The organism is Campylobacter gracilis, from assembly GCF_018374135.1.
Classification (GTDB): domain Bacteria; phylum Campylobacterota; class Campylobacteria; order Campylobacterales; family Campylobacteraceae; genus Campylobacter_B; species Campylobacter_B gracilis_A.
The window spans coordinates 1-57,671 of sequence record NZ_JAHAFS010000008.1; the positions used below are offsets into that span (position 1 = coordinate 1).

Annotated in this window: 52 protein-coding genes, 1 other RNA gene and 4 pseudogenes (1 of these 57 running past the window's edge); 9 read left to right on the forward strand and 48 right to left on the reverse strand. The window is 46.2% G+C overall.

The genetic code is table 11. From position 1 onward, the window contains the following. The 6 genes and pseudogenes from KH703_RS04815 to KH703_RS04840 all read right to left on the reverse strand — a co-directional run. Positions 1–100, reverse strand: a pseudogene (locus KH703_RS04815) (methionine ABC transporter permease); the annotation flags it as partial. A gap of 97 nt (positions 101–197) precedes the next feature. Further along, complete coding sequence (locus KH703_RS04820) at positions 198–710, reverse strand: pyridoxamine 5'-phosphate oxidase family protein (RefSeq protein WP_304294615.1); 513 nt, start codon at positions 708–710, stop codon at positions 198–200. After that, positions 711–1,871: a cell division protein FtsZ gene (gene ftsZ / locus KH703_RS04825; RefSeq protein WP_040303139.1), complete on the reverse strand. Its 1,161-nt coding sequence runs from the start codon at positions 1,869–1,871 to the stop codon at positions 711–713. It lies immediately after the preceding gene. Positions 1,872–1,893: 22 nt separating this feature from the next. Beyond that, a complete protein-coding gene (gene ftsA / locus KH703_RS04830) occupies positions 1,894–3,261 on the reverse strand; it encodes a cell division protein FtsA (protein WP_304294618.1) in 1,368 nt (455 codons plus the stop codon). Continuing rightward, complete coding sequence (locus KH703_RS04835) at positions 3,254–4,711, reverse strand: peptidylprolyl isomerase (protein WP_304294620.1); 1,458 nt, start codon at positions 4,709–4,711, stop codon at positions 3,254–3,256. Before KH703_RS04835 ends, ftsA begins: the two co-directional genes overlap by 8 nt. A gap of 132 nt (positions 4,712–4,843) precedes the next feature. Next, positions 4,844–5,404 carry a class II aldolase and adducin N-terminal domain-containing protein gene (locus tag KH703_RS04840; protein ID WP_297949025.1) on the reverse strand — a complete coding sequence of 187 codons (561 nt, stop codon included), beginning with the start codon at positions 5,402–5,404 and terminating at the stop codon, positions 4,844–4,846. A 64-nt stretch (positions 5,405–5,468) separates the two neighbouring features. On the opposite strand from KH703_RS04840, the gene rsmH reads away from it, so the two are divergent. From rsmH to KH703_RS04855, 3 genes are all read left to right on the forward strand, one after another. After that, the gene (rsmH, locus tag KH703_RS04845) at positions 5,469–6,404 is read left to right on the forward strand and encodes a 16S rRNA (cytosine(1402)-N(4))-methyltransferase RsmH (protein ID WP_304294623.1); all 936 of its coding nucleotides are present in this window, start codon (positions 5,469–5,471) and stop codon (positions 6,402–6,404) included. 902 nt (positions 6,405–7,306) lie between these two features. After that, a complete protein-coding gene (locus tag KH703_RS10050) occupies positions 7,307–8,116 on the forward strand; it encodes a hypothetical protein (protein WP_369692726.1) in 810 nt (269 codons plus the stop codon). Then, entirely contained in the window at positions 8,106–9,176 is a 1,071-nt protein-coding gene (locus KH703_RS04855) for a DNA recombination protein RmuC (protein ID WP_304294625.1), read from the forward strand. Before KH703_RS10050 ends, KH703_RS04855 begins: the two co-directional genes overlap by 11 nt. 1,180 nt (positions 9,177–10,356) lie before the next feature. Here KH703_RS04855 and KH703_RS04860 read toward each other — a convergent pair. Both KH703_RS04860 and rnpB read right to left on the reverse strand, forming a co-directional pair. Continuing rightward, positions 10,357–10,635 carry a hypothetical protein gene (locus KH703_RS04860; RefSeq protein ID WP_304294627.1) on the reverse strand — a complete coding sequence of 93 codons (279 nt, stop codon included), beginning with the start codon at positions 10,633–10,635 and terminating at the stop codon, positions 10,357–10,359. Between the two features lie 37 nt (positions 10,636–10,672). Further along, positions 10,673–10,989, reverse strand: an RNA gene (gene rnpB / locus KH703_RS04865) — RNase P RNA component class A. A 280-nt stretch (positions 10,990–11,269) separates the two neighbouring features. Here rnpB and KH703_RS04870 point away from each other — a divergent pair. Beyond that, positions 11,270–11,494: a chemotaxis protein gene (locus tag KH703_RS04870; protein ID WP_304294629.1), complete on the forward strand. Its 225-nt coding sequence runs from the start codon at positions 11,270–11,272 to the stop codon at positions 11,492–11,494. 464 nt (positions 11,495–11,958) lie between these two features. Here KH703_RS04870 and truD read toward each other — a convergent pair whose 3' ends face one another. Next, the gene (gene truD / locus KH703_RS04875; RefSeq protein WP_304294631.1) at positions 11,959–13,071 is read right to left on the reverse strand and encodes a tRNA pseudouridine(13) synthase TruD; all 1,113 of its coding nucleotides are present in this window, start codon (positions 13,069–13,071) and stop codon (positions 11,959–11,961) included. 105 nt (positions 13,072–13,176) lie between these two features. Here truD and KH703_RS04880 point away from each other — a divergent pair, with 105 nt between their 5' ends. Beyond that, positions 13,177–14,214 (forward strand): hypothetical protein, encoded by a 1,038-nt coding sequence (locus KH703_RS04880; RefSeq protein WP_304294632.1) that lies wholly within the window; start codon positions 13,177–13,179, stop codon positions 14,212–14,214. Between the two features lie 161 nt (positions 14,215–14,375). Here KH703_RS04880 and KH703_RS04885 read toward each other — a convergent pair whose 3' ends face one another. The 8 genes from KH703_RS04885 to KH703_RS04920 all read right to left on the reverse strand — a co-directional run bounded on the left by KH703_RS04885 (position 14,376) and on the right by KH703_RS04920 (position 20,667). Further along, entirely contained in the window at positions 14,376–14,849 is a 474-nt protein-coding gene (locus tag KH703_RS04885; protein ID WP_304294635.1) for a hypothetical protein, read from the reverse strand. A gap of 15 nt (positions 14,850–14,864) precedes the next feature. Continuing rightward, positions 14,865–15,347, reverse strand: a complete 483-nt coding sequence (locus tag KH703_RS04890; RefSeq protein WP_304294637.1) for a hypothetical protein — start codon at positions 15,345–15,347, stop codon at positions 14,865–14,867. Positions 15,348–15,792: 445 nt separating this feature from the next. Continuing rightward, positions 15,793–16,479, reverse strand: a complete 687-nt coding sequence (locus KH703_RS04895) for a 1-acyl-sn-glycerol-3-phosphate acyltransferase (protein WP_297962494.1) — start codon at positions 16,477–16,479, stop codon at positions 15,793–15,795. Then, positions 16,460–17,752, reverse strand: coding sequence for an SH3 domain-containing protein (locus tag KH703_RS04900; protein WP_304294639.1), 1,293 nt, complete (start codon positions 17,750–17,752; stop codon positions 16,460–16,462). The genes KH703_RS04895 and KH703_RS04900 overlap by 20 nt, the downstream gene beginning before the upstream one ends. Continuing rightward, positions 17,746–18,411 carry a phosphoribosylformylglycinamidine synthase I gene (purQ, locus tag KH703_RS04905; RefSeq protein ID WP_304294640.1) on the reverse strand — a complete coding sequence of 222 codons (666 nt, stop codon included), beginning with the start codon at positions 18,409–18,411 and terminating at the stop codon, positions 17,746–17,748. Before purQ ends, KH703_RS04900 begins: the two co-directional genes overlap by 7 nt. After that, positions 18,408–18,644: a phosphoribosylformylglycinamidine synthase subunit PurS gene (gene purS / locus KH703_RS04910; protein WP_005869081.1), complete on the reverse strand. Its 237-nt coding sequence runs from the start codon at positions 18,642–18,644 to the stop codon at positions 18,408–18,410. Before purS ends, purQ begins: the two co-directional genes overlap by 4 nt. 3 nt (positions 18,645–18,647) lie before the next feature. After that, entirely contained in the window at positions 18,648–19,367 is a 720-nt protein-coding gene (gene purC, locus KH703_RS04915; RefSeq protein ID WP_297882374.1) for a phosphoribosylaminoimidazolesuccinocarboxamide synthase, read from the reverse strand. A 10-nt stretch (positions 19,368–19,377) separates the two neighbouring features. Further along, complete coding sequence (locus KH703_RS04920; protein ID WP_304294723.1) at positions 19,378–20,667, reverse strand: S41 family peptidase; 1,290 nt, start codon at positions 20,665–20,667, stop codon at positions 19,378–19,380. Between the two features lie 216 nt (positions 20,668–20,883). Between KH703_RS04920 and KH703_RS04925 the strand changes: the two genes are divergently transcribed. Continuing rightward, entirely contained in the window at positions 20,884–23,493 is a 2,610-nt protein-coding gene (locus tag KH703_RS04925; protein ID WP_304294642.1) for an ATP-dependent Clp protease ATP-binding subunit, read from the forward strand. Between the two features lie 1,576 nt (positions 23,494–25,069). Here the strand turns inward: KH703_RS04925 and KH703_RS04930 are convergent. The 14 genes and pseudogenes from KH703_RS04930 to dsbD form a co-directional block, all read right to left on the reverse strand. After that, positions 25,070–25,696, reverse strand: a complete 627-nt coding sequence (locus KH703_RS04930; RefSeq protein ID WP_304294644.1) for a hypothetical protein — start codon at positions 25,694–25,696, stop codon at positions 25,070–25,072. Between the two features lie 213 nt (positions 25,697–25,909). Continuing rightward, a complete protein-coding gene (mrdA, locus tag KH703_RS04935; RefSeq protein ID WP_304294646.1) occupies positions 25,910–27,730 on the reverse strand; it encodes a penicillin-binding protein 2 in 1,821 nt (606 codons plus the stop codon). Continuing rightward, on the reverse strand, positions 27,727–28,215 hold the full coding sequence (locus KH703_RS04940) for a hypothetical protein (protein WP_297880117.1): 489 nt from the start codon (positions 28,213–28,215) through the stop codon (positions 27,727–27,729). Before KH703_RS04940 ends, mrdA begins: the two co-directional genes overlap by 4 nt. Next, a complete protein-coding gene (locus KH703_RS04945) occupies positions 28,182–28,979 on the reverse strand; it encodes a GNAT family N-acetyltransferase (protein WP_369692727.1) in 798 nt (265 codons plus the stop codon). Before KH703_RS04945 ends, KH703_RS04940 begins: the two co-directional genes overlap by 34 nt. 112 nt (positions 28,980–29,091) lie before the next feature. Further along, positions 29,092–29,457 (reverse strand): annotated as a pseudogene (locus tag KH703_RS10055) (YihA family ribosome biogenesis GTP-binding protein); the annotation flags it as partial. Positions 29,458–29,760: 303 nt separating this feature from the next. Further along, a pseudogene (locus tag KH703_RS10060) lies at positions 29,761–29,991 on the reverse strand (GTP-binding protein); the annotation flags it as partial. Beyond that, complete coding sequence (gene lptA / locus KH703_RS04960; protein WP_304294649.1) at positions 29,988–30,503, reverse strand: lipopolysaccharide transport periplasmic protein LptA; 516 nt, start codon at positions 30,501–30,503, stop codon at positions 29,988–29,990. The gene lptA and the pseudogene KH703_RS10060, both read right to left, overlap by 4 nt. After that, complete coding sequence (lptC, locus tag KH703_RS04965; protein WP_304294650.1) at positions 30,467–31,000, reverse strand: LPS export ABC transporter periplasmic protein LptC; 534 nt, start codon at positions 30,998–31,000, stop codon at positions 30,467–30,469. Before lptC ends, lptA begins: the two co-directional genes overlap by 37 nt. 67 nt (positions 31,001–31,067) lie before the next feature. Beyond that, entirely contained in the window at positions 31,068–31,556 is a 489-nt protein-coding gene (locus KH703_RS04970) for an HAD family hydrolase (RefSeq protein ID WP_177389116.1), read from the reverse strand. A gap of 86 nt (positions 31,557–31,642) precedes the next feature. Next, positions 31,643–32,590, reverse strand: coding sequence for a PstS family phosphate ABC transporter substrate-binding protein (locus KH703_RS04975; RefSeq protein ID WP_304294652.1), 948 nt, complete (start codon positions 32,588–32,590; stop codon positions 31,643–31,645). A gap of 7 nt (positions 32,591–32,597) precedes the next feature. Beyond that, entirely contained in the window at positions 32,598–32,729 is a 132-nt protein-coding gene (locus tag KH703_RS04980) for a hypothetical protein (protein WP_304294653.1), read from the reverse strand. Positions 32,730–32,737: 8 nt separating this feature from the next. Beyond that, positions 32,738–32,962 carry a hypothetical protein gene (locus KH703_RS04985; RefSeq protein WP_304294655.1) on the reverse strand — a complete coding sequence of 75 codons (225 nt, stop codon included), beginning with the start codon at positions 32,960–32,962 and terminating at the stop codon, positions 32,738–32,740. 263 nt (positions 32,963–33,225) lie between these two features. Continuing rightward, a complete protein-coding gene (hisB, locus tag KH703_RS04990) occupies positions 33,226–33,804 on the reverse strand; it encodes an imidazoleglycerol-phosphate dehydratase HisB (RefSeq protein WP_304294657.1) in 579 nt (192 codons plus the stop codon). A 48-nt stretch (positions 33,805–33,852) separates the two neighbouring features. After that, a complete protein-coding gene (gene dsbD, locus KH703_RS04995) occupies positions 33,853–35,823 on the reverse strand; it encodes a protein-disulfide reductase DsbD (protein WP_304294658.1) in 1,971 nt (656 codons plus the stop codon). A gap of 108 nt (positions 35,824–35,931) precedes the next feature. Here dsbD and ppk2 point away from each other — a divergent pair, with 108 nt between their 5' ends. Beyond that, on the forward strand, positions 35,932–36,834 hold the full coding sequence (ppk2, locus tag KH703_RS05000; protein WP_297896110.1) for a polyphosphate kinase 2: 903 nt from the start codon (positions 35,932–35,934) through the stop codon (positions 36,832–36,834). A gap of 942 nt (positions 36,835–37,776) precedes the next feature. Here the strand turns inward: ppk2 and KH703_RS05005 are convergent. From KH703_RS05005 to KH703_RS05065, 13 genes and pseudogenes are all read right to left on the reverse strand, one after another. Further along, positions 37,777–37,911, reverse strand: coding sequence for a hypothetical protein (locus KH703_RS05005; RefSeq protein ID WP_005869088.1), 135 nt, complete (start codon positions 37,909–37,911; stop codon positions 37,777–37,779). A 1-nt stretch (position 37,912) separates the two neighbouring features. Then, positions 37,913–38,158: a helix-turn-helix transcriptional regulator gene (locus tag KH703_RS05010; RefSeq protein WP_040303199.1), complete on the reverse strand. Its 246-nt coding sequence runs from the start codon at positions 38,156–38,158 to the stop codon at positions 37,913–37,915. Between the two features lie 664 nt (positions 38,159–38,822). Further along, positions 38,823–39,020: pseudogene (locus tag KH703_RS05015) on the reverse strand (CRISPR-associated protein Cas6); the annotation flags it as partial. Positions 39,021–39,092: 72 nt separating this feature from the next. Beyond that, positions 39,093–41,120 carry a glycine--tRNA ligase subunit beta gene (gene glyS, locus KH703_RS05020; protein ID WP_304294660.1) on the reverse strand — a complete coding sequence of 676 codons (2,028 nt, stop codon included), beginning with the start codon at positions 41,118–41,120 and terminating at the stop codon, positions 39,093–39,095. Beyond that, positions 41,104–41,238 carry a hypothetical protein gene (locus tag KH703_RS05025; protein WP_291937682.1) on the reverse strand — a complete coding sequence of 45 codons (135 nt, stop codon included), beginning with the start codon at positions 41,236–41,238 and terminating at the stop codon, positions 41,104–41,106. Before KH703_RS05025 ends, glyS begins: the two co-directional genes overlap by 17 nt. Then, positions 41,235–42,596 carry an endonuclease/exonuclease/phosphatase family protein gene (locus KH703_RS05030; RefSeq protein WP_304294661.1) on the reverse strand — a complete coding sequence of 454 codons (1,362 nt, stop codon included), beginning with the start codon at positions 42,594–42,596 and terminating at the stop codon, positions 41,235–41,237. The genes KH703_RS05025 and KH703_RS05030 overlap by 4 nt, the downstream gene beginning before the upstream one ends. Next, complete coding sequence (locus tag KH703_RS05035) at positions 42,584–43,072, reverse strand: tRNA (cytidine(34)-2'-O)-methyltransferase (protein WP_304294728.1); 489 nt, start codon at positions 43,070–43,072, stop codon at positions 42,584–42,586. The genes KH703_RS05030 and KH703_RS05035 overlap by 13 nt, the downstream gene beginning before the upstream one ends. Then, a complete protein-coding gene (locus KH703_RS05040) occupies positions 43,065–43,760 on the reverse strand; it encodes a hypothetical protein (RefSeq protein WP_304294662.1) in 696 nt (231 codons plus the stop codon). Before KH703_RS05040 ends, KH703_RS05035 begins: the two co-directional genes overlap by 8 nt. A 49-nt stretch (positions 43,761–43,809) precedes the next feature. Continuing rightward, positions 43,810–44,931 (reverse strand): CCA tRNA nucleotidyltransferase, encoded by a 1,122-nt coding sequence (locus KH703_RS05045; protein WP_304294663.1) that lies wholly within the window; start codon positions 44,929–44,931, stop codon positions 43,810–43,812. Further along, complete coding sequence (locus tag KH703_RS05050; protein ID WP_304294665.1) at positions 44,891–46,249, reverse strand: hypothetical protein; 1,359 nt, start codon at positions 46,247–46,249, stop codon at positions 44,891–44,893. Before KH703_RS05050 ends, KH703_RS05045 begins: the two co-directional genes overlap by 41 nt. Beyond that, positions 46,242–46,484 (reverse strand): hypothetical protein, encoded by a 243-nt coding sequence (locus tag KH703_RS05055; protein ID WP_304294667.1) that lies wholly within the window; start codon positions 46,482–46,484, stop codon positions 46,242–46,244. Before KH703_RS05055 ends, KH703_RS05050 begins: the two co-directional genes overlap by 8 nt. Positions 46,485–46,493: 9 nt before the next feature. Beyond that, positions 46,494–47,564 carry a 3-isopropylmalate dehydrogenase gene (gene leuB, locus KH703_RS05060; RefSeq protein ID WP_304294668.1) on the reverse strand — a complete coding sequence of 357 codons (1,071 nt, stop codon included), beginning with the start codon at positions 47,562–47,564 and terminating at the stop codon, positions 46,494–46,496. 9 nt (positions 47,565–47,573) lie between these two features. After that, on the reverse strand, positions 47,574–48,056 hold the full coding sequence (locus KH703_RS05065; RefSeq protein ID WP_297880232.1) for a 3-isopropylmalate dehydratase small subunit: 483 nt from the start codon (positions 48,054–48,056) through the stop codon (positions 47,574–47,576). 406 nt (positions 48,057–48,462) lie between these two features. Between KH703_RS05065 and rpoD the strand changes: the two genes are divergently transcribed. Together rpoD and KH703_RS05075 are read left to right on the forward strand one after the other, a co-directional pair. Then, positions 48,463–50,343 carry an RNA polymerase sigma factor RpoD gene (gene rpoD, locus KH703_RS05070; RefSeq protein ID WP_304294671.1) on the forward strand — a complete coding sequence of 627 codons (1,881 nt, stop codon included), beginning with the start codon at positions 48,463–48,465 and terminating at the stop codon, positions 50,341–50,343. Positions 50,344–50,544: 201 nt separating this feature from the next. Beyond that, positions 50,545–51,114, forward strand: coding sequence for a DJ-1/PfpI family protein (locus tag KH703_RS05075; RefSeq protein WP_297962780.1), 570 nt, complete (start codon positions 50,545–50,547; stop codon positions 51,112–51,114). 795 nt (positions 51,115–51,909) lie between these two features. On the opposite strand, the gene KH703_RS05080 is transcribed toward KH703_RS05075, so the two are convergent. The 4 genes from KH703_RS05080 to gatB all read right to left on the reverse strand — a co-directional run. Then, positions 51,910–53,358, reverse strand: coding sequence for a DKNYY domain-containing protein (locus tag KH703_RS05080; protein ID WP_304294675.1), 1,449 nt, complete (start codon positions 53,356–53,358; stop codon positions 51,910–51,912). Positions 53,359–53,527: 169 nt separating this feature from the next. Beyond that, complete coding sequence (locus KH703_RS05085; RefSeq protein WP_304294677.1) at positions 53,528–54,769, reverse strand: uracil-xanthine permease family protein; 1,242 nt, start codon at positions 54,767–54,769, stop codon at positions 53,528–53,530. Between the two features lie 740 nt (positions 54,770–55,509). After that, the gene (locus tag KH703_RS05090) at positions 55,510–56,403 is read right to left on the reverse strand and encodes an NAD(P)H-dependent glycerol-3-phosphate dehydrogenase (protein ID WP_304294730.1); all 894 of its coding nucleotides are present in this window, start codon (positions 56,401–56,403) and stop codon (positions 55,510–55,512) included. A 994-nt stretch (positions 56,404–57,397) separates the two neighbouring features. Further along, positions 57,398–57,671: the 3' end of an Asp-tRNA(Asn)/Glu-tRNA(Gln) amidotransferase subunit GatB gene (gatB, locus tag KH703_RS05095; protein WP_304294679.1), read on the reverse strand. The gene runs 1,148 nt beyond the window's last position; only the last 274 of its 1,422 coding nucleotides appear in the window; the start codon falls outside the window, past its right edge; its stop codon occupies positions 57,398–57,400.

A 57,671-nucleotide genomic window follows, 5' to 3' on the forward strand; every position in this document is an offset into this window, starting at 1 on the left:
CGCTTTCGATGAGGCGCGCGATAAAGGGCGCCGAGCCGATAGTAAGCGGTACGATCGCCGCGGTGGTGCCGATGCTAGTGCCGATAAGAAGCTTCGTAATTTGGCAATACGAAATTTCAGATTAAAATTTCTCGAGCATTCAAACTTGAAATTTTAAGAAATCAAGCAATTTAAATTTAGATTTCTTAAATTTAATTCTATAAAATTTTAGCCTTTGCGGTTACGGATTTTATTTTAAGTTCATACACTTTCATGCGTTTTAGGGATGCTCTAGATGCGAACTCCACGCGCGACATGTAGTTTGGGGTGTATTTTTCGCACAGTATCCGCAGAGCGTAAATTTTACGCTCGTCATCTAACACTTCGTTTGCTTCGCAAACGGCGATCGCGCTGCGGTACTCCGTCGTATAAACTTTCGATCCTAGCGCTTCCGCGTCGTTTGCGATAGATCGATATTCTTCATCGATTGGGGTAGGAACGCGGTTGTAGCTAACAAAAACCGCCGTTACCGTGCGTCCGTTTTGAAAGAGTTTTGCCTTCGTGCCGGCAGGCGCACCGTGGATATAAATAGCGTCCGCATCGCGCACGGGCGAGATAGGCACGCTAAAAATTTCGCCGCTTTCGTCTATGCAGCTAAGCGTAGCATATTCGCTCTCGTCGATGATTTTTAACGCCTCATCTTCGCTTAGCTGCCTATCTCGTCTGCGCATTTAGTCCATCTGGTTGCGTAGAAATGCGGGCTCATCGAGCTCGTCGTAGGTTTCGTCTCCGTTAAAATCGCCGCTACTTACCTTTTGTCTAGAAAAGATAGAATTTCGACCCATGCTCTCTAAAAGCGCCTTCCTGCGATCTGCTACGTTATCGCTGGCGACCTGCTTTTTTTCTTCGATGCTCCTTTCAAAGCCAGTGGCGATGAGAGTAACCTCGACGCGGTTATTTTCCATCTTAGGATCGGTGGTAGTGCCCCAGGTAACGTCAGCGTCCTTATCCACGGTATCTTCGATGATATTCATAGCAGATTCGATCTCAAGCAAGGAACAATCAGGCGACATCTTAAAATGCACTAGCACGCCCATAGCACCGTGGATGGAGGTATTGTCCAAAAGCGGAGATTGGATCGCGCTTTTTAGCGCTTCCTCCGCCGCGCCATCACCTTCGCTAACGCCGATACCCATAAGCGCCAAACCGCGATGCGTCATTACCTTTTTGACGTCGGCATAATCGACGTTGATATCGCTGTCACCGGACTCTAAGATCACGGAGATCATGCCGTTTACGGCTTGGAATAGGACATTATCTACAATCTTAAAGGCATCTTTTAGGCCGGTTTTTTTGTCGATGATCTTTAATAAATTTTGATTTGGGATAACGATTATGGAATCGCACTCTTTTTTAAGCTCTTCAAGACCCTCTTGTGCTAATCGCATGCGCTTTTTACCCTCAAAACCGAAAGGGGTAGTAACGACGCCGATGGTTAGCGCTTTTTTCTCTTTCGCAGCTTTTGCAACGATAGGTGCAGCGCCGGTGCCGGTACCGCCGCCTAGACCGGAGCCCACGAAAACGATGTCGGAGTAGTCCAAGCGGTCCTTAAGATCGTCGTAGTTCTCCTCTGCAGCCATTTTAGCAAGCGCTGGATCCATACCGCAGCCAAGGCCTTTGGTAGTGTTTTCGCCTAGTAAAATTCTAGTATTTGCGATCGACTTTTCTAACGCCTGTGCGTCGGTGTTAGCCACCATAAGCTCAACGTCGGTCTTGGTAAATCCTTCGCGGATCATGTGATTTATCATGTTGCATCCGCCACCGCCGACGCCGATAACCTTCATCTTGGCACCGTAGATGCCCTTTCTTTCTTCCATGCTGTATCCTTTCACGAGTATCTCCTTAGCTTAAATTTTAAAACCAATTTTTCATAGACGACCAAATTTTATTGAAAAAATTCTGTCCCTCTTTTTTGGGAAGTTGGATATTTAAATCCTCCTTCTTAGCCGCACCGCTATCCGCTCTGACGCCCTCTTTTTCTATCGCCTTACTGACCTCTTTTTCATAATATTCGTTCACGTTTCGCTTCGGAGCCTTGTTTATCACTTCATCTTTGTAGCGGAGTTTGCCGTTAGAGTCCATCTCGTAAGGAGTGAATTCGCCGAAGCCATACATGCAAAGTCCTAGTGCGCAAGAATTTGAAATATCGTCGGCGATCTCGTGCAGGCCGCCCACGCTCTTTGCTCTTGCAACCCTAACGGATGTGTTATCAAAAACTATCGCCGCTAAATCGCGCACGTCGTCTAGCTTCGCCATGCCGCCGGTAATAACTATACCTGCGCCTATACGATCTTTGTAGCCGCTTCTTTCGATCTTATCGGCTATCATATCGAAGGTCTCTTTAACGCGAGCGAGGATGACCTGAGAGATGATCTCAAGGCTTATGATGTGGTTTTCCGACTCGCTATCTCCTAAAGCAGGCAGCTCAACTTCGCTATTGCCTTGGTTAATTAGATCGTTGTAGGTGATCTTTATGTTTTCCGCATACGGAAGCGGCGTGTGCAGAGCGCGCGATAGATCGTTAGTAACGTTATTGGAGCCGAACATAACCACATCGTTATAGCGTAAGGAATTTCCCAGGTGGATGACTATATCGCACGTAGCGCCACCCATATCGATCAGCACAACGCCTAGCTCTTTTTCGTCCTTGCTAAGCGTAGATATAGAAGATGCATAGCCCGAAAGGACGATGTTGTCGACCTTTACGCCCGCCATCTCAACGGATTTTTTCAAATTTTTAATCGAGCTTTCCGGTGCGATGACGATGTGCGTAGATACCTCTAGACGCGTGCCGCTCATACCGAGGGGATCCTCGATGTGTTCCTGCTCATCAACTCTGAAATCATACGGAAGCACGTGCAAAATTACGCTATCGCTAGGCACGTTAGCCTGTGCTTCGGCAACCTGCATAGCGCGCTTTATTTCGTCTAGTCCGATCTCATTTTCCATAGTTATGACGCCGCGAGATTTAACGCTTTTGGCATATGAGCCGGAGATAGATATAATGGCTTTATCATAGCTTCTACCAGCGCCTTTTACTGCTGCTTTCACCGCCTGTTTTATTGAGCCAGCGGCTTGCTCTATGTTTGTTATGACGCCCTTTTTGATACCTAAAGTATCGGCTCCGCCAACGCCTAAGACCGTAAAAATGCCATCATTTTTAGCGATTATCGCGCGAATTTTAGTTGAGCCTATATCTAGACCTAAAATATACTCACTCACTGTCTTTACCTTTAAAATATCTTTCGGTTTTATAGCGCTTTTCTAGCATTTTGGTTAGATCGTCTTGTAGATTGGAATTTAATAACGCGGTTATCCTATCGGCTACGATCGCTTTTTCTTTATCTATCTCTTCGCTGTTGCCTAGGCTCTGCTGTGAAATTTTATACACTACGGCTTTGTTATCAAACATCACTATCCCTTCTTTTACAGGCTTATTAAACATATCGATAAGAAATTTATAAAATTCGTCATCACTTAGCTTGGTATTATTTTTACTATTAAGAGATAGCATCCCGAAATCTTCGCCTTTGAAATTTTTAAGCGCATCTTGGGCTCTTTTTTCAAGTAGCTCTTTACGTTTTTTCGTTTCAAATTCTTTAGAAGCCAAAGACTTAGCCTCTTCAAAGCTCATCTGCCTAGGCTGCTCTACACCGTTTAGTTTAGCAATCAAATATCCGCCTTTGTACTCGAAAGGCTTGATGACATCCCCTGGCTTTGCGACCTCAATCTCAGATATTGGAAAATTGCTAGCTGTAACAACTATAGTTTCATTAGTATCGAGCTTGCCTTTCTTGATCTCTAAGTAATCCTTTGTAGCGTCTTTTTTAACCTGATCCATGCGGTAATCTTTTAGGACGTTAGGTTTAGCCTCTGCAAAATCCAATAATTTATCATCCAAGCTTCTGTACTCGCCTCTGTGTTCTTCATAAAATTTACTTAGTTCCGTATCATTCACATCGGCATTGCTAGGTACCACAAAATATGCTCCTAGAGTATATTTTTTCTCGGTCATAAAGTGCGATTTCTCGCCTTCCCAAAATTTCTTTAGCTCGTCGTCATTAAAAGTGACGTTAGCGTCTGCGTAGATTATCTCTGCAGAAACCTTATCCTGCATTAGCTGCGATGCTGCAAATGCTTCTACGATCTTAGGGCTAGGCGTTATTTTTAGCGCTTTGCCGAGCTTTTCTAAAGTTAGGACCTTTTGTAGATTGCGCTCAAATTCTTTCTTGGTAAGTCCTGAATTCCTTACGACATTATCGTAAAGTTCCTTACTAAATGCGCCATTTTCTTGGAAATTCGGCGAGTTTAGCACAAACTCCGCCACATCTTTATCACTAGCCTGAACGCCTAGATCTTTAGCAAAATTTAGAAAATACGCTTCGCCGATTAGCTGATCTACTGCGATCTGATCTAGATGCATATTTTTGGCTTGCTCTTGAGTAAATTGCCCATCGCTCATAGCACTCAGCCTGTTGTATAGTTCGGAATATTTTGTGTTTAATTCTTGATTGGTTATGGAAATCTGCCCTACTCTAGCGATTGAGCCTGCGCGGTTAGCGTTCATATCATATGCGCCCCAGCCGACGAAACCTGCGCCCACGAAAGCTATCGTGCTTATCCAAATCGTCGGTATAAGCGACTTCTTATGCTTTTGCATCCATTCTATCATCTAAATCCTTAAATAGCTAACTAAAGAAATTTTTTGTTAGTAATTATACAGATAAAACCTTATGTAAGGCTGAAAAATAGGCATTTTTAGCGAATTATAACACGTTAGTAAATGATTTGGTATACATTAATCTTAGCTTAGCAAAAGCAGCTTTGAACTCATTTCTAAAATCGCTATTTTTTTCGCCATTTGCTGCGCGCTCCTTGCATGGGCAAAAACCCCATAGCCGCGAATCACCATTATATCGCTATTTTCATTTATCATATAGTTACAAATTTCATACGGCGCGCGCTCGTGCCAATCGTCGTAGTTCTTAGGATCGTAAATTTCAACGCGCTTAAATTTGCTTACCCCAAAGTAATCTCGTGGCAAAATAAAATCATGCTCCAGCGTATATGCGACGAGATACGGCGGTGTCGCGTAGGTTACGAATTTCGCCTCTTTTATATTTTTGTAGATATTTATATGTATGTCGCTATCGATGCTAGCATCTTGCCAGCGGTAGTCTTTTTTTGAAAACAGCGTTATAAAATCATCTCTATCCAGGCTATCGAAAATCGCGTCTTTTTTGTTGATCAAAAATTGATTTTCTTTAATTTTTGCTGAAATCGAGCCGTGAAAGATCCCAAAAAGCCTATCTCTAAACATCGAAAGCGAAATTTTTCGTAAAATTTCATAATAATACTCGTCCATCTCTCGCCTTTATAAAAAATTTCGCTATTATATAGGATTAGAAATTTCAAAAGGATAAATTCAGGTGCAAGCTCCACATATTCCGGTGCTTTTTTCGCAAACGATCGCAGCATTTTCGCAGCTTGAGGACGGCTATGTTATCGACTGCACGCTAGGCTACGGAGGGCACAGCGAAGGCATTTTGACCGCTAATCCGCATCTTAAACTCATCGCCTGCGACAGAGATGCCGAAGCGATAGATTTTTCGCGCGAGCGGCTTAGTAAATTTAAAGATCGCATAGAAATTCACAAAGCAAAATTTAGCGAAATTTTAAAAATTCTGCCCGAGCAAAAGCTCCGAGCAGTTCGCGGGATATTAGCCGACATCGGCGTTTCATCTCTTCAGTTGGATAAAAACTCGCGTGGCTTTTCCACCAAAAGCGACGCGCTGGATATGCGAATGGACGAGAGCGCAGCGCTGGATGCGGCGTATGTCGTAAACCGCTACTCACAAGCGGATCTGGCGCGCATTTTCCGCGAATATGGCGAGCTAACAAACGCTAACGCAATCGCTTCCAAAATAGCTACTGCGCGGACTAACGCACCACTAACAAGTGCTAAAGCTTTGGCAAATTTAATCGGAACAAAGCCCGTTAAAGGACGCGGCATCAGCACGGCTACGCTAGCATTTCAGGCGATCCGCATCGAGGTAAACGACGAGCTTGGCGAGCTAAAGCGCCTGCTCGCACTTATCGAGCAAAAATCACGCGATTCAATTCTAACTAATGCAACTGTCGCTATAATCTCGTTTCATTCGCTTGAAGACCGAATAGTAAAGGAGCGATTTAGGGCGTGGGAGCGCGATTGCGTCTGCCCTAGCGAGTTTATGCGCTGCGAATGCGGTGGCGGGCATTCGTTAGGTAAAATCCTAACCAAAAGCCCTATAATAGCGGACGCGCAGGAACTCGCGCAAAATTCTCGAGCCGCAAGTGCAAAGTTAAGAATTTTTCGACTGAAATAACCGCCTTTGCTTGCTATGAATTTTAAATTTTGACGAAATTTTGTAAAATTTACAGATTTGAAGGCATTAAATTTTAAGATTTTACAAAATTTTAAAATTTAGCTTACAAAAATTTTGCTTTTAGAATTTATGATATTTTCAGCATTATTTTAAACACGCAATGGCTAAATCATAGAGTTTAGCGTAAAATATAACGTTGAATTTTACGCTAAATTTAATGTATAATTTTATGAGATTTAACTGCTGCATATTTTAAAAACTAAATGGGAGCATAGATACAGAACAGAGTGGGAGTTAAAATTTGGCACCTAAAGTAAGCGGCGTAATGCCAAATCTAGTCCTTTGCTTTAACGAAATTTTGTAAGCGAGCAGTAGTTTCATTGACCTTTTAGACGATAGAGCCTATCTTGCAAGCGATATCCTTCGCTTAGCGTTTTAAGGCGCATCGAAGACGCAGTAAAATTTTAAGCGGTTTTTCAGACGATTTGACAAAATTTTATAAGATAAGCCGAGTAAAGCGAACTTGATTTTTACCTGTAAAAATGAATTTCCAAAGCGAGTGGTGCAAAAAACGAGCTAAATTAACACGATGCTTCTTTTGAAGCTTCCACTGCTATACAGTATCGTGCAAAGAGCCAGATAAATAAACGCAATAGCCCGCTAAAGTAAAATTTTGATTTTGCTAGCCGAGATATAATTTGGCGAGTTAAGATAAAATTCCATTTACCGAGGTAAAATTGCAAAGAAAAATTTTGCTCGTAGCTTTGCTTTTAAATTTTACCTTAACGGCCCATTGCTAGGTACACGCTAGCTGTGAGCTTCGAGCAGGATTTTATCTTGACGCAGGCGCTTTGGCAGCAAGTAAAAATAGGATCGTGGTTTTAAATTTATGGAGATTTTAGATGAACAAATATGAATATTTTGCCGACGACGATGACGGGCACGACTTCGCAGGGACATCCGATCTAGCGGGCATAGAGCTTGCGAAAAGACGAGCTATGGAGGATCTGACGGACGAGGAGATAGAAGATAAGCTTGCCGCGGATCTTGCCGTAAAACGAAACTACGCGGGCGCAGCGGGCGGTTACGACGATTTTACCGGCTTGGGATTCGAAAGTTCAGGCTTCGCAAACGCCCAAAACTATCTAAATTCCGAAAGCGGCGGAACAAAATTTAATAAAAACAGCAAAGTAAAATTAAAAGGACGCGGCGATGCAAATATTTCAGCCGCTCGCGGCAGCGATAATTCCAGCGGAGCGAGCTACGGCGATTTTGCAGGTGCCAATTTTACTGGCAAGGCGGATTATGCGGCGTTTGCGGGTGCGAACTTTACAGGCACGCAAAATCAAAATTACGCGGATCTGGGCGCGCATGATTATTCAAGCCTTGCCGCAGGGCGCGGTTACGGCAGTTTCGCGGGCGCGCAGGACGAGCTACTACGCAACTACGACGCCGAGAAAAAAAAGGAGAAAAATCTCACGCTTTATCAGCTTTTAGTCGTTTATCTGCTGATCGGATTTGCGTTTTTGCTGACGGTGCCGGCGATTTACATCCGCAACGAAATTTATTACATCAGCCGCGACATCGCCGCGCTTCGTACCAAGCACGAGGTTTTACTTGAGGAAAATCGCGCGCTTAACAACGACATCGAATATCTGCGCTACAAAAATGAAATTTTAGATCCGCAAAGCGTGCAAGAAAATGGGCGCTGATGGGATTTTGCTCGCGGCGTTTGCGTTTTTTGCTGCGCTAGTGCTTGCTCTGCTGATCGCGCTCGTGCTGCAAAACCGCCGCATAAGCGATGCAAACTCTGCGCTTAGCGAGTTTTTAAGCGAAAGGCTCACGGCTCAAAGTGCGAGAGCGAGCGCCGAGCTTTTCAAGCTAAATCAAAGCCTAAACGACGGCTTTAACGATAAGCTCTATTATCTTAATAGATCCCTGGGCGAGGGCTTGCAGCGCCAAAATAGCGCGCTTAGCGAGAATTTAAGCTCGCTAGATCGTGGCTTTAAGGACATAGCGGAAAATCTAGCGCGAATGAACGAGCAAAATAAAACTTCGCTTCAAGTGCGTGATGAAATTGCAAGGCTAAACTCGATTTTAGGCAACGTCAAGCTGCGTGGCAACTTCGGCGAGTACCGATTAGAGAGAATTTTATCGATGATTTACGGGCAAAATGCCGCGTTTTACAAGCTGCAAAAGCACCTACCAAACGGCAGAATCGCAGACTGCGCGCTACATATCGCAAAAGAAAAAATTCTTTGTATCGACTCAAAATTCCCACTTCAAAGCTATGAAAAGATCATCGCCGCCTCCGCCTCAAACGACGCCGCAGCGCTTGCTAGTTCGGATAAGCAACTAGCCGCCGATATGAAAAAGCACGCCGCAGATATCGCGGAAAAATACATCATACCGCCTCTTAGCATGGAGTTTGCGGTGCTATTCGTGCCGAGTGAGGCGGTTTTCGTCTACGTCTGCGAGAGGCTGCCACAGGTGCTTGAATACTGCGCGCAAATCGGCATTTTTGCGGCATCACCCACGACGCTGCTGGCGCTTTTAGGCACGATCCGCACCTTCGTAAAAGACGAGGTGCTCGCGCAAAATATCAAATCGGTAAAAGATGAAATTTACGCGCTAAAATCGGACTTTGAGGCGCATGCTAAGTATGTGACGGCGCTTCAAACATACGCAGATAAGCTCGCCGCGCAAGCAGAGCTTTTAAATAAAAATGCAAAATCTCTAAAAGCCCGCTTTGAGCATTTTAGCGAGCTGTAATGAGGCAAACCGTCGTTCATAATGCGGTGCCTAGAGCTCATTGGCGCATATAATGCAGCGGCATTTTAAGTGGCTAAATTGTAGGCAAACTCTCATAAGGCTTTAGCTTTTGCATTGCAGGCTTGCACGGCTTTCTAAAATTATCGCCAGGCAGCTTATTTTGTGTATTCGGTGTTTATTCGGAGTAAAATTTCAAAAACGGACGCAAATCTCAAAACATACGCCGTATTTAAAAAAATGGAAAGATTAGACGCGCAATCTTACGCGACGGCAAGATAAAATTTTAAGTTCGACGCGGCGCCAAAACACACAAAATTCTCTTGCAAAATCGCAAAATTCCAAAATTTCTCGGCAAAAATCAAAGCTATAGCACCGCAAACCTGCCAAAAAAACTTTCTCGCTAAAAATTCTAAAGCTCACCTCTGAAATCCAAAATAACCGCATGTCTAAATTCTGCGCGCAAACTGGAATTACCGACGCCTAAAAGCCGCATGCGCAAGCGAAAAAAAATCGCACTGCGCCTTAAAGCTACCCTAACGATCTCGTTTTACCGCTCTTATACGCCGCGAAAATCGCGCAGCAGGTCAAAACTGAGCGAGATAGGATTTTAAAGGCTTGATTTTACGATCGATCCAAGCGCCTAGGCGCCAATTCAAATCCACTCGATGAAATTTATTTATATTGAGGCTGCGAGGCTTTGGCAGACACATAAACGGACATAACAGCCAACTCCACGCGACGGAATTTTTGGTGTGACTTTACGCCGATCCGATTAATAAATCGTTCGTCGTCCGCCTCACGGCTAAATTTTGGGGTATTGCTTTGCCATTTTAAGTCACTAATTCAAATCTGCGCGACGGAATTTTTGAGCGCGACTTTGGGAGTTCGCGCCGATTCGATTAATAACTTGCGCGCTCCTTAGCCAATGCGCGAGTATGTGGCGCCGTTATATGATTACCGAAACTTGGCGCACCAAGCTAAATGCGGGCACAAATAAGCACCACGCTATGCTTCACGCCACGACTTTATATCGCTAGATCCAAGCGTACGAAATAAATTTTAGACGCTTTTTGCTTCGCGCAAAATTTTCAATAGTTTTTAGAGATTTTATAAAATTTTAAGTGCTTTGCGCTGCTGCGTCACGCCACACTTATACCAAATCACGCTCAATCCGCACCGCTTATTTATCGGTCGCGCAATTTTCGTTGTAGTAGGCGATGGTGCGCTCGTACTCGTCGTAAGTCTGTATATAATCGTTCACAACGCTTGGGTTTGCGTATCGATCCTCGACCACTAAAAGCTCCGCTTCGAGCTCTTTGTAGCGCTCATAAACCTCTGCACAAGCGCGATCGTGAGCGTCGCCTTGCAAGATTATAGCTTTATCAGCGCCCGCACTCGCGCAGCCTCCGAGCCCTAAAACGACAGCGCAAAGCGTACCGCATAAAATTAAGCTTTTCAAAAATTTTTCCTTATTCCAAGTAAATAAATTCGGCGTAAAAATAGGTGTGGTTATAAGCCGAGTTCCGTTACAGCGGTCATTTATCTAGACCGATTTTTGCAAATCGGTTCGAGCGAACGGTTCGAATATAAGACGAAACCACCCGTTCTTGCTGCAGGTTGGGTTTGCATTGCCGCTCGTGTCTCCACGCGCGCGGTGGGCTCTTACCCCGCCCTTTCACCCTTACCGCTTGCGCGGCGGTTTGCTTTCTGTTGTACTTTCCCTAGGGTTGCCCCCGGCGTCCGTTAGACGCAACCTTGTCTTATCGCAGCTCGGACTTTCCTCTCCTCGCGGAGCGACCGCACGCCACACCCGAGTGCAATTATAGCTTTTTTGGCTTAAATTTCAGGGCTTGCGAAATTTAAGGGGCAGAATTTTGCGGCTCACGAAATTTTACGGCGTGAGAGTGGAATTTTAGCGCCTAATCTGCGCCGCTACGGAATTTTGGTGCGGCAAAACAGATCGTCGCTCTAAATTCGCACGAGCTTTAGCGATAATTTCATATTTCGTCTCAAAACTACGGTTTTAAATTTAAGCAAAGATTGATGATTTAGCGATATAATTTATCAAAATTATATAGCAAGGAGCGGGCTAGATGGTAGAAATTTTGCAGAAAAACGACGATTTGTTAGCAAATATCCTAGCGGATGCGAAAGAATTAGTAAAAAATTTCTCACAACTATCCGAGTCGAATGAGAAATTTAAAGATTATTACAGAGAGATTACCGATGCGGGGCTTTTATTTTTTCATCTGCATGAGAAATTTCATAAAGAATTCCCCGAGCTAAAAAACTGCAAGATAAAAGAGTATAAAAAATAATCTAAATTTGCTTTATATTTTCAAAAGGCGGATCGATTAAAATTTCGGTGCGGCAAAACAGACCGTCGCGAAATAGAATTTTATAAAATTTTATCTACGACCGAGCCGAATAAAATTTTAACTTTGAAATTCTATGGCTTAGACAAAACGGCGCGATTATTGCGATAAAATTTTACGAAATTTCATAAAATTTTATCTACCGCGCAAATTTAAATCCACGCAGCTGGCTCTGAAATTCCGTAAAATTTCGCGCGATATGGCGTGGTTTGGCGTGGGGCGTGACGTGACGTGACGCGAGCCCTATTCTGCGGCGCGGCGCGGCGCGACGTAGCGCAAGTGTGGCGTGAACCCTACTCTACGGCGCGGTTTGGCGCGGACGTGACATGGGGTGCGGTACGGCTTAAAGCTCTACTCTACGGCGCAGTTTGACGTAGTATAAACTCTACTCCGCGGCGCGATGCGGCTCAATCCTCGTCCGTCGCGGCGCCTTCGAATATATCTCGGTGCAAAATTTCCTCCAAAACGACCGTCGCGTAAGAGCCTTTCGGCAGGTAAAAACTGAAGCTAAAATGAGCATTTTGCGCATCGTAGGCGTGCTGTACGCGCTCCATAAAGCTCCACGCAAACCTGCGCGAGCCGTTCATCTGCGCTTCAAACTCGCGCGCAGGCGCGAAAATTTCATCTTCAAATCTGCCGCCAAGCCCGCTAGCTCGCAGCTTTGCTCGCCCCACGATAAGGCCTGCGCTCGTGATTTCTCGCTTCGCGAACCGCTCGCACTCCGCGCCAAGATCGTCGCAGCTAAAAAACGCGCCGCGGGGAAAATGTCCTAAAATCTCGCCTCTTAGCAGCTTAAAAAACTGCGGCTGAGCTGCGATCTCGCGCGCTTCCTCCTTGCTTAGTCCGTAAATTTTAGCAAACTCGCCAAGGCTAAATTCCGCCGCAAATTTTGAAATTTCGACCCGCTTGCTAAGCCAGCGGTTAAAAAGCTCGCTCTGATAGGCGCTGATTAGAAAGTCGCGCATTTTGGGGTTTTTAAGCCGCCTCTGTCCGCGCAGCACCTCCTCGCCCTGCGCTGCGTTGTCGCCGAACTTGCCGAAGCGCTGATAGCCGAAGTAGTTCGCAAAGCCCTCGCGCCCTAGCGTATCTAGCGCGGCTGCGAGCTTGACGGCGTCGGGCGGTAGGACTTTTTTTAGGCGGATGAAAAAGTCGTTGCCCTTTAGATGTCCGATTTTAAGCTTGTTTTTGTGCCTTTGTACGCTTAAAATTTTAAGGCTTTCGTGCGAAAATCCGCCCAGTGCGGGCTCAAATTTAGCGGGCATGCTAACGTGCTGCGTCGTAAGGCCTTGTTTGTCTTTAAGTCCCGCATAGCCGAACTCGCGCATCTTAGCGCCCGTGCGTTCGCTTAAAATCCGCAGCGCCTCGTGCGTACTGATGCCCTTTTTTTGCAGCAGCAAAATGCAGTGCTCGCCCTCATTGCTAGGCTCGTAAAGCGGCACTTCGCGCACGACGAAATCGCTTGAGTTTTTACTAAAATGCGCATTTATCGGCGCATGATTTAGGGTGTATAAATTTTTCATAGCCGGCCTTTGCGTTAATCTAAGGCGCAATTTTATAAAATTGAGCCTAAAAAACTCATTATTAAGGCAAATTCTAGTATCATTCGCCATAAAAAAGGATGAAAAATGCTTCAAATCAGGCTCTTTCGCTTCGATCCCCGCTGCGACGTCGCAAGCTACTTCAAGCCCTATGTTTATGAAAGCGCGCCCTTTGCCGATCTTGCGGCACTGCTTGACGACATCTGCGCGCACGATCCCTATTTCAGCGCGCAGGGAGTGGAATTTGTAAAAATCGGCGGTACAACGGTGAGCGTAAAAGAGCTACTAGATACGCTCATAGCGCACTTTGGAAGCGAGCTAATCATCGCGCCTCTTAGCGAAAAAGAGGCGATTAAAGATCTGCGCTGCGAGCCGAGAGCGTTTTTGGATAAATTTAAAGCCTTTGAGAGCATCGCGGATATCTCTGATTTCGAGTTTTACAAAAGCCTCGCGCCCTATTTTTACTCGACGAAAATCCCCGCATGCTCACAAGAGTTTTTGGGCAACAGCGCCTTTATCTTCGCGCACCGCCTGATGCAGACGCATCCGAGCGAGCGCATGAGGATTTTGGAGATCATCGAGCCGCAGATGGCGTATTTTACGAAGTGCGACGCCGTGGGGATGGAATTTGACGACCGCGCGGCATACAGGGCGTTTTGCGATATTTTAAAATTTGAACCCGCGCGCAGCAATAAAATTTTAAGCGCGCAGAGCATGGCGGAATTTGACGCAGCGGGCGCTAAGCACGATTTTAGCGGCTTTAACGTCGCCGTATGGTACGATGAGGCTGCGGAGGAGCTGGCTAGCAGGCTGGGCGCTCAGATCGTGCACTTTGAATGTGAAGGCGCGCCGCTTGGAGCGCAGATATACGAGCGCGAGCGGGAGTGCGCGCTGCGGCTGGGGGGCGAAATTTTATTTGACGCGTTTGATAGCGGAAGCGATTTTTTGCTAGTAAATTCCAAGCTCGCGCTTGATTTTTTAGACGGCAGAAGCGACGAAATCCAAAGGCTTTTTGGTAGAGATCTCGCGGGCTTTTATCTAATCGCGACGGATGAGCTCATCGCTCTAGCTCGCGGCGAGAGGCCCGACTTTTCGGCACGCAAGTTAAAGCCGACGCTGATTTAAGCGGACGGGATTTTGAAATTTATCCTATTATGACGATAAAATTTTAAATCGACTATATATTTATAGTCGGCATTAAGTAAATGTCGCAGGCGGTTTATCCTATACTATTTCTTTAATTCGGCATTTGCTTGTTTTGCCCTGTGGCTTGTATTTTTACTTTGCTATAAATTGACTATTAAACTTGCCTTTAATTTCTCTTTTGGAGTAAAATTTTCTAGTCCAACTCCGCCACCGCCATATACGCTTAGAATTTTTCTCAAAATATCTATAATTTCATCGCTGGTCGTATTCTCGGCATCTGTTTTTATATCGTGAAGCTCAAAAATAATTCTATACGGATCGCCAATCGTTTCATCATTAAAAATCTGCCTCAAGTCCAGCTCTATATCGTTACTTTTATAATGCAATAGCCATATCGTTTTAGTTAAGGCATAATCTCCTATATCTCTTAAATAATCATGCGATATACGAATTAGCCAAGTGTTATTTTCTCGGTCTATGCACCAATCTAGTCTTTCTAGGAACCATAGACTAATTTCGTCATCATCATATTTTTTGCGTATTTTGTTTATCGTTTCCAATAAACTATATTTTTCAATATACCCTTTTGAAATACGCTCTGTAACAAACGCCACTTTATCCCCTTTGCTTTAAATTTTTGATATAAAAGTTACTTGAATATTTTCTCTGGGGATAGAATCTATTATAGCCCCTCTTTTAAACTCATTTAAAATTTCTTTTAAAATATCCACAATCTCGTGTTTCGGTATATCCCCGATATCGCTTCTTATGGATTCTAACTCATATATTATTCTAAATGGATTATCCGTAACTTTTTTACCAGTATTTTCGTTGTTTATATCTCTTAAATCGATCTCTATATCTTTACCTTTATAGTGCAAAAGCCATATATCTTCACCGCTAAATTCCATATCTCTAGGATCTCCGATAGTGATACTGCGCACTGAAAAAAGCCAAATACCTCTTTCTCGATCTATGCACCAGCTTCTTGAATTTAAACTTGCGCAACTAAGCTCACCTTGATGATACTTTTCACATATCTCATTGCTCGGTTTTAGTAAATCATATTTCTTTATATCCTCTTCTGAAATACGTTCTGTAACAAACGCCATTCTCTCCTCCTTAATAATTTAAAATTTTAGATCGCTTGCGGGTTGCCGCCCCGTCGTCTTTTACTCTTGCGACAAATAGTTTAGCCATTTGCACAAATGGCTAAATATACGCTAAATTTTATCTTGCCGCGCCGCGCAAATTTTAAAATTTTGCTTTTATACAGGCGCTGTTTTCTTGCGGGTCTCCCGCCGATAACTCGCCGCCTGTAGTTTAAATGAAATTTTAAAATTCCACTACCTAAACGCACGGATAAAATTTTAAAATTTCGCCGTCCGCGCGCACGAACGAAATTTTAAAATTCCACGCCGCTTAACACGAGCGGACGAAATTTTATAAAATTTTGCCGCCGCAAATCAAAGCGCAAATGAATGCGCTGGCGCACAGAAATCGCGCGAATTAGTAAAAGTCGCGTTTGAATTTCATCGGTAAATTTATAAATTCCGCCTACGCTTCGGCGGTTTCGTTTTCGTCGATTACGGCTTGCATCGCCTCTCTGGCGTGCTGCAGCCAATCTTTATCGCTCGTGTCGAGCAGGTCTAGGTAGATGATTTTGACGTGTCCGCTGTGGACGGTGAAATCGTGGGAGTTTGCGATGTGCTGCGTGCCGATGAGTACCACCGGCTGGACGCGCAGGCCGAGCTTGCTAACGATCGCTTTAGCACCGCTTTGGAATTGCAAAAGCTGCGTGCCGCGATGTCTGGTGCCCTCGGGAAACATCGTGATGACGCGCCCTTCGCTCACGCGCTGCTGCACTTCGTGCACGATCCGCACCAGATCGCGCGGATTTGAGCGATCGACCTGGATCATCTTCGGAAGAGTGATGATTTTGCCGATGATAGGGATGTCTGCGATCTCCTTTTTAGCGATCCAGCAGATATCGGCGGGATGAGTCTCTTCAAGCACGACGATATCCATTATGCTTTGGTGGTTGGCGATTACTAACTGCGCGCGCGGATCGGGAGTGCCTATGATCTGGATATCGTATCCGACGCCGTAGCGCTGGAAGCGCCCCCAAATGCGGCGGAAGCGGCGATGAGAGGAGTTTTTCACCGCCATGGCGATCACGACGCAAACGACGGTAAAAATAAACCAAATCGCGTAAAATAACGCTCTAATCCTTGCTAAGCTCATCTTTTTTAACCCAGCCGATCTTGTTGCCGCCCAGCATAATTTTATAAAATTCCTTATTAGTGCCTAAAATTTCAACCTTTTCGGGATTTTTAGTCACGTAAAACACGGTGGAGCTTTGCATAGGCAGAATTCTAACCGGAGAATTTTGCGCGATACTGCCCGTGCCGTAAGGCTTTTGCGCATAGAAATTTACTGCCAAAATCAGCACAGCAAAGATGAGCGGCGTGATATTTTTGCTAAGTAGAAACATCACCAAAAGTACGGCAGCTAGCGTGTAGATCGCGATCTGCTTATAGGCTTCGAACTTGCTCTCTTTCGGATTTAGACCGATCTGCGTGCTAAGATCCTCAGCGCGCGGATTAAGCTCAAGACCGAAATTTTCAAATTTTTTAGTATTAAGATTGAAATAGCTGAAGTCTAAATTTGTGATATTTTTATCCACGACGGCAAAATAATATCCGCTCTGGCTCGCGTATGTGCCGCGTACTGAGTCCACCCCCTGCTTGATAATGGCTGGATTATCGATACTAAAAGCGCTGATTGCGCCGTTTCGGATACCAAGATCGAGCGTGAGTAAATTCGATGCGTCGTCAAATTTGGTAGTTTTGTAGTTTTTAAGTTTCAGCTCGTCGGCTACGATATGCGAAAAATTAGGCTTCGTATCAAGCTTCATAAATTCCGGATTATCAGGCTTGATGGAGCTTTTTTCAAAGAATTCTCCGTTGCGCTGCAAGGTCAAAACGAACTCATTGATCTTGTCGCTCTTATCACTTGCTGCAAACCACAGCGTCGTCTCAAACATCTCGTCGCCCTCAATCCACGTAAGATTATCGGCATTAAGCCACTTCATACCATTGGTGCGGCTGATCTCTAGCTTTGGCTTAACGGTGATTTTCTGCCCCAAATACACGGCGAAATCAATCTTAAAAATTTGATTGCAATACACCTTCCTAGGCATCCCGCTAGCTTTTAGCGTAAGCTCCTTAGGCTTAATGTCCTGATAGACCTTATCGTCGGATACGTCCAGATCGACTTCGTTAGTAGGCGCCAAAGCCTTAAGATCATCGATGCTTAGATTATCCATCGACATAACCTCTTTTTTATTATACTTCAGCATCACCTTGGAATTATCGCGCGTCTGCGGCTCGTCGGGCTTATCCTCAGCTTTTTTCGGCGCATATTTACTTAGATCGTCAAGCGAATCGATCTCAATCTCCGGCGCAGCAAACGCAAGCGTGCAGACACCTAAAATAGTAAGAATTCTTTTTAGCAAATTAAGCCTTTTAGCATTTTCTCTCCGTCCGTACCGCCCAAAATAGGCTCTATCGCGCGCTCAGGATGCGGCATCAGTCCGAAAATCTTTTTGTTTTTATCGCAAATCCCGGCAATTGCGTCCACTGAGCCGTTCGGATTTAGATCCGCGCCATTTTCGTCGCAATATTTTAGCAGCACGCAATCCTCGTCGTATAGCGACTTTAGTGTATCCACAGGCGCATAGTAGTTGCCCTCGCCATGCGCGATCGGGATATTTAGAATTTCGCCCTTATCGCAACAGTGCAGAAATTTATTGTCGTTTGAAACGACGCGCAAATTGTGAAATTTTGAGATAAAGCTTAAATTTATATTTTTATTCATCGCGCCTGCGAGCAAGCCTAGCTCCAAAAGCATCTGAAAGCCGTTGCAGATACCCAAAATATAGCCGCCCTTTCGCGCGTGATCAAGCACCGCTTGCATTACGGGGCTAAATTTAGCAATCGCCGCGGTTCGCAAATAATCCCCGTAGCTAAAACCGCCAGGAAGCACGATCAGATCGGCATTTATGGCGGTTTCTTTATGCCAGATTATCTGCGTTTCACAACCCAGTGCGTCAAAGGCGTATTTGCTGTCGCGCTCGCAGTTGGTGCCTGGGAAATTGACGATCGCTACCTTCATATCACGATCTCGTAGTCTTCGATGACGGTGTTTGCCAAAATTTCATCGCACATTCTAGCGACGTCGGCGTAAATTTTATCCCTATCCTCGCCATCTAGCTCAAGGACGATCTGCTTGGCTACACGCACATCTCGCACGCCGCTAAATCCAAGCGAAGCGAGGGCGTGCAAAACCGCCTTGCCCTGCGGATCTAGCACGCCCTGCTTAAGCCTTACGTTTACGATTACCTTCATCGCTTATCCTAAAATTCTACGCAAGACCTCTTCGTAGGCCACTTTTACGCTACCAAGATCCTGTCTAAATACGTCCTTATCGAGCTTTTTGTCGGTCTGTTTGTCCCAAAAGCGGCAGCTATCGGGGCTGATCTCATCTGCAAGTAGGATATTTCCGTCCTTATCCCTGCCAAGCTCGATTTTGAAATCCACGAGCTTTAAATTTCGCTCGTCGAAAAATTTAATCAAAATTTCATTGATCTTGCGCGCGATCTTTTTGAGCTCGTCAAGCTCGCTTTGGCTCTTTACGGCGCCAAGCAACAAGCAATGCTCGTCGTTTAGGATCGGATCGCCCAGCTCGTCGTCTTTATAACAAAACTCCACCAGCGTAAACGGAAGCTTCGTGCCCTCTTTGATGCCCAAACGCTTTGTAAGCGAGCCGGTGGCGATATTACGAGCGATAATCTCAAGAGGGAAAATCTTGCATTTTTTTACGAGCTGCTCGGTCGGACTGATCGTCTCAACAAGCGCGGTGGCGATGCCATGCTTTTTAAGCAGATCAAAAATCAGCGTCGAAATTTTACAATTCAGCGCGCCTTTGCCACTCTCTTCGGCCTTTTTGACGCCGTTGAATGCCGTCAGCGAATCTTTAAATTCCGAGATCAAAAGGTCGTCACTTTCGTTAACCGACCACATCTTTTTGCCCTTGCCTTCGTAGATGAGCTCTTTTTTGGTAGCTTGCATCACACTCTCCTTACTTGATGTTTAGAATTTTTATCGCGTCTATTGCGGTTTTTAACTGGATGTCGTTATTAATCTGCTCTGCAGTAATGAAATTTTTCTCATCCTTTTTCTGAGCATCTTTTTTCTTGGTCTCGACCTTGGCTAACTCGCCTTGCAGGTGCTTTTTAAGATCAGCTTCTTTTAGCGAAAATTCATCCTCGTCGCGGCTCGGCACCTTGCCCGGCGCCACTATGAGATCGGGTGTCACGCCCACCGCTTGGATGGTGCGACCGCTTGAGAGATAGTATCGCGCTATGGTTAGTCGCAAGGCTTCTTTATCCTCGATCGGTAGGATCACCTGCACGCTTCCCTTACCAAAAGTTTTTTCACCAACCAACACGGCGCGCTTTAGATCCTGAAGCGAGCCGCTTACGATCTCGCTTGCGCTTGCGCTACCGCCATTGACCAAAACCACAAGCGGTAGGTCGGTGATCTTCTTTTTAGGATCGGCGTTATGCGCCTCAGTCTCGTTTTTCGCGCGCCCTTTTTGAGAGACGATAAGCCCTTTGCCGACGAATAAATTTACGAGCCCGATCGCTTGATCCAAAAGCCCGCCCGGATTGTTTCGCAGATCCAAAATAATGCCTTTGGCGTCTTTATGTTCTTTTATAAATTTGCTCGCATCCGGAACTACGTGCTGATCGAAATTCGTAACGCGTAGATATAAAATTTTATCTTCCTCGATCATCTTGGCGTAAACCGATTCCACTTTGATTATGTCTCGGATGATCTCGACGTCGAAAGGCTTGCTAACACCCTTGCGCACGATCGTTAGAGTGATTTTAGTTTTCGGCTTGCCGCGCATTTTTGAGACCGCATCGTCGATCGTGATGCCGAAGGTCGCATTGCCGTCGATACGCAAGATCACGTCGTTAGCCTGAATGCCCTTTTTATCTGCCGGCGTACCCTCGATAGGCGAGATGACGGTCAGGGCGCCGTCTTTCATACCCACTTGAATTCCAAGCCCGCCGAACTCGCCCTCGGTCTGGACTTTAGTATCGTTAAACGCCTTTTCGTCCATGTAGCTTGAGTGCGCGTCGAGGTTATTCATAAGCCCCGAAATCGTCTTATCCACAAGCTCCGAGAAGCTCATCTCATCGACATAATTGTTTTCGACGATCGCAAGCGTTTTAGTAAGCTTGGCTAGCGCCTCCAGACGCGTTTTTTCGCTGTCTAGCTTTTTGGTCGCATTGACCTCTCTGGCTTGTAAATTTCCGGTAAAAAAACTAACGCCTAAAAATAGAGAAAATATGAATCCCAAGCCGAAGAAGAGGTGTTTTTGTCGCAAAGTTTATCCTTGAAAGTAAAATGGAGTGAATTTTATAGAAAATTGGCTAAAAATAAGGTAAATTTCATACGAAATTTACGCGTTTACGGATAAATTTAAGCCGAAAATTTTAAAATCTCACTAAAAAACCTTGACATAAAGACACTAAAGTTATATAATGCAACCAACTTCAACTTTAGGAGAAAATTTATGAACGAAACTATTGAAATTTTAACCGATAAAATGCGCTCTTTGCTCGAAAGCAGCGTTTCTTTGGCGATCCATTCCAAAAATAGCGAAGTGGGCGTATTGCACATGCTCTGGGCTTTGGTAGCCGACAGCGGCTCTGTGCTAAATCAAATTTTTAATAAATTTAGTATCGAAAAGACCGCGGTCGAGCTTGAGATCAAAAGCGAAATTTCAAATTTGCCTACGAGCTCAAACGTCACGAAGGAAAACGTGCGAATCTCGCGCGAGCTGATGAACTCGCTAGAGGTCGCAAAAGGGCTGATGACAAGCTCGGGCGATAAATTTATCGCCGTAGATACCTGGCTGATTGCAAATTTAAACGCAGATCCGCTAAAGAAAATTCTGTCTAAATTTGCAGATCTTAGCGAGATCAAAAAGGAGCTAGAGGCGCTTCGCGGTGGCAAAAGTATCGATTCGCAAACCGCTGACGAGACGCTTGAGGCGCTTAGTAAATTCGGCGTCGATCTCACCGCCAAGGCAATCGCGGGCGAGCTCGATCCGGTCATCGGCCGCGACGAGGTGATCTCGCGAATGATGCAAATTTTAATCCGCAAGACGAAAAACAACCCTATCCTGCTCGGCGAGCCGGGCGTAGGAAAAACCGCGGTCGTCGAGGGTCTTGCGCAGCTGATCGCCAAAAAAGAGGTCCCGCTTAGCCTGCAAAACAAACGCGTCATCGCGCTTGATATGAGTGCGTTGATTGCGGGCGCGAAGTACCGCGGCGAGTTTGAAGATAGGCTCAAAGCCGTCATAAACGAGGTCGTAAAAGCCGCGAACGTCGTGCTTTTCATCGATGAAATTCACACTATCGTAGGCGCGGGCGCAAGCGAAGGCTCGATGGATGCCGCAAACATCCTAAAGCCCGCTCTTGCGCGCGGCGAACTGCACGCGATCGGCGCTACGACGCTGAAAGAGTACCGAAAGTATTTTGAAAAAGACGCCGCGCTTCAGCGCCGCTTCCAGCCCGTGACGGTCGCGGAGCCTAGCGTGAGCGAGGCTACGGCGATCCTGCGCGGTATAAAGGAGCGGCTAGAGGTGCATCACAACGTCACCATCACCGATAGCGCGCTTGTGGCGGCTGCAAGGCTAAGCGACCGCTACATCAGCGATAGATTTCTGCCGGATAAGGCGATCGATCTCATTGACGAAGCGGCGGCGGAGCTTAAAATGCAGATCGAAAGCGAACCCAACGAGCTTGCCAAGGCTAAGCGCGACATCCTCACGCTTCAGGTCGAGAAGGAGGCCCTTAAGATGGAGGATGACGGCAAAAACGACGAGCGGCTTGCGCAGATCGACAAAGAAATCGAAAATTTAACCGAGCAGAAAAACGCGCTTCAGGCTAAATTTGAAAACGAAAAGTCCGTATTCGGCGGCATCAGCGAGGAGAAAAAAGCGATCGATAGCCTTAAAAACGAAGCTAGCCTAGCAAGACGCAACGGCGATCTTAGCAAGGCTGCCGAGATCGAATACGGCAAGATCCCCGCCGCGCAGGCGAAGGTCAAGGAGCTTGAGGCGAAGTGGGACGCGATGAAAGAAAACGGCGTGCTTTTGCGAAACCGCGTGGACGAGGAGAGTGTGGCTGAAATTTTAAGCAAATGGACGGGCATATCGGTAAGCAAAATGCTCTCCTCCGAAAAGGAGAAATTCCTTCACATCGAGGAGCACTTAAAGCAAAGCGTCGTGGGACAGGACGAGGCGCTGCACGCCATCGCTCGCGCCGTCAAGCGCAACAAAGCAGGTCTCGTGAACGAAAATCGCCCGATCGGAAGCTTTTTGTTTTTGGGTCCTACCGGCGTCGGCAAGACCGAGAGCGCGAAAAGCTTAGCGAGGTTTTTATTCGACGACGAGCGGGCGATGATCCGATTTGATATGAGCGAGTATATGGAAAAACACAGCGTCAGCCGCCTGCTCGGCGCGCCTCCTGGATACGTGGGCTACGATGAGGGCGGACAGCTTACCGAAGCTGTGCGCAGAAAGCCCTACTCGGTGCTGCTTTTTGATGAGATCGAAAAGGCGCACAAGGACGTTTTTAACATCCTGCTAGGAATTTTAGACGACGGGCGCGCGACCGACAACAAGGGCGTTACGGTCGATTTTAAAAACACGATCATCATCCTAACGAGCAATATCGGCTCGGCTAAGATTATGGAGCTTGACGCCAAAAATGCGGACAAGCCGCGCGAGGTCGCGCTTGCCGAGCGAGAGGAGGCGGTAAAGAGCGAGCTGAAGAATTATTTCAAGCCCGAATTTATCAACCGCTTGGACGATATCGTGATTTTCAATGCCCTAAGCGAGGACGATCTTATAAAAATCGTGGGCATTATGTTTAAGAGCCTGCAAAAAACGCTCGCAAACCGCGGCATTAGCGCGAACTTAAGCGAAGACGCCAAAAAGCTCATCGCCTCGGCGGGCTTTGATATCGAATACGGCGCAAGGCCGCTACGAAGGGCGCTTTACGACCTGGTGGAGGATAAGATCGCCGATATGATCCTAAGCGACGAGATCAAAACCGGCGATCGGATCGAAATCGGCGCGCACGGCGGCGAGATCGAGATAAAGAGGGTGAAGTAAAATTCAGCGGAATTTATCCTGCGGGGTGAATTCCGCGCTGGTGGAGTAAATTTAGCGAGGTAAATCTAATACTTTATTAATTAATATAAATTGAGCGGGTAATCTATCCCCTTGGGAATTGAAACGAAATCAGCGACGGCGAAAGCAAGGAGTGGGAACGGGTAATCTATCCCATTAGGAATTGAAATAGCAAATTCATCTCGCTTGCCGGAAGCGTATCGTAGTAGAATTTCATCCCGTTGGGAATTGAAACTCCAAGACCGACGTAGCGGGATATGTAGAGCTAAGTAGAATTCCATCCCGTTGGGAATTGAAACAGAAATGGGCGTAAGGCTTAATCTTTTCGGCTTTGCGTAGAATTCCATCCCGTTGGGAATTAAAATGCCCTATTTAAAATTTCATTTTTCTCTCTTTCATAGTAGCATTCTATAGAATTTAAGAATTTACCGAGCCGAATTCTGCCCGATAAAATTTTTACCGAATAAAATTCTGGGCTTTAAATTTTAAAATTTATTGAGTGTAATTCCGCATTTCAGAGCTTAGAATTTTAAATTTAAGAAGCAGGAGCTTTGAGCTGCGAGGTTTAGAAACACAAGGATTTTAGATTATAAAATTTAAGAAAGCAGGCATGATTAAAATTTTAAAATTCGAAGTCAATGATCGAAATTCCAAACTGCGCAACTTGAAATTTCAAATCTGAAGCAGAGACAAATTTTAAGATCATTTCAAATTTGCCCCTTTTAAATTTACATATCTCGAGCTCTATTCATAAAATTTTACGTATTAATTTACGCAAAATTTAGCCGAAAAAAATGGTCCCATAAACTTATCCGCATTAAATTTTATCGCTTCTTTTTAGAATAAAAATCACCGCAGACGCGATTATTAGCGATGATAAAGCGCTTATCATCATTATATTAAAATTAAAATTTGAGCGATCAAACAGATGACCCAATAAGGTCAAATCGGCTTTTGCTAGGATTATCACGGCTAGCGAATAAGCATAAAATAAACTTATAAAAAATGCAGATGCGCCGGATATTTTATCTAGCAGAATAAAAGCCTTTATTTTGGAAAATACAAAGCAGCAGATGATTAAAGGCAAAATTACCGTCGCGCAAAATAGATACAATACCATAGCGCCGAAAATATCGCTTTCGCTATCGCTTGCTTCTTCGTGCCGCGTTAGTTCAAAAGCTTTCATAACGATAGAAAGCGGATTCGCGATATCGTAACCGCTATACTCCGCCAAAAAAACCGCGTCTATGCTGGCAAATATAACGCCCAAGCAGTCTACAGTAAAAAAGAGGAGGGCGATCCGGAATAAAATTCTCACTCCTTTTAGCTCAAAACATTTTTTAATGAACTCTTTTATCGCCCTACTCCCCAATTCATAGCTTTTAAGATCAATTTGGCTTTTATATCGCATTTCATTTCGGCACTTTTAAAAACACCTTGTCGTAATTTATCATCAAAATTTAAGCCCTTCGCTGCCATCGTCTATATTGCCCGTTGCAATCGTAAGCTAAAATTTCATTCTACTTATCTACCTAATTTGATACCGTTAAAATTAGAATTATTTTTTATCCTTATCAAAAAATTTTGAATTGTAGTTAGTTAAAGATATCATCAAGGTTCGCTTATTAAAAGGAACTTTGCCGAATCTATCAACAAGTAATTTATTCTGTTTTACTGATATCATAGTACCGTTATCATCAAAAATATAGTATTTTTTTATCCCTAAGAAATTTAAGCATTGAAAGATAATTATAAATATAAAGTTTATGACGATAGCCATTGCAAGATTTGTTATATACGCAATTTTATCCATTAAAGTTTTACTATCAAGTTTTGCAGTTTCTCCAAAACATGGAAAGTATGAATACGTTATCTTTGTATGCTCCGTAAGCTGGATTTTTAGTACCTTTAAATTCCCTGCAAAATCCACATAGTCACATTCTATTATTTTCTCAAAAATTCTAATTTGTAAGTCATTTACTAGCATGCTTTTCAGCATTGCAAAATCTCCAAAAATCGTTTTAATAAATATAAATACGCAAAGCGCTAGCTCGCCTTTTCTCAAAATACTATTAAAGAAACTTTCGATGGGAAAAATAGATCTAATGGCAAATACTAATGCGAATATCAAGAAAAAAATTCCTACTGTTAATCTACTTTTTAGCAAATAGTCGTTTTTTATCACTATCGGTTCTTTGTCGTAATCTCGCATAGAATTTCCCCATTTTTATAAAAAGATATTTTGGCGTATTTTACCGCCTTATTCTTATGGTGCATTTAAAATTTAAAATCGCTTTGCCCTACCAATTTTATGGTATTTTGCCGCTCTAAATTTTAAAATTTCAAGTTCGCGAAGGACGAGTAGAATTTTAAAATTTTATAATTTTAAAATCCCATCTTACTTCGTCTTCTTTGCGCTGTCTTTGATAGTCGTTGCATTAGCATCGATGTAGCCCATATGGGCGAGTTTCTCGTAGATTTGCATTATCACGGGACCTGCCGCACTTCCGCCTCCGCCGCCGTGTTCTACTAGCACGGTTACGGCGTATTGCGGCTTGTCGTAAGGACCAAAGCTCGTCATCCAGGCGTGCGAGCGGTGGAAGTAGTCCATATCGGCCTCTTTCATTCGCTTTTTGGTGGTCTGCGAGATGCCCACGACCTGCGCGGTGCCAGTCTTGACCGCTAGAGGCACTACTGCGGTATGGATGAGCTTGTAGGCGGTGCCTCCGTCTGGGTTGTTGCCGACCTCATACATACCGCGTCGTACGAGGGGCAGCTGAGCCTTTTCTTTCGGCGTGAAAAGCTCGGTAGGGGCAAATTCTACCGGCTTGCCGTCGATGCTTTTTAAAAAATGCGGAGTGATAGCCTTGCCTGAGGCGATCTGCGCGGTGTTTTTAGCCACCTGCATAGGGGTGACGAGCACGTCGCCTTGACCGATCGAGGCATTGACCGTCTCGCCCTGATACCACGCGCGCTTAAATTTCTGCATTTTCCAGGCCTTATTAGGCATCGTGCCTACAAACTCATTGGGTAGATCGACGCCCGTTTTGCTACCGAAACCCAGACGCTGCAGATACGCGGACATATAGTCGATCCCCACCAGCAGCGAGCCTTCGTAAAAATACACGTCGCAGCTGCCTTTAATCGCCTCTACTAAGCTCACGCGGCCGTGACCCCAGCTCTTCCAGCAGCGAAATTTTCGCCCTCCAAGCTCTATCGCGCCACTGCAAAACACGCTCCAGTTTTCATTGATCTTGCCGCTGTTTAAAAAGCTCATCCCTACAGCCATCTTGATGACCGAGCCCGGCGGATAGAGGCCGTTTACGAGCTTATTCGTAAACGGATGGCGCGGATCTTTTATCAGCTCGTCCCACTGCGCCTGCGAAATTCCGCCCACGAAGGTGTTTAGATCGTACTCTGGGAAGCTGCCCGCCGCGATAATAGCGCCGTCGCGCAGATCCATCACGATCGCTACGCCGTCTTTATCTTTAAAAATTTCCTCGAGGTATTTTTGCAGCTCAAGATCGATGGTAAGCGAAATTTCGCTGCTGCTGGGCTCTTGCATCGAGATCTCCTCTACGACCTGATTTAGCGCCGTAACCTTCGTCTTGCGCTCGCCCTTGCTGCCCTGCAAAAGCTCGTTATAATACCCCTCGACGCCGCTTCTGCCGTTGTATCCGGTAAGCGCGCTTAGGGGGTTACTTTGGATATCCTTTTTATTGGCGCGGCCTACGTAGCCGATGATGTGCGAGGCAAGCGCGCCGTAAGGATAGAAGCGCTGCGAAGCGGGCGAAATTTTAATATTTTCGTGCAGGCTCAAGCTCGCAAAATGTTCTATCGTGACATTGTAGTCCAAAAACGGCACGACTTCGATGAAGTCTTGATTATAAGCGGAATTCGCGTCCTTGTAGCTCTTGCTCATCGCGGTGATGTTGAGATCTTTGAAGTAGCGCGAGATATTATTCAGCTCGCTTTGCAGCGCGGCGTCTTTTAGATGCGGCGCGATCGATAGAGAAAAGCCGAGATTGTTTATCGCGAGCGGGCGGCCTTTGGCGTCTAAAATTTGACCGCGCACCGGCGGGATGTATTCGGTGGATATGACGTTGTTTTTAGCGACCTGCTCGTAGAATTCGTTCGATTTGATCGAAAGATAATAGATTCTCACCAAAAGCATGGTAAAAAATAGTATCACAAATACGAATACGAACTTCAGCCTCATACCAATCGCCCCTTAAAGAAGAGCAGAGCAAGCAAAATTTCAATCACGATGTAATTTAAATACTCGCCGCTTAGAGGCAGATACTCGCTCTTTTTGATTGCCGAGATCGCGTTGCTCACCACAAAGACCAACACATAGCTAATCATCACGTAAAAGCAGATCAAAAAATTTCTAAATTTAATATATTTAAATGAGTTTTCATAGACCACGAAATAAAATATACAATACGCGATAGCCACGCTAAATAGGTTAAATCCGTGGATCTGCTCGGCGCAAAATAGATAAAAAATAGAGAAAAACCAGGTAAAGCCGAACTTTTTAAATTTCACGTCGTTTTCATATTTTTGCACCACCATCGCCGTGAAAAAAAATCCGATCAGCGGCGGCAGTCCCCTATACACCGCACTTAGAAGCAGGTAGAAAAGAACCCCCGCGCTAAAAAGCGTGTCCGCTATAAGGTATAGATAAGTGCGATTTCGTTGCATACCGGAAACTTTTTGCATTTAATACAATCGGCCCAAATTTTTTGCGCGGGCAGCTCGTCCTTTGGGATTTCGATAAAACCGAGGCGCCCAAAAAATTCCTTTTGATAGGTGAGCGTAAATACGCTTTTCAGCCCATAAAATTTCGCTTCGTCGAGCAGCTCGTTTACGATAGCTCTGGCAATGCCGCGCCTGCGAAACTGCGGAGCGACGATGAGTGAGCGCACCTCGGCAAGATCAGCGTTAAAAATTTTAAGCGAAGCAAAGCCCGCCAAAATTTCCGCATTTTTTGCGGACTGCGATTCGCAAAGCCGCGAATGTTCGGTTCTATAGATGCCCGCTTCTTGCGTATATTCGCTCCGTAAAATTTGCTCTTTGCCCGCTTGCGCGCGGCCCGCCCCGAATACGACTTGCGCTTCGCTTTGCGGCGTAGCTCGTTGCGACGCAAAATTACTCGCGACATTTTCGGCGGAATTTTGGGCAGGATTTTTAGTAAAATTTGCGGCGGAGCTTTGGATTAAATTTAAATCGGCATTGCGCGCTAAATTTAAATCGGAATTCATGGCTGAATTTAAATCGGAATTTTCTTTAGAATCAAAACTTGTATCCGCCTTAGAATCGCAGCCGAACGCCAGCACGTATGAGCGGATATTCGCCGCAATCTCATCGCTTTCAAGCGGCAAGATCACGCCGTTTTGCACCTCCTCTTTTACGAGCTCCTGCATACGCGAAATGTCGCAAAGGCGCGCTTTTTTTAGCCGTATCATCTAAAATTTTCCCTAATCTTGGCGCAATTTTTGCGGTGCATTTTATATCCGCTAAATTTAATTATTTTGAAATTCTGCGCCGCGAAATTTCGCGTATTTAAATTTAGAAATTTCATAATCCAAACGCCCCGCGCACGATTATTTCGCGCGCTTTTGCAAGCCCGCTGCCCTTTAGCGCCGAGACCAAAATCGCCTGCGGATCGTGCTTCAAAAGCTTTGCGCGCTCGCTTTGATTGAGCTTGTCGGCTTTGGTATAGAGCCTCACGATCTTTTGATCGCCGCGCAAAAAACTGGCGAGATAGTTTTGCAAATTTTTATCTATTTCAAGATCAAACTGCCTCGCGTCTATGAGATGGACGAAAAGCTTGATATTTAGACGTTCCTTGATGAACTCGTCGAGATTTTTCTGCCAGATATAATGCAGTTTTTTAGAAACTTTAGCGTACCCGAACCCGGGCAGATCCACGAAGATCAAAGAGATATTTTCCCCCAAGCTCGCAAGATCCGAAAAAGCGGGGTTGCCCGCTAAATTTAGCGCGGATCTGCCTGTAAAATTTAATTCGGAGCTTTGTGCGGAATTTGACGCGAGACCTGCCGTAAGATCCGCCTCGCGATCCGATCTAAAATCCGCCGAAGCGCTTTTTAAATTTAAAATAGAGTCCTGCTTTAAATTTCGCTCAGACGCCGCAGCGTCTGCAAAATCTCGCGCGCAATTCGCAGCCGAGTTTAAAGCCCTCTTGCTCGCTAGATCGGGCGGCGTTTCAGCTTGCGAGCCGTCCGAGTCTGCGGCAAGCTTTTGTTTAAATTCAACTTCAAAAAAATTTATCAGCTGCGTTTTGCCCGGCGTTGAGCTTGATTTGGCTAGATTTTTGCGCCCAGTAAGCGCGTTTATCAGGCTGCTTTTGCCGACGTTGGAACGCCCCAAAAACGCCACTTCGCTCATCGCAAACTCGGGCGCACCCGCGATATTTGCGGCGGAGGTGATAAACTGCGCGCTGCTAGGATAGATCATTTGTTTTGATCTTCGACCTGAAAGATCAGCCGCACGGGCCTTTTCTCGCCGCCGCCGCTTTTTACTTCGTAGGTGCCCTTTTGGCGATTTACGATGATCTTATCGCCGTAAACCTCCTTTTTGGTCTCGGCCTCGTGCAGATAGGCGTTATTTTCGAGCGTATAAGCTTCGATGGTCGGATCGTAGGTTAGCACGCCGCCTCTGCCGTCGTAATGCTTCTGATTGAGTAAAATTTTAAAATTTGCATTTCCCGTCGCGACGTATTTGGTAGGCTGACGCTTAGCGTCGAAATAGATCGTCACTTTGTCGGAATTTAGCGTATCGTAAGCGCCCTTTTTGATGCGGACGTTGCCTGTTAGGACGCTGATCTGCTTGATCTCGTCGGCGAAAAAATTATCCGCCGTGACCTCGACCTGCTCCTGCGCGGCGCTGAGAGCTGACGCGCCAAAGCCCGTAATTAGCGCGGCTGCGAGTATTAGTTTGTGGAGTTTCGATCTTTTATTAAATACCATGCGTGGATTCCTTTTGAGTTTGTTTGTTTGGTTTTGGTGTCGTAGCTTATGCTTGCGCCCGTGATACGGTCGCCGCCTTGGCGCAGCACGTACGGCACGTCGGAGCGGACGATCTTGCTGCTCGTATCGTAGATGATTTCCTGCGCCGTGTAATCAAAGCCTCTACTGTTTACGTAATGCGCGTCGCCGTTAAATTTTATCAGCTCGCCGGCGCGCGTCGCGGTTTTTGAAACCAAAGTGTGATTCAGATCCGCGCTAATCTCCTCGGCTTTAAAATTTACAAACTCGTCGCGATCCTTATAGCGCGTGCCGCCGTCCGCGGTAAATTTAGCATCCACGCGCTCGCCGATCTGATAATCGACGATCTTTTTCATCTCCATATTCGCAATGCTTAGATCCTGCCTAAACATATCACTAAAATACGGCGTCTGCACGCTTAGAAACACCATCGCGACGCAAAAGATCGCAATCGCAACGTAGAAAATTTTTATTACCATCGCTCGGCTCCTTTTGATCTACGCAGAATTTCGCCTCTCATAGGCTCTCTCGCGCGCGCTTGCAAAATTACAGCCATTTGCTATTCCACTCTTCGCGCATGCCGTTTTTATCGACGAGTATTTCGATCATCTCGCGCACCGCGCCGCAGCCGCCGTTTTTGCTTAGCGCGACATCCGCTTTTAGCGAGCTTAACGCATCGGCGGGCTTGAAGCTGATAGCGACCGCATTTAAAAGCTTCGCGTCGTTTATATCATCGCCGATCGCAGCGGCTTCATCGAAGCTTAGGTTAAAATTTTTTAAAATTTGCTCCGCCCTTGAAAGCTTATCTTTTTCGCCTTGAAAGAGCGTATCGATCTTTAGCTCGCGCGCGCGGTTTGCGACGATCTGCGAGCTTTTGCCGGTGATGATCGCGACCTTTAGCCCCAGCCGCTGCCACTCCTGGATGCCAAACCCGTCTTTTACGTTAAATTTTTTCATCTCTTCGCCGCCGTTTGAATGGTACAGCCCGCCGTCGCTAAGGCAGCCGTCTACGTCTAAAAATATGATCTTTATCACTTCGTTTTCCGTTTTTTGAAATTTTGTGATTTTAACGAAATTTGGCTGAATTTTTGGCAAACGCCGTATAAATTTAAGCTGCGATCTTAGCCCTTAATCGGCACGTAGCCGCTATTTTCGATGATGCTTTGCCCCTGCGGCGAAAGGATCCAATCTATCAAGATGCGGATATTTTCGTTTTTGTTATTTTCGTCGTAAACCGCGTAAATTTCGGCTACGAGCGGGTATTTGCGGCTAGCGATATTTTCTTTATTCGGATATGCGCCGTTTAGGCTAAGCATCTTCACGCCGCCGTTTTGCACGATCCCCTCGACGTAATAGCGAAACGAAAAGCCGATCGCGCTACCGAAAAAGCTCGTGATCTTGCGCTTAGGCTGCGTCTTACTCATAAATTTCAAAAACGCGCTCTGGCTGCCGCTGCCAGCGTTTCGCTGCACGGCATCTATTCGCATGCGCTCGCCACCGAGCTGCGACCAATCGTCAAACTCCCCAGAATAGATCCCTCGCACCTGATCCACGGTTAAATTAGATACTTTGTTATTCGCATTTACGATAAAGACGAACGCCTCCAGCCCGATCGGCACGAAGCGCAAGCGCGCGCCCTTTTCGCGCGCATAATCAAGCTGCTGCTTCGAAGGAGCGGCGACGAAAATGAGATCCGCCTCGCCGTCGCTTATGGCCTTGTACGCGCCACGGGTATTGCTAAATTTAAGCCTGCTAGCATTCGTGAAATTTTGCCCGTCAAATTCCACGCTTTCCTTCGGATAGTTTGCCGCGACGAACGCCGAAAAGACGGGATACAGAGCCGCTGCGCCGTCGATTATCGGCAGATCGCCGCTAAGTTTTAAGCTAGAGCTAACCCGCACGATCTGCGAACCCTCATCAAACGGCAGAAATTTATGCAGCTCGATCGATTTGGCCTGCATCTCGGCGCTGCTTTGATTGACGTATCGCTTCACGACGAGGCGGTAAAACGCAAAATCGAAAGCCGCCAAGATAAACACCAGAAAAATGGCGATAGATAGGCGCTTCATCTTAGTTTCAGTTTGCAATATAGGAGATGATCGAGCATTTGCTATGCAGATACAGCGCCGCTGCGACTAGCGCACAAACGCTGATCGCCCAAGCCGTAAATATTACGGCGATCGTTTTTTGAAAAATTTCATCGCTCATTTTGTGCCTCACATATGCGCAAGCGCGCTATTAAGCAGCCATAAAAAGCCGACCAACGCGCCTGTGGAACACGCAAGCGCAAGCGCAGAGAGGATCAGAAAAATTTTATCCTTTCTGCGGCGCGCGGGTTCGTTTTTTGATCTGATAAATTTTACTAAACGCACGACGAACCAAATAAACGAAACGATCGGCAGCGCGAACAAAAGGAAAATAAAAATCGAGAAAGAATCCATATCTCACCTTTAAATTTAATGCACAAAGCGATATTTTGACACAATGCGAGCGCAAAATTTTAGACAGCCTATACGCACGCCGATGGCTTAAAATTTCAGCCAAGCGGCGCGCCTTTGCAAATCCATTCTAGCAAAGGTGGAATTTCGCGGATTTTAAGCGAGCGGCAAGAGCGAAATTTAAACGCAGATAAAATTTTAAAAAACCGCGAATTGCTAAATTTATTAAATTTAGCTTCCGTTTTTAATTTAACGCCCCTCTACCGCTATAAAACGCCCTTAGTGCTAGGCACGCCGACGCGCTCGTTGATACTTATCGCGCGACGAAATGCGACGGCAAACGCCTTAAACGCGGCTTCTGCGACGTGATGTAGATTTTCGCCGCGAATCTGGCTTATATGCAGCGTAAAATTTGCGTTGAAAGCCAAAGCGCGGAAAAACTCCTCCACGAGCTCGGCGTCGAATTCGCCGATCTTGCCGCGCTTTAGGCTCGGACAATCAAATACCAAAAACGAGCGGTTGGAAAAATCAAGCGCCGCAGAAACCGCCGCCTCGTCCATCACGACGACGCTATCGCCGAAGCGCTCGATGTTTTGCGCGGGATAGATCGCCTCTTTGATCGCGCTTCCGAGCACGATGCCGCAGTCTTCGACGCTGTGGTGAAAATCGACCTGCAAATCGCCCTCGCAGCGCAGGTTCAGATCGATCCATGCGTGTTTGGCAAATGCGTTAAGCATATGATCGAAAAAACCGATGCCCGTTTGTATCTGCGCCGCGCCGCGCCCGTAAAGCTCCAGCTCAAGCTCGATTTTGGTCTCTTTCGTAGCCCTATTTTTGCTTATCATCGCGCAATCCTTAAAACTAAATTTTGTTTGAAATCTATCTAAATTTCACTAAATTTCGGTTAAAATTTCGGCCAGCTTTTCGGAATTTACGCTGCCGATCTGGCGCAGGTTCGCAATCTCCGCGCCCTCTTTAAAAAACAGAATCGTAGGCGGACCGAATACGTTAAAATGCGCTTTTATCGCCCTATTTTGCTCGCTATCTTCGCTAAGATCGATCTTTAAAAGGCTAAATTTATCAAGCGCGCCGACAAGCGCAGGGTCTGCAAACGCCCGCTCGCTCTGCTCGCAATTTTTGCACCAGCTAGCCCAAAAATCGACTATAACGGGCTTTTTGGAATTTTCTATTTCGCCCTGCAGCTGCGCCAGATCGCGCACAAACGAAAAATGCGCGCCGCTAAAATTTTGAGCGCTAGAAATTTCGCCCGCTTGCAAGCCCTCGCCGCCCAAATCGCCCTCAAAATATCTCGCGTTTTGCGGAATTAGATTACCAAGCGGCCTGGAAAAATCTTTCGCACCGCTGGCAAAGCCCGCGAGTAGCAGCGCCGAATACAGCGCGATTACAAGAGCCAAAGCGCGCTTGATACTGCCCGCGCCGCCGTCAAACAGCCCCAAAAATCCTGCGAAGATCGCGCCTAAAACCGCGTAAATCAACAGGCTTAAATTTTCGCCGATGAGCGTACGCGAGATCCACACCGCCGTAAAAAGCAGCAAAAAGCCAAAAATTTTAGGCACCGCCTCCATCCAAGCTCCGGGTCTCGGTAGCGCGCCGCCGAGGCCAACTACAAGCAGCAGCGCACCGCTTCCGAGCCCCAGCGCAAAAAGAGCCGCCGCACCCAGCAAGACGTCGCCGCTGCCCGCGATGTAAACGAGCGCGCCCGCAAGCGGAGCGGAGATGCACGGCGATACGACGAGCGCCGAGATAAGCCCCATCGAAAAAACTCCGATCAGGCCGCCAGCATTTTCGCTTTTGCTATTTAAGAAGCTTTGAAAACGCGCGGGCAGGCGAATCTCGTAAAATCCGAACATCGAAAGCGCAAGCGCGGCGAATATTAGCGAGGTTAGGATCAGTGCGGGCGGAGTTTGCAGCAAGCCTTGTAAATTTTGCCCGAAAACCGCCACAAAAGCCCCTAAAATCGCATACGAGCTCGCCATCCCAAAAATATACGCGAGGCTTACGGCGAGGCTTTTTTTTGCGCTCGGCTTCGAGGAAGTTTTCGCTACGATGATCGACGAGAGGATCGGGATGAGCGGATAGACGCAAGGGCTTAGCGAGAGTAGCACGCCATAGCCGAAAAACAGCGTGATTGCGGCAATGAAGCTCTTGCCGCCAAGAACGTTTAAAATTTTATCCTGCTCGGAGATGGAATTTGCGTGCGGATTTTTGTGCGTGGAAGCTTCGTCGGAATTTAAAGCAGCGTTTTCAGCCGAGCTTGCCGCGGAATTTCCCGCCGCATGCGAGTTTGTCTCAGGATTTGCCTCTTCGCCCGAAGCTAAGGTATTGCTTTTAAAATTTGAAGTCCCGCTCTGCGCGCTGTATGCGGCAGAAATCTGCGCGGAATTTACGCCGCTTCGGTATTTTTTCAGCTCGGAGTTTGAAATTTTGCTGATCTGATAGCCCTCCACCACGCGCTTGAAGTTGAAGCCGAACTGCTGCGGCTGGTAGCAAAAGCCCGATTTCGTGCAGCCCAAAAAATCGCCGTTAAGCACGAAATCATCGCTATCTGCGGCATTTGCAAGCACGAGGCCTAAAGGCACGGCGATGCTAAATTTGCCCTCATAAATTTTATAATCCTTGTATTCGGTCGCGGCGGGCAGATTTATTAAATTTGTGACCTCCGCGCCGCCGATGAAAATTTTTATCTCGTTTTGATAGAGATAGACCCCGTCCGCGATATCAAAGCCTAGCGTTACGCTATCGCTTTGCGCCGTCGCGTTAAGCTTGAACGCATCAGAGGGTTTCAGGGGCTCGGCGCCCAAGCCTAAAAGAAAAAACGCTGCCAAAATAAGTGATCTGATCAAATTTTATCCTTTTAAATTTTTTCCTACATTCTAACGTAATAAGTATGAATTTATAGTGTAATCTAAAGAACTTTTTTGTAAAATTCCTTAAAATTTTTAGGAGGCGATATGAGCAAAGAGATCAAAACCGAAACGGGCGAAATAGCGCTGAAAGAGATAGAATTTAAAAGCTCAAAGTACGAAAAAATCTCGTTCAAAGACTACGAAACCCTGCTTGAGAGATACCAGATCGAGCTTTTGAAGCTGCAAAAATTCGTAAAGGAAAAAGGCTTAAAAATTTTGATTTTGATGGAGGGGCGCGACGCGGCGGGCAAAGGCGGCACGATCAAGCGCTTAACCGAGCATCTAAACCCACGCGGATGCCGCATCGTAGCGCTCGAAAAACCGAGCAACGTCGAAAAGACGCAGTGGTACTTCCAGCGCTACGTCGCGCACCTACCAAGCGGCGGCGAGATTGCGATCTTTGACCGCAGCTGGTACAACCGCGCGATGGTCGAGCCAGTGATGGGCTTTTGCACCCACGCCGAACATAAAGATTTCCTACGTCAAGTGCCTAAATTTGAGGAGCTTTTGGTAAGTGCGGGGATAATTTTGTTTAAATTTTACTTTTCGGTCTCCAAAGAGGAGCAAAAAAGGCGCTTCGAATCGCGCCGCACCGACCCGCTGAAGCAGTATAAACTCTCGCCGGTGGATGCGAGATCGCAGGAGCTGTGGAATCAATACACGCTCGCAAAATACTCGATGCTGCTCGCTTCAAATACCGAATTTGCGCCGTGGACGATCCTTGATAGCAACGACAAAAAGATTGCGCGGCTAAACGCCTTCCGCTGCATACTCTCGCGCATAGACTATCCCGAAAAGATCGATGCGAAGGAGCTTGCGGTGGATCCAAACCTCGTGCGAAACGGCGCCAGGGAGATAGTCCTAATGGAGGATAGCCAAAAAAGCGAGGCTTGGCGCAAGCTGGAAAGCCCCTCCCGCAAGAACAAGAAGGATAAGAAAAAGGGTTGAATCTTGCCAATGAAGATTACCCACTAAGAATTGCTAGGGAGGCTTGCTAGGAATTGCTCATTAGGAATTATTTTCTAATAATAGAAATGCATTGAATTCTATGATTGTGACCTCAAGATCTTTGGGATTCTATCCAATTGGGAATTGTAACATGAACATGTTGTATTCTTAAACCGCTTGAGAAATGCAGAATCTATCCTGTTGGGAATTGAAACTCAGACGCTCGCACGGATTTAATAAGGGCAATTCAGTAGAATTCCATCCCGTTGGGAATTGAAACTCATCAATAAAGGCGCTTTTTATAGGGATTTGGTGCGTAGATTTCCATCCCATTGAGAATTGAAACTATCGACGGTGAGCCTATTAAGGTTTACGCGATACGCCTTTTGTGGCAGAAATGGATAGAATTCTCATCTCGCTATAAATTAAAAAGATTAGTTGTGACTGGGATATGATACAATATGGGGCACTTATATGAAATTTCATTCGGTTTCAATTCGCCTACTAAATATGTTAAATTTATGGGTTACTAATGAAATTTTGGAGTTACTCACAAATTAAAATTTTAACGAACTGTATATTTGCCGCAATATAAATAGATTTAAATGCAACTCATTTAGTAGCAAATTCCAAAATATTTGTAAAAATGCACGCTAGGTATCTTAAAAGCTAGGTTGAAGAAGGAAATCTGCATTAATTTTAATTAAATTTACGCTACAAATTTAAGATCATGTGCCAAAGTTAGAATTTAAAATTAAATTAGATGATACCGAAGAGGCAGAAAGATGGAAAAATTTTTATAAAGCAGAATTTGCTAGCATCCTCTGAAACTACAAAACAAAGAATATCGGCGTGGTCGTCATAAAAAGGAAAAATCATCTAAATTTAATGGATATTACCGCCTTTGTCACATAAAGTATAATAAATAAATGCCTCCGTCAATTATTTTTTAAAATTTTTAAAAAATTTCTTCAAAAGCGCCTTGTAAAAGATCGCGAATTTCGACTCTTTTTTCTCATAAATCACGCGAAAGACGCCCTGCAGATCCAGCTTTTCTTGCAAAGTAATGTTTTGCACCCTACTCTCCTATAAGTTTTTTTATCTTATGCAGCACAAACGCAGCGTCGTCGCTATCGAGCTCGCACAACATCTGGCATATCGCGGTCGCTGCCTGCGGCTTGGTTGTGCCCAAACGCCAGTCCTGATACGTCCGCATCGACACGCCTAACCTCTGCGCCATCGCGGCGTGCGAGATCTTTTTGCCGTTGTTTTTAGCTTCGACGGCATTGTGCAAAATGTTGAATATATCGCTCGTTTCTAACATATGAAAATTATACAAATTTATTCGTTAATTATACATAAAATCGTATAAAATGAATAAAAATCGTGTTATTCATAAGTAAAAATAGCAAAACACTTCGTTTATCCGTGCGAATTATACAGAATACTGCATAAAATAAACATAAAATTTTATAAAATTACGTAGAAAAAGCAAAAAGCTTTATGATCTTACACGAGTTAGCGCTTTATCAAGAGAATTGCACCTAAATTTAAAACTACAGCGACTAAAAAATACAAAAGCCATTCCAGCGTAAGACAAAAGTAGCAACCGAATTTATGCAGAATTTTTAAAAATTTCGGTGCTTAAATTTTTATAGCAATAGTCAAGACGTAAAATCAATATTGCAAGAATCAAAAAATTTTGCATAGCTCAACTCGTACTTTGACTATTTTAAAATTTACAGAAATTGTCGCATAGAATTTAACTCATAAAAATTCTTGATCATTTAGAACTTGAAAAGCGAAAATCGCAAAACTTATCTAGCGAGACTATTACACTGCAAAACAAATGATCTGAAAAGTTTTATAATTTATTTCAAGTTGTAAGTGTTCTGGAATATTTAGATAATAAAAATTTAGCATAGTGGAGTATTAATGAATAAAAGTTAAATTGACATAAAATAAATCTTTAATAATCAAACCCAATCAAATCGCACGCGCAAATCCTCTCCTCGCAAGATAAAATCAAACACCGTGCGTTTAAAAATTTTACCGCTTGATTCGTGCCTGTATCCTACGTGCTCTGAAGCAGGCAGGTAGCGATAAAGAAAGCCCTGAATCAGCTGCGAGAGAAATTTTGAGATTTTTAGATTTTTAGTTGGTAATTTTGCGTTGATGATTAGCATTTGCGCTCCTTTGCGCGGTAAAATTTTGCCCAAGGTTCGCGCAAACCTTGGGTGAATGAGCTCTAAGCGGTATTAAAATCCTATCTCTTTGATATCGGCAAACTGCAAAAACGCACGATAAATTTGCCCGATATTTGCGATACGATTTGCGCGTATCGCGGCATCCTGGACGTTTATCATCACGTTATCGAAAAAATCATCAATCACGCCTTTAAGCCCAAATAGTGAGCGCAGATACCCACTCACGTCGTTTCCGTTGAGCTTAATCGCCCTGAACGCCGCATTTAGCGCACGCTCAGCGTCGTGTTCGAATAGGTTTTCGTCCACCGCGCCTATTTTTTCGTCCTTGATGATATTGGCTAGGCGCTTAAAGGTCGCAAAATTTTCCCCGAAATCCGCTGCTGCTGCGATCTCGCCCAGCGCCTTTATGGCCTTGCTTAGTAGTAATAGATCGTTTTCGCCGCTTGCGATGCACGCCTTAATCACGGACGGATTTATCTCGTCAAAAATTCCGTATAACCTATCTTTTATAAAATCCAGCAGCTTAGAAATGTCAAATTTCTTATAATTTGGCGCCAGCTTTTGCGCCAGCGCATTCGCATCAAAGCTCAATCTTTGATTTAGTAAAATTTTAATTAGCCCCGTAGCTGCGCGGCGAAGCGCATACGGATCTTTGTTACCGCTTGGAACTTTATTGATACTAAAAAGCCCCAGGAGTGTTTCAAATTTCATCGCCACAGCGATTACGCTACTAAATACACCGCTTGGCAGCTCGCTATCTTCGCCGCTAGGAAGATATTGCTCGCGTATCGCGCGGCATACATGCTCTGCTAGTCCAGCGTGTGCGGCATAGTAACTGCCCATAATGCCTTGAAGCTCGCTAAATTCGCCCACCATCGTGCTGCTAAGATCTGCTTTACTAAACATTACGGCATTTTCTATATCCAGCGCAAAATCCTTTTTACCGATCTCCGCCTCAATCTGCGTAGCATAATCCGCGCTCAATGCCCTTGCTACGGCTAGCTCGCGCACTTGCTTATCATAAACTGAGCCAAGAGCTTGCATATAGGAAATTTGCTTAAGTTTTTCAGGACTAAATTCCGCTTGCAAATCGCTCTTCCAAAAAAACATAGCATCGCTTAGGCGCGCGCGTAAAACTTTTTCATTGCCACGTACCACTAGCTCGTCATCATCGGTGATCGCATTACTAACGACAACGAAGTGATTGCTTAGGCTTTTACTCTCGAAAACGGGAAAATAGCGCTGATTCTCTTTCATCGAAGTGATAATAACCTCTTTTGGCACGCTTAAAAAATCTCGCTCAAAGCTGCCTAGCAGCGCAGTCGGATACTCGGTGATCGCCGTTACTTCATCCAGCAATGCAGGATCGACCTCGATCTTAAAGCCATGCTTTTTTTCGAGATTTGCAAACTCGCTTAGAATTTTATCCTTTCTTTTCTGCTCGCTTAAAATTACGCCGTTACGCTCCAGCAGTGCGAAATAATCTGCGGCGTCTTTAAATTTAATCGCTTCGTAACCAAATTTTCGGTGCGGAAAAAATGCAGCCGCGCTTCGCACGCCATAAATTTCAAAATCTACGTTTTGACCGCCCAAAACGCAAGCTATGCTTCTTATCGGACGGATAAACTCAAACTCGCCGCTACCCCAGCGCATCGCGCGTCCAAAATTTAGTGATCGCAAAAACTCCTCTATCATTTCGCCCAAAATTTCACGACTATCGCGCCCCTTTTGCACCGCAGCGTGGTAGAGTACCTCTTTGCCACCTATCTGCCGAAATTCCAGCTCGCTTTCGCTTATGCCGCATTTTTTAGCAAAACTTAGCGCTGCAGGGCTCCACGCGCCGTCTTTGAGCGCTACGGATTTAGGTGCACCCGTGCTTACAATCTGTGCATCATCACCACGTTGCGGAAAATCCTCGTGAAATAGCACAAATCTACGCGGGCTAAATTCAAAGCGAAAGTCGCTATTTATGCGGTTGGCCTCAAGCACCGCGCGCCATTTTGACGCGATATTCGCACGCTCTTTTAAAAACGGGATCGCAGGCAGCTCCTCGACCCCAATCTCAATGAGTAGTTCCATCTTTATCCTTTTTTCGTTGATTTCGTTTTTCGTTTTTCTCCATCATTTCGCGGTTAAATCCTACGATCATAAATATCATAAAAAGCACGAAAAGTGCGGTTATAACGGCATGTATCATTCTACTATAAATTCCTTTTGCCCTTTATAAATCGTAAAATAGGCATTTTTAAATTCTAAATTTTTGCCGTTTTGCACAGGAGCGCTTTTGCGAAAAATTCTAAACTCGCCCACGCCTTTTAGATCAATTATGCCGTCTTCAACATCGCCTTTGATCGCTCTTATCACATCTCCTGCGCGCAGCTGCCGCACTGATACGCTAGGCAAAACGTATGGCGCGATAGAGCCTACGTTGCCGCCTCTAGATACGATCTCAAAATCGTCTATCTCAAAGCTTTGCTTATAAAATTTCGTCTTTTTTACTAGCAGATCGAGTTTATCGCCTAACCGTAGCCCGCTGCCGCCATAGACAAAAACTCCGCTTCCATCTTGGGAGATCGCAAAGCCGTGGCGGTTTGCAAAGCTCACGACTGCGCCTTTTATCAGCATAGGCTCGCTTATAATGCGCCCGTAAAGCTCCTCTATCGTGACGGTTTTTGCGGAGCTAGCGGTATTTTTAGCTAAAAATTCTTGCTTTCTTGGCGTAGATTTTAAAGCGCCTTCGTTCGTCAGAATGAAGCTAATCGGAAAATGATCGGAAACGGTAGAGAATTTAGCAACCGCGAAGCTGTCCTTTTTATATCCCGGCTCGCTACTAAAAAAATCGTCGCTAAGCAAGATATGATCGAGCACCGCGCCGCTTTCATGAGACTCACAAGAGCTAAAATGCTTTAACTGCGAGCAGGGATGCAGCGCCCACAAATCGCTAAATCCATCGCGCTCGATAAGCTCGTTTAGCAAAGAATTTCGCCCAAAATTCGTATTAAAATCTCCCGCTATGATAGCGCGTTGGTGCCCTTGCAAAACCTCGCGTAAAAAAGCGAAATTTCGCCTGCGCTCGCTTAGCGGATTGCGTGCAGAGAGCATATGTACGACATAAAAGCTAAAATCAGTGCCGCCAAGCGCAAAATCAGCGCGCAAAATATCTCTAGTTTTAAGCTCTACTGGGCGATAGGTTTTTTGAAATTTTATCGGTATGCGCGACATCACCGCCACGCCCGCAGGTGCAGTCTGCGCGCGCGAAAAAGCGTAGAATTTATAGCCTGCCTTCTGCGCAAGCGCTTTTAGCACCGCTTCGTTTTCGATCTCTTGCAGCCCCAAAATATCGGCATTAAGCGCGCTTATCTCATTCGCTATCTCTTGCAGCTTGCGCTCGTATTTTTGCTCGCTCCAGCCTCCGCGCCCGATCTCAAAATCCGCGTACTCCGTGCCGTCGTTTACGCCGTCGAATAAATTTTGCACGTTAAACGATGCGATTTTCAGCTCCGCTGCACTCGCGCCGCAGAAAAACATCGCAAAAAGTAGCGCTAAAACTCGCAAACCGCGCTCCTAAAGTCAAATTTATCGATGTTTTGGCGGATCGCTTCGTAGGTTACGATGCCCACGCTGGTGGCTAAATTTAAACTGCGCCCCGCCCCGCTCATCGGGATCGTGATGCAGTTTTCGCGGTTTGTGCGCATGATCTCAAGCGGCAGCCCATGGCCTTCAGAGCCGAAAATCAAAAAATCGCCCGGCTGAAATTTCGCCTCGTAGTAGAGCTTGTTCGTCTTTGTCGTCGCAAAAAAGAAGCGCTGCTTAAATTTCCCGTTCGCCGCCATAAACTCGTCCCAACTCTCCCAAATTTTAAGATCCAAGCTCGCCCAATAATCAAGCCCCGCACGGCGTAGATGCTTATCGTCGATGACAAATCCGAGCGGCTTGATCAGATGCAAGCGACACCCTGCATTGACACACATACGCCCGATGGAGCCGGTGTTTGTGTGGATCTGCGGATATACTAACACGATATTAAACATCAAAAATCACCGATTTTGCACGGGCGAAATTCTGTGATTTAAAATTCCGCGAGGCAAAGTTTTGAGATTTAGAATTTTGCAAAGCTAAATTACGCGGCTTGGAATTTTGCGCGGTAAAGCCTTGCAAATTTGAATGGGCAAAATTCCACAATTTGAAATTCTGCGAAGTACAATTTAGGTTCATGATTTTGCGATGCTGCAAGGCATCAGATATCTCCTTGCAGCGATACGGCTCGCTAAATTTTGCTTTAATGCGTTTAATATGATGCAGGCTGTGAGATTTTGTGCCAAGATGTCCTAATCCGCAAAATTTCATCTCGCTGTAATGCGAGCCGTGAAATTCCGCATAGTTACCGCACGTTTCGTATAATTTCTCGCCGCAGTGATGCGATCTGTGAAATTCGCTCGATCCATAAAACTTCGCCTCGTGGGTTTTTTCGGTGTGGCGGCACAACGGATGGAATTTTAATAGGTAAAATTCCGCGTCGTGAAATTCTACCGAGCTAAGCTTTGCACTATGAAATCTTACGCCGCAAAAATTTAAATTTCGCTCACCGCAAAAGATAAAATCTTGCGCAGCAAAAATCACGAAATTTTGCCTGCGATCAAAGCAAAAAGCGCATTTTTGCAAAGACGCAGCATTCTTGCAAAACGCGTAAATTTCGTCGCGACGATAGAATTTTTTCATAAAACTAGCTCCTAAATAAAACGGCGATTTTACAAAAATCTCTCTAAATTTACGCTTTTAAAGCCGTTACAAACGCCCTAATCTCCGCTTCTTGTAGCCTCTCAATCTCCTTGCCGATCGCAGCGCCGCGCAGGTTGCGAGCGACATCCGCGGCGCAAACCAAGCTTTTAAATTTCTTATCCCAAATCCCAAGCCGCTTTGCCGCTTGCACCCTACCTTTACAATATAGCCCGAGCCACTGCTTAAGCGGCATTTTTAGAGCGATTTTGCATAGCCGCTCGTCGCTTACCCGCTTAAAAAACGGCTCGCTAAGTAGCCTTTTATAAAGAGAATTTAGCCCTAAATTCTTTAAAATTTTATCTTTATCTAATCCTAAAAAATTCAAAAACGCATATAAAAAAAACATTTCATTTCTCACGAAAGATTCGCCGTGCTCTATGAATTTTATCAGTCGCTCGTGCGTACGCGTATCAATCCGCAATCCAAAAACCCGCTCATAAAGCCCCAGCTCTTGCATTAGCATCATCCCGTATCGGTGCGCAGGTGCACGGAAAAATTTAATCAGCTCTGCTTTAACGCGCTCGCAACTAAGATCGCTAACGTCGATACTACGCATGAGCTCTAAGGTGTGATGCTCGGTGCGAAGCTCAAATCTTGCGGCAAACTGTACCGCGCGATACACGCGCAAGCTATCCTCCACGAAAGTGCGTGGATCAACCACTCGCAAAATACGCGCGTGCAGATCCGCAAGCCCGCCGTAAAAATCGAGAACTTTACCGCTTATAGCGTTTATCATCATCGCATTGATTGTAAAATCGCGTCGCCTGCTAGCCTCACGTTCGTCCGTAGCCAAAGCGACACTGAAGCCCTTGTGTCCGATGCCCGTCTTGCTCTCGGTGCGCGGCAGCGAGATGTCAAAGCTTTTATATTTATAAACGAAGTAGCTTTTGCCAACGCCCTGCGCGCCGAAGTCCTGCATAATTTGCTCGAAGCGGTGCGGACCCACATCGTAAAGCTCCACATCCACATCAGCGCTAGCCCGCCCCAAAAAATGATCGCGCACGCAGCCGCCTACCAGATATATGCGTGAGCTAAATTTTTTAAGATAATCTAAAAGTGCGATAAAATCGTCATTTTGATAGATTTTCAAGTCGGTTTTCGATACTTGCAAGCAAAAATTCCATAAATTTTAAATTTAGCTCCACGCGCGCGTTCAAATCGCCCTTCTCAAAAGCGTTCAGCCCCTCAAAAAGCACTAAAATTCGCTCTTTTATCGCGCTCAAAAACTCCGCCTCGCTTGAAATTTTAAAATCTGCATTTGCGAGATATTTTGATTTATCGCCCGCTTGTCTCGCAGCCCCGAGATGTCGCGCTGCTTCAGGCTGGCGCAGGGCGGAATTTTGAGCACCATAAGAGGCAAGGCTTCCAGCTTGCATATCCTGTGCAGCAGAATTGCGAAGCTGCGGCGTGGCGAGCTCATCGTCTCGCGCCTCAGGCGTAGTAAAATTCTGCGGCTGCGAAACGAAATTTTGCTGGCGCGCGGCAGCATTGCGGATCTCTAGCGCGGCGGAATTTTGAGCTTGAAGCGACGAAAAATCCTGCTTTTTAGAATGCGCTGTACTGAAATAATCATCAGCTTCGCTTTCTTTGAAATCAGAGCCAGGCCCAAAATCGTCATTGCTTAGCTCCTTAAAATGCGCGCCCAAAATACGAGGCGTCAAATCTTGCTCGCTTTGAGAGTCGTCATCCGTAGAATTTAGCGCTAATTCAAAATCTTTACTTTCGGCAGAGCTTTGCGCTATGTTTGCGTCCTGGCTTTGCGGCGAAACAAACCCATTCATATCGCTGCCTAAACTATCGTAAATTTCGCCTGCGATGCCCGATAAATCACGAAATCTTTCGTCAAATTTCGCGGCGGAGCTTTTTAAAATTTCATCGTTTGCAAAGGTTGAATTTGTGGAATTTTTGCCGCTTGTGGAAGTGGAATTTATAAAATTTTCTCCATTTAAAGAAACAGAGGCCACGGAATTTTGACCGCCTGCAAGATCAAAATTTTTAAAATTCTCCTCGCTGGAAAAAGTAAAATTTTCATCTTTTACGGCAGATTTTTTTAAAGTAGCGTCCGCTGCAAATTCCACGCTGCTAGGCGCAGAGCTCTTACTCTGTATGGAATTTGAACGATCTAGGGCGGAATTTAAAGCGTCCGATGAAACAAAGCGCGAAGTGAAATTTTTGGTATCTAAGGAAGTGAAATTTTGCGCGTTTGGTGAAGCGATATCTGGTGCAGATGCGGAATTTAAGGCATCAGGCGCAATGGGATCTGGCGCAAAAGAAGTGGGGCTTAAAGCATACTGCGAAGCCTGCGCTTCTGCTTCAGCGCTGTTTGCATTCACAGCCCTCTCTTGCTGCGCCACCAAATCTTGCGCGCGCCTTTGCGCTTTCATCTCATCTACTGCTTCGATGATATCTTCCAGTTCATTTTCATACATCAATTAGCCACCTCTTAAATTCTGCTTGTTTACGTGTATCGACGCTAAAAAAGCGCTCCAGCATCGCCATATTGACGCCCGAGCTTACCCGATGATTTAAATTTAGCCGCGCAAAAAGCACTGCCGCATCGCCATCTTGCGGATTATCGCGTAAAATACCGCGGCAAATCCGCATCGCGCCGTAGATATCGCCTTTTTTCTCAAGCTCCATAGCGTATGCTAGTGCGCCATTCAAAGCTGGCTCCTAAGCCTTAGCCGCGTAATCTGCGATGATCGAGCCGATCTCTGCGGTCGAGCAAATTTCTTTGGCGTCGTACTGCGCAATGTCCTTGGTGCGGTATCCGTCGCGAAGCACGGTGCGCACGGCGCTTTCAATCGCGGCTGCGGCCTCATTTTCGCCGAATGCGTATTTCAGCATCATCGCAGCGCTTAAGATCGTAGCGATCGGATTTGCGATACCCTGCCCCGCGATGTCGGGCGCGCTGCCGTGGATCGGCTCATAGATGCCTACCTTGCCGCCGATACTCGCACTCGGAAGCAATCCGATCGAGCCGCAGATCATGCTCGCCTCATCGCTTAAAATATCGCCGAACAAATTCTCCGTTAAAATCACGTCAAACTGCGCGGGCGCCCGCACGAGCTGCATCGCGGCATTATCTACGTACATAAACTCTAAATTTATCCCCTCGTAATTTTTGGCTAGCTCGCTTACGACCTCGCGCCACAGTTGGCTTGTTTCAAGCACGTTGGCCTTATCCACGAGCGTTATCTTTTTGTTTCGCAAAAGCGCGGCCTCAAAGGCAACTTTTGCGACGCGCTCGATCTCGGCGGCGTTGTAGCACATCGTATTTAGCGCATCCTTTTCGTTTTTAACGCGCGGCTGCCCGAAATAAATCCCGCCTGTAAGCTCGCGCACCACCATTATATCGACGCCTTTGATGATCTCCGGTTTCAGCGTCGAAGCGTTTATCAGCTCATCAAAAATCATCGCAGGGCGCAGGTTTGCAAACGCTCCAAGCTCTTTGCGGATTTTAAGCAGTCCGCTTTCAGGTCGCAGTTCGCGCGGCAAGCCGTCCCATTTCGCGCCGCCGATCGCGCCGAAAAGTACCGCGTCGCTTGATTTAGCGGCATTTAGCGTCTCATCCGGAAGCGGAACGCCCATAATGTCAATCGCCGCGCCGCCCATCAAGCGATAGTCAAAATTCAGCTCAAAATTAAATTTATGGCTTACGGCATCGAGCACTTTGATCGCTTCTTCGATGATCTCGGGGCCGATTCCGTCGCCTTTTATCACGCATACGTCGTATTTTTTCATCCAAATTCCTTACAAGTTTATCTTTGTTTTTGCGTAATTTATCGCTCCGCCCGCATCGAGAAGCTTTTGCATAAACTCGGGGATCGCGCCGAATTTATACTGCGTCTTTTGAGTTAAATTTTTAATTACGCCGCCCTTTAGATCGATGCTAAGCTCGTCGCCCTGCGCGATCTTATCCGTCTCGTCGCATTCGAGGATCAAAAAGCCGGTGTTGAAGCTGTTTCGATAAAAAATCCTAGCGAAGTTTTTTGCGATCACGCATGAAATTCCAGCAGCTTTAAGCGCCATCGGAGCGTGCTCGCGCGAGCTGCCGCAGCCAAAATTTTTCCCCGCTACGATGATATCGCCGCGAGCGATTTTGGACGAAAAATCCTTGTCCGCATCCTCCATGATGTGCGTCGCAAGCACCGCCGCATCGGAAGTGTTTAAGTAGCGCGCCGCGATAATAATGTCGGTGTCGATATCATCGCCGAATTTCCATACTTTTGCCATATTTCCGCCTTAAATTTTAAAATAGATGCGCGATTTTACCGACAAATTTATTAAAATCCGCTCAATCGCTCCGATATGAGGGCGAAATTCCTCGCTTGAAATTTAGGGCTAAATTTAAACGCAAGAGCGCAGAGATAGGGAGTGCGGAGGCGCTAAATTTTAAAGCGGCAACGTAAGGGAGGCGGAATTTCGGCGTGCTAATTTTTGTCTTGGGAACGCGGAATTTTAGAAAGCAATCTTAAATTTAGCTAAAAATATAACCTAAATTTTAAAATTTGGCCTAATTTCTAGAATTTGAAAAATCATTAAATTTAGATAGTTTGCGCCGTATATAAGCAAAAATAAAGAGCGTTTCGGTATAATCCGATTTTCCAAAACCAAATACACAACGACACAAGGAGATTTTATGGCGAGCCCAAAAGACGCCTTAACGCCCATCGAGCAATTTTTCGACGACAATCAAAAAAGCTACATCACCTACGAAAGACTGATAAAATTTTTCGACAAAGCCCCCACCGCGACGGCCGTTAAGAAGGTCGAAGCGCTTACGAAAAAATTTGACGTCGAGCTGATCTCCGCCGCAGAAATCTCCAAAATCAAAAATTTAGAGGATGCAAAACTCAAAGAAGCCACGCAAAAAAAACTGCTGGACGAGGGCTGGGACGAGGAGTTTGACCTATCTAGCGACGTTGAGCTTTTGGAGTGGAGCCGTTCGGACAGCCCGGTGCGGATGTATCTGCGCGAAATGGGACAGATCCCGCTGTTAACCAAAGAAGAGGAGATCGAAATCAGTAAAAAAATCGAGCTCGGCGAGGACATCATCATCGACGCGTTTTGCTCGGTGCCGTACTTAATAGACTTCATTTTAGACTATAAAGAGCCGCTTATCAACCGCGAACGCCGCGTCAAGGAGCTTTTCAAGAGCTTTGACGACAGCGACGAAGAGGGTGAAGAGGAGGACGAAGAGGAGCTGCCGGAGGATGATTACGACGACGATGAGGATGAGGAGAGCGCGGACGAGGCGAAGCAAAGGCGATCTAGAAAGAATGATAAGCGCGCTCTAAAGGTCATCGAAAGCTTCAAGGCTCTCGAAAAAGCCAAAAAGGACTGGATGAAATTTGCCGAGAAAAACGCCGAGGCGATTAAGCAGAGCAAGGGAATTTTATCAAAGCTAAACTTGGCGTTTAAAAAGAAAATTTTAAAAGAAAAGCTCATGGATCTGGGGCCAACCAGCAAGCTCATCACCGAGATCGTAAAATCGATGGAGACCGCGCTAAAAAGCGACGAAGGCTTCGAAAAAGAGCTCAAGCGCCTGGAATACAAGCTGCCGATGTTTAGCGCCGAACTGCGCGAAAATCACAAAAAAATCCTAAAAGATATCACGAAGCTTAGCAAAGACGACATCATCGCGCGCGTGCCGGAAGCTACGATGGTATCGACCTACGTCGATATTAAAAAGCTCTTTTTGACAAAAGAGGCGAGCAAAAAAAGCTTCAACCTCGAGCCTGAGCGGCTGAAAGAAATTTTAGAGCAGATCAAGCGCGGCAAGCGCATTAGCGACAATGCAAAGGCGCGTATGGCGAAGTCCAACCTGCGCCTGGTCGTCTCCATCGCCAAGCGCTACACCAACCGCGGACTGCCGTTTTTAGACCTCATCCAGGAGGGCAATATCGGGCTTATGAAGGCGGTGGATAAATTTGAATACAAGCGCGGCTATAAATTTTCGACCTATGCGACGTGGTGGATCCGCCAGGCGATCAGCCGCGCCATCGCCGACCAAGCCCGCACGATCCGTATCCCGATCCATATGATCGAGACGATAAATCGAATTAATAAAATCACGCGCAAATATATGCAAGAAGGCGGCAAGGAGCCCGATATCAACGTCATCGCGCAAGAGGTAGGCCTTAGCGTCGATAAGGTAAAGCAGGTCATCAAAATCACAAAGGAGCCGATCAGTCTAGAAGCGCCGATCGGAAACGAGGATGACGGCAAATTCGGCGATTTCGTCGAGGATAAAAGCTCGGTTTCGCCGATCGAGCAAATTTTAAAATCCGATCTCAAAGAGCAGATCGACGATATCTTAGAACAGCTCAATGACCGCGAGCGCACAGTGATCCGCATGCGATTTGGACTGCTTGACGACGAGAGTGACCGCACGCTCGAAGAGATCGGCAAAGAGCTCAATATCACTCGCGAGCGCGTCCGCCAGATCGAAAGTTCGGCGATCAAAAAGCTAAAACACCCAAAAATCGGCCGCAAACTAAAAACCTATATCGAGAGCTAGAACAAAACGCAGATATAGCGATCTAGCGACACGCCGAGGTGGCGGGGCTTTTTAAAGCGATGTTATCGCGCGTACCTGAAAAATCATAGAATTCCGTTCTAAATCCAAAGCGGAATTCTAAAAAATTTTATAAATTCTACGATTTTGCTTAGTTTGATATGCGAACCGAACTGAGTAGTGTAGGTTATTCAAGGAGACTTTATGAAAACTTTAGTAATCGTTATTTTAGACGGCTTTGCCGACTGGGAGGCTTCGCTACTGGCTCCCGCACTACGATATTTCACGGACTATAGCATCCTTTATGCCTCAACCGATAAAAACGAGAAAGTATCGTTCGGAGCTTTACGCGCAAAACCTGATTTAACAATAGATGAAATTTCGCCAGATGCCGCGGCAATCGTGTTAATCGGCGCTAGAAATTCATGGCGCGAACTGCCTAGCGAAAACGCCTCAAAAATTGCTAATTTAATAGAGGAATTTAAACAACAAGGCAAGGTGGTAGGCGGTATTTGCGACGGGGCGTATTTCTTAGCGGCGGCAGGAGCGCTAAATGACTGCCATCACACCGCAAATAGTCTAGCAGACATCGTTAATTTGCCAAAATACAAAAATAAGCATGCCTTTATACAAACAAGTCGCGAAGCCGTAGTAGACGGTAAAATGATCACCGCAAACGGAAACGCATTTATTGATTTTACTATTCAAATGCTGCGCGCCTTAGGAGATATAGACGAAGCAATAATTGCCCAGTGCGAACAAATGTGGCGATAAGTAGGCAGTGCGCGTTTAGCAAATAAAATTTTGCCGAAGCAACACTCGAGCATATAAGCACAAATGAGATACAAAAAATACTGAAAATGAAATCTTGCCGAAGCGGTACGACATTGATGCTCGCTAGGTCTAACACAATACCTTAGTTTGCGTGCTTCCGTGCAAATACAGCATGGAATTTTACGCTCGTTTTGCCACTAAAATTATATACGGCGCGAGCCTAAGCCAACAGACGCTATGAAATTTAAAACAAAGTGCGCCGCCAAAGCGGTACTTCAGCACGCGCCCATCGTCGTAAGCAAAAACGACGTCTTTCCCGTCTCGCCTTTAATTTAATGGAGCTCACCATGCCTCAATAACCCTCACACGGCGAAATTAAATAGGTCTCAAAAAGCAAAAGCCACAAAGCTTGCTTTGTACATCTTATTTGCCACTTTATACCGAGTCCTGTTATCTCCCGCCGCCTCATTATTGCGCGCCGACATACAATGCAATACCTGTAGCTTTTATGGCCCGTTTATCACATCCCACCGCCATGATGCCTTGCCCATAATGGAACGCTTCAAAAATATGGTAGAGCCGTCTCTCTTTACTTACAATTGCTGTACTCGCAATCGCAGCACCCATAAATTTGCCGCATTGCCGCGCCGGCAACCACAATATTATCTTAAATTTACTGCTCTGCCGCGCCGTCCCGCTCTTAAAATTTACCTTCTGTAGCCAAGGGTGTGCTGGATAACACGACGTCGGTATTTTTGTCTTGCTCTAAATTTACCTTCCGTAGCGCCGCTAAATTTAACCGCGTCGCAAGCTGCGCTTTCTAAGGTAGCTATAAATCCAAGCTCCGAGCAATAAAACCGCCGCGAGGCAATACATATAAAAGGCCGCGTCGTTTTCATACTCCACGTCCTGCGCGGTAAAGACCTGCTGCGATATTTCAGGGTTTCGCGCCGCCTCGTCTGCTATCTGCGCCATCACCTCCTCGTCATGTACCTCAAGCGTGATCTTTCGCAGCTCTATGAAATTTGTCCGCTTATCCAGATGCCTGCCGCTGCGACCCGTGACGTAGACGCTATGCGAGTAGAAATTTAGATAGTAAAATCCCGCATCGTCTTTAAAAAGCTTCTCCGAGATCTGCCGCACGGCGCCTTTAAACGGATTGTCGCCCGCCCTTTTTAGCGCGCTTAGCCGGCTGGCGTCTGCGCCAAATTTATAATAAACGTACCAAAACGTGTCCTTGAGCCAGCCCTCAATGCCGCTGCCGCGCGGGCGATTTAAAATTTTATCCTTACTTAGATAAAATATACCGTTTTTGCTCGCAAACAGTATGTATTCCTGATGCCCGCTCTGAAAATTTAGCGGCGTATAGGGCTCGTTTGCGGCCTCAAATCTCTCGCCGTCCATAAACACCGCGCCCGCGGCGGGATCATAAAGAAACTCTATGCCGGCGTTTGGCTCCACAAGATACATCTGCTCGCTAGGCGTGAAATTTAGCCTCTCGCCGCCCTTATAAACGCTGCGTCCGTCGCTTAGCCAATTATCGACCTGGCGAAAGTGCGCGGGCGAATCGGGACCGTCTTCGTGTATGATTTTTAGCCTTATCTGTTTTAGGTTTTTTGCATCCGCACCCGCTAAAATTTTACCCTCGTAAAAGACCCGCTCGCCGTCCGTGGCGACGTAAGGACTCTCGGTCAGCGGCGAGATAGGCGCGCTAGTATCAAGTCTAGCGTATGGATAGTTATATTCCTGCGGCCATTTGGAGAGCCCGAACGCATGGAAAAATACCTTGTAAATGTAGCTTATCGCGCCGCCCGTGCGCTGCGTGACGTCCGAGCAGAAGTAGCTCACGCGTCCGTCGCTGTAGTAGCGAGAGCCGATCTTTTGCGTGCGCGCGGGATCCAACCCCGACATCTTGCGAGCGCCGCAAAACACGCTACTAGCGTCCATACCGACGTTTGTATAGGAGTATCTGCCGGTATCAAGCGCGCGAAAGCTCGCCGCGTCCGCGCCGCCCTCCAGCTCGTAAGGAGCGAGGTTCCAAGAGCGTAGATAAATTTTGCCGCCGATGTTGTAATAATCACTGCTACCGATCTTTTGTGCGCCTGCGGGCAGTTCGCGCGAGCTATCATACACCGATAGCTCATAGATAAAAACGAGCGAGACGAAGAGCGGCACGAAAAGTACCGCAAAAAGGAGCCTTAGTGCCTTTTTATCAAATTTGCTTAAATTATTCGCCTTTTTCATAAGGCAATTATATATCTTGCTAGTTTAAAACGTTAGAAATTTAAAAGCGTTTGCGGGGGAAATTTTAAAATTTAGAGTGCGGAAAGCTGCGGGTAAATTTGACGGCGAAATTTTAGCTCAAATTTACCCGCAACCGCGCGAAACAACTCAAGCTCCGCGCAAATTTAAATTAGTACCCGTCAAAATGCTTGGTCTTTGGCAGCACCAAATTTAGCGTGATACCGATGAGCGCGCCAAGTCCCACGCCGCTAAAGCTCATAGCGCCAAAGTCCAGCACCATGCCGCCTATCGCGCAGACGAAGATGAGCGCGACGATGATCATATTGCGCGGCTCGGCTAGATCCACGCCGTTTTTGATAAGCGTCTCCATGCCTACGCTAGCGATGATACCGAAAAGTAGCAGCATAATGCCGCCGATGACGGGAGCGGGGATCGTGGAGAGCGCGGCGCCGAGCTTGCCCACGAAGGCTAGCAAGATCGCCGCAAGCGCGGCAAAGGTCATGATGGCGGGATTGTAGGCCTTGGTGATACTGACCGCGCCCGTGACCTCGGAGTAGGTGGTGTTTGGCGGGCCGCCGAAGCAGCCAGCTAGCGACGTCGCGAGTCCGTCGCCTAGAAGCGTGCTTTTGAGCCCCGGATTTTTTAGGAAATTTTCCTTCGTGACGTTGCTGATGGCAAGCATATCGCCGATATGCTCGATCGCGGGCGCGATAGCGATAGGCACCATGTAGATCACGGCTTCGAGCTTAAAAACCGGCGCGGTAAAGCTTGGCAGCGCAAACCACGGCGCATTTAGAATCGGCGTAAAATCCACTATCCCGACAAACAGCGACGCGCAGTATCCCGCCGCGATGCCGCAAAGTATCGGCACTAGGCGCAGCATACCGCGACCAAACATCATAATGACGATAACCGCCGAGAGCGAGATGAGCGCGATGGTAAGCGACTGAGCCTGCGTATAAAGCGCCTCTTTGCCCTTGCCCATGACCATATTTACGGCCGCTGGCGAGAGGATGAGGCCGATCGTCATGATGACGGGACCGACGACTACGGGCGGTAAAATTTTATGCAAAAAGCCCTCGCCTTTGAGCCTAATAAGCAGGCTCAGAACCACGTAAAAAAGTCCCGCCGCGATCACTCCGCTCATAGTCGCGGCGATACCCCACTCCTTCACGCCAAAGCTAAGCGGCGCGATGAACGCAAAGCTAGACGCGAGAAAGATCGGCGGGACGTTTTTGCGCGTGATTAGCTGAAACAGCAGCGTGCCGATACCCGCCGTAAACAGCGCCACGGACGTATCAAGCCCCGTTAATATCGGCACCAGCACGAGCGCGCCGAACGCGACGAATAGAAACTGCACGCCGACGAGAGCGTCGCGTAGCCTGAGATTGTAGCCTTCGTATTTTTCCATCTTCTCCTCTTTTATCTTTGCGGCTTGCCTCGCGAGCGTCTTTAACGGAGCTAGTAAAAATTTAGCTTGATAGGTTATATGCCTTATCTTCGCTAAATTTTTACGTCGCAACCCTTAAATCCATCTCGCGATCCTTCGCCTTGGCTCCTGTATTAAAATTTATAATACACCGACATTCTGTAAATTTAACTCGCCGCAGTCGCAGACGAACAAGTCCGCTCCTTTGCAAGCACTAAAAATTTATCGAAACTACACATCATCTGTCTTGAATATTTTCAAAATTTATGCCTTTCCACCTCATTTTACCGCGAATTCCATCCAAAGCCCACGATTGCGCTCCTCCTTTATTCGGCTCATTTCCACTTCGTCTAAAGAAAAAATACTACGCCTTAATTTTTAAATCTGACACATCAAAAATTTTGACCTACCCGGTCACAGACAAGCAATATGCTCCACTCTCCACTGCCGACCATCGGCGGCTACAAGCAGAACGAAGCAGTAGCGCTTCTAAACTACCTACGATCCATCTTAAATGTTTTAAAATTTTACGACCTCGCTTTGAAATTTTGCGCTCAAGCTTAAAGCAAAATTTTAAATCAAAGCCGCGTAAACAGATCCAAACAAACAACGACCAAAATCCGCAAACCGGCAACTAAATTCCGCAAGCATAGCGGATAAATCAAAACCTATGTAAGCCGAATCCGCCACTAAAATTTAGCGAGTAAATTCCATCGTACGGCTTATTTTTTGCGCAGCAGGTCCTTTAGGCTCGCCCTTACGTCCTTGCCACGCAGAATTTGCGCGACCTCGGTAGCAATCGGAGCGTAGATCTTGTGCTTTGTCGCGATATTTACGACCGCTTCGGTTGTAGCCACGCCCTCGGCGACCTCGCCCAACTCGCGCAGAATTTCTTCGAGCCCTTTGCCACGCGCAAGCCCTAATCCCACGCGGTAGTTTCGCGATAGCACGCTCGAGGCGGTTAAAAACAAATCGCCCACGCCACTTAAGCCCAAAAAGGTCTCGTCGCGCGCGCCGAAAAACTTGCCGAAGCGCGCGATCTCTACGATGCCGCGAGCGATCAAGCTCGCTCTAGCGTTATTGCCGAGCTCGAGCCCATCGCAAACGCCGCTAGCGATGGCGATGACATTTTTATACGCGCCGCACACCTCTGCGCCGATGATATCGCCACTCGTATAGGTCTTGATGTAGGCAGGGAAGGCGCTTGCAAAAAGTTCGGCTAGATTTTCGTTACACGAGCTTACGACGAGCGCACAAGGCAGCTTCTGCATGACTTCGGTGGCAAACGACGGACCCGATAGATAAGCAAGATTGCCGCGTGCGACGTGAGATTCAAAAATTTCGTTTAAAAACCTGCCGCTAGCCGCGTCGATGCCCTTGGAAGCGACTAGAATTTTTTGATTTTTGTAGGTGAAATTTTGATCCAGCCACTGCGCGGTTTGTTGTGCCGCGAGCGCGAAAACGAGCGCTTCGCACTCTAGTGCTTCGCTCACGCTTACAAAATGCGGAATTTGCCTTGGCGTGCGCGAAGTGATGACGCATTCGTTTTTCGCGCTAAGCGCGTCAAAAAGCGCGCTACCCCATTTGCCAGCGCCTATAACCGCGATTTTCATTATGTTCCTTTTTAAAAATTTATTCGCAAATTTGCGGTTTTTCAAATTTCATTCTCTTGAAATTCCTGCTCTTTGAAAATTTAGCCCAAAAGCGCCGACATGAGCCTGTGCAAACGCTAGCCGAAGCCACGCTTTAAAATTCGCTTTTTGAAATTTCATCTCGTCAAAATTTCGCTTCGTTAAAATTTTGCGCTTTTGAAATTTACTCAGCCAAAACTTCGCTTTTTTTAAAATTTACCTCGCTAAAATTTCATACTTTTAAGGTTTTGTTCTTCCGTAAAAAAACACTTTCACAAAAGGCGCGGCAGCGAACGAATGAGGATTTTGAAACTCCATTATACGCTTTAAAATTTCACTCACGCATCGCCGAGGTAAATCAAATTTTTAAAAATTTTACTCAGACGCTTAAGCGCAAATCGCACTTTTAAATCCGCTTAAATCTCTCAAGGCGTGCTTTGAGCCTAGATGATCTTGCGGTCTCGCTCACCACGTTATCGTTTGGCGCAAGGTTTGAGGCACGCGTATCCGACGCGGCGATTGATTAAATTTAGCCTACACATCGACTCGCCGCTCAAATTCGACCCTGTGTATTCGACCATACCCGCCGCACCCCGAGCTTCCGTTCTCGCTCTCTCAAGCAGAGCAATCTTACGCATTCCCTGCAAGCTTCGCCACGCTTTGACGGTAGCCGTGAGTAAAATTCCTAACGGACGCGCTTCTTAAACCACTCCGTCGCAGACCGACGCTCGACACAAACGACTCGCACGAGAAAAAAACTAGCTCAAAAGAACAAAACGTGCGCGAAACAGAGCGGGTAGCCTCCGAGATCGCGCCGAATGAAATTATAACACGCAAAAGCCTTCGTCATTGGCGCGTGAAAACTTTAGCTCGAAGCAAAACGCTGCTAGCGGATTTAAAATTTTATCCCAGAGGCTTCATCTATCGCATGCATCGCGCCGCCTTTAATTCGCCGTTTGTCGCCGCGCAAGCTGTGAAATCAGCCCAGCTTCTGTTTCAGAAGCTCGTTCACCTTCGCGGGGTTAAACGCGCCCTTGCCCTCTTTCATCACTTGACCCACGAAGAAGCCGAATAGCTTGTCCTTGCCGCCGCGGTAGTCCGCAACCTTGTCCTCGTTTTCGCTCATCACGCGCGCTATGATCTCCAAAATCGCGCCGTCGTCGCTTACCTGTCTCAAGCCAAGCTTATTGATGACCGAGCTTACGGCCTCGTCGTGCTCCATTAGATAATCAAGCACCTCTTTGGCGGCCTTT

What these genes read in the sequence shown, in the direction of transcription:
- KH703_RS05065 (WP_297880232.1), bottom strand. Translation starts at nt 48,056, where the DNA reads ATGGCAAAAGTATGGAAATTCGGCGATGATATCGACACCGACATTATT.
- KH703_RS10050 (WP_369692726.1), top strand. Translation starts at nt 7,307, where the DNA reads ATGAACAAATATGAATATTTTGCCGACGACGATGACGGGCACGACTTC.
- purS (WP_005869081.1), bottom strand. Translation starts at nt 18,644, where the DNA reads ATGAAGGTAATCGTAAACGTAAGGCTTAAGCAGGGCGTGCTAGATCCG.
- KH703_RS05080 (WP_304294675.1), bottom strand. Translation starts at nt 53,358, where the DNA reads ATGAAAAAGGCGAATAATTTAAGCAAATTTGATAAAAAGGCACTAAGG.
- leuB (WP_304294668.1), bottom strand. Translation starts at nt 47,564, where the DNA reads ATGAAAAAATACGACGTATGCGTGATAAAAGGCGACGGAATCGGCCCC.
- truD (WP_304294631.1), bottom strand. Translation starts at nt 13,071, where the DNA reads ATGAAAAATTTATACACCCTAAATCATGCGCCGATAAATGCGCATTTT.
- KH703_RS04985 (WP_304294655.1), bottom strand. Translation starts at nt 32,962, where the DNA reads ATGGATTCTTTCTCGATTTTTATTTTCCTTTTGTTCGCGCTGCCGATC.
- purQ (WP_304294640.1), bottom strand. Translation starts at nt 18,411, where the DNA reads ATGAAGGTAGCGATCGTCAATTTCCCAGGCACCAACTGCGAGCGCGAC.
- purC (WP_297882374.1), bottom strand. Translation starts at nt 19,367, where the DNA reads ATGCAAGCTACCAAAAAAGAGCTCATCTACGAAGGCAAGGGCAAAAAG.
- lptC (WP_304294650.1), bottom strand. Translation starts at nt 31,000, where the DNA reads ATGGTAATAAAAATTTTCTACGTTGCGATTGCGATCTTTTGCGTCGCG.
- hisB (WP_304294657.1), bottom strand. Translation starts at nt 33,804, where the DNA reads ATGATAAGCAAAAATAGGGCTACGAAAGAGACCAAAATCGAGCTTGAG.
- KH703_RS04925 (WP_304294642.1), top strand. Translation starts at nt 20,884, where the DNA reads ATGAACGAAACTATTGAAATTTTAACCGATAAAATGCGCTCTTTGCTC.
- KH703_RS04835 (WP_304294620.1), bottom strand. Translation starts at nt 4,711, where the DNA reads ATGATAGAATGGATGCAAAAGCATAAGAAGTCGCTTATACCGACGATT.
- rpoD (WP_304294671.1), top strand. Translation starts at nt 48,463, where the DNA reads ATGGCGAGCCCAAAAGACGCCTTAACGCCCATCGAGCAATTTTTCGAC.
- ppk2 (WP_297896110.1), top strand. Translation starts at nt 35,932, where the DNA reads ATGAGCAAAGAGATCAAAACCGAAACGGGCGAAATAGCGCTGAAAGAG.
- KH703_RS04820 (WP_304294615.1), bottom strand. Translation starts at nt 710, where the DNA reads ATGCGCAGACGAGATAGGCAGCTAAGCGAAGATGAGGCGTTAAAAATC.
- KH703_RS04870 (WP_304294629.1), top strand. Translation starts at nt 11,270, where the DNA reads ATGGTAGAAATTTTGCAGAAAAACGACGATTTGTTAGCAAATATCCTA.
- KH703_RS05010 (WP_040303199.1), bottom strand. Translation starts at nt 38,158, where the DNA reads ATGTTAGAAACGAGCGATATATTCAACATTTTGCACAATGCCGTCGAA.
- KH703_RS04840 (WP_297949025.1), bottom strand. Translation starts at nt 5,404, where the DNA reads ATGGACGAGTATTATTATGAAATTTTACGAAAAATTTCGCTTTCGATG.
- KH703_RS04945 (WP_369692727.1), bottom strand. Translation starts at nt 28,979, where the DNA reads ATGATACGGCTAAAAAAAGCGCGCCTTTGCGACATTTCGCGTATGCAG.
- KH703_RS05085 (WP_304294677.1), bottom strand. Translation starts at nt 54,769, where the DNA reads ATGGAAAAATACGAAGGCTACAATCTCAGGCTACGCGACGCTCTCGTC.
- KH703_RS05075 (WP_297962780.1), top strand. Translation starts at nt 50,545, where the DNA reads ATGAAAACTTTAGTAATCGTTATTTTAGACGGCTTTGCCGACTGGGAG.
- KH703_RS04940 (WP_297880117.1), bottom strand. Translation starts at nt 28,215, where the DNA reads ATGCAACGAAATCGCACTTATCTATACCTTATAGCGGACACGCTTTTT.
- KH703_RS04975 (WP_304294652.1), bottom strand. Translation starts at nt 32,590, where the DNA reads ATGAAGCGCCTATCTATCGCCATTTTTCTGGTGTTTATCTTGGCGGCT.
- KH703_RS05050 (WP_304294665.1), bottom strand. Translation starts at nt 46,249, where the DNA reads ATGTATGAAAATGAACTGGAAGATATCATCGAAGCAGTAGATGAGATG.
- KH703_RS05035 (WP_304294728.1), bottom strand. Translation starts at nt 43,072, where the DNA reads ATGTTTAATATCGTGTTAGTATATCCGCAGATCCACACAAACACCGGC.
- KH703_RS04890 (WP_304294637.1), bottom strand. Translation starts at nt 15,347, where the DNA reads ATGGCGTTTGTTACAGAACGTATTTCAGAAGAGGATATAAAGAAATAT.
- KH703_RS04895 (WP_297962494.1), bottom strand. Translation starts at nt 16,479, where the DNA reads ATGAGCTTAGCAAGGATTAGAGCGTTATTTTACGCGATTTGGTTTATT.
- KH703_RS04855 (WP_304294625.1), top strand. Translation starts at nt 8,106, where the DNA reads ATGGGCGCTGATGGGATTTTGCTCGCGGCGTTTGCGTTTTTTGCTGCG.
- KH703_RS04880 (WP_304294632.1), top strand. Translation starts at nt 13,177, where the DNA reads ATGCTTCAAATCAGGCTCTTTCGCTTCGATCCCCGCTGCGACGTCGCA.
- KH703_RS05040 (WP_304294662.1), bottom strand. Translation starts at nt 43,760, where the DNA reads ATGAAAAAATTCTATCGTCGCGACGAAATTTACGCGTTTTGCAAGAAT.
- glyS (WP_304294660.1), bottom strand. Translation starts at nt 41,120, where the DNA reads ATGGAACTACTCATTGAGATTGGGGTCGAGGAGCTGCCTGCGATCCCG.
- KH703_RS05025 (WP_291937682.1), bottom strand. Translation starts at nt 41,238, where the DNA reads ATGATACATGCCGTTATAACCGCACTTTTCGTGCTTTTTATGATATTT.
- lptA (WP_304294649.1), bottom strand. Translation starts at nt 30,503, where the DNA reads ATGGTATTTAATAAAAGATCGAAACTCCACAAACTAATACTCGCAGCC.
- mrdA (WP_304294646.1), bottom strand. Translation starts at nt 27,730, where the DNA reads ATGAGGCTGAAGTTCGTATTCGTATTTGTGATACTATTTTTTACCATG.
- KH703_RS04980 (WP_304294653.1), bottom strand. Translation starts at nt 32,729, where the DNA reads ATGAGCGATGAAATTTTTCAAAAAACGATCGCCGTAATATTTACGGCT.